Raw genomic sequence first — 41,936 nt, 5'->3', positions numbered from 1 at the left:
TTCCAAGTGGTTGCCACGGTGTCCTCGGTTCTCAGTAGTGGTTTAGCCGTTTACGAACTGATCAGGGCAGGGCGGCCAGCAGCGGCGCTGCCGGTCCTGCCGGGCTGGGCGCCGGCGCGGGTGCCCCGGGCGCGGCAGGAGCCTGACCCGAAGCGAGCGCCGGCAGGTCCTGCGGGAGCGTCACTTTCGGAGGCACACTGACCGGCAGGCCGGCCGGCATCGCCGGCATGTTGACCTGCGCCTGCGGTAGTTGCGGGGCGGGCGGAGTGGCCGGTGCCGCCGGTGACGACAGCCCCGGGATCGCGGGCAGGCCCGGGATCGACGGAGCGGCCGGGGCGGCGGGGCCCGCAGCCGCGGGCTGCGCACCCGTGAGGCCCTGGAGCATCCCCGGAATGCCGCCGGTCGCCGTCGATGGCGCGGCGGGGGCCGCCGACTGCGCCAGTCCCGGAACGAGGGGGCTGGCCGCCGGAGACGACGCCGGGGCGGTGGGGCTCGTCGGCGCGGTCAGTCCGGGAATCGACGGAAGACCCGCCGCCGGAGCCGCCGCGGTTGCCGGCGAGGTGGCTGCCGGAACACCCGGGAAACTGATGCCCGGGGTGGCCGGAGCCGCCGGCGGCGTGGCGCCGAGTGCGGTCGCGAGGTTCTGCAGGATTTGCGGTGCGTTGGCCGCCGAACTGATCAGCTGCTGCGGAATGTTCGGCACGGCCGGGGCGGGCACGGGGTCGGCGTGGGCGATACCGCCCGTCAATAGCGCTGCGGACGAGCCCACCACGACGGCGGCTGCACGCATGTAAGTCCAGATGGTTGGCATGACTCTCCCTGATTGATCGATTACAGGTCCCGTCGCCGAAGTTACTTTGATGCAGATGGGACTCAAGTGACACGTGTGGCATTTATAGACTCGTTACGGATACGAGTGAGATCGGTGACCGAACGCGTCGAATAAGCGCCCAACGGCCCGTTATCGGTGGGCGTGCGACCCGATGGCGCTGCTACGCGTTGCCCGCTCGCTAAAGTCGGGCGGATAGACACCACCTCGGCCGCTCCGGCGGCATGCAAGCCCCAGCGGTTGACGGGCGCCCTTCAGGTGGCCGCGCCGATGCTGCTCATCGCGAGCATCGCCGCGCGGTTGGCCTGGACGTATCTGGCTCCCAACGGCGCGAACTTCGTCGACCTGCACGTCTACCTCGGCGGATCCGCCGCGATCGACCACCCGGGCACCTTATACAGCTACGTCTACGCCGACCAGACGCCGGACTTCCCGCTGCCGTTCACCTACCCGCCGTTCGCGGCGGTCGTGTTCTACCCACTGCACCTGCTGCCGTTCGGCCTCGTTGCCTCCCTGTGGCAGGTCGCGACCATGGCCGCGCTGTACGGGGCGATCCGGCTCAGTCAGCGGTTGATGGGCGTCGCGGCCGGCGCCGCCGGCCGGCGCGTCGCGATGTCGTGGGCGGCGGTCGCCATCTGGATCGAGCCGCTGCGCAGCACATTCGATTACGGCCAGGTGAACGTGTTGCTGATGGCCGCGGTGCTGTGGGCGGTGTGCACCCCGCGATGGTGGCTGTCGGGGCTGCTGGTCGGTGTGGCGGCGGGAATCAAGTTGACCCCCGCGATCACCGGCGTCTATCTGGTCGGCGCCCGCCGGTGGGCAGCCGCGGTGTTCTCGGCGGTCGTTTTCGTTGCCACGATTGGGATTTCGGCTTTGGTCGTCGGTGACCAGGCCCGGTACTACTTCACCGAGCTGCTGGGCGATGCCCACCGGGTGGGACCCATCGCCACCTCGTTCAATCAGTCCTGGCGCGGCGGAATCTCGCGAATCCTGGGCCACGACGTCGGATTCGGTCCACCGCTGCTGGTCGCCGTCGCCGTCACAGCCGTGCTGGCCGTGCTGGCCTGGCGCTACCTGGACCCCTCGGACCGGTTGGGCAGGCTGCTTGCCGTGGAGTTGTTCGGGTTGCTGCTCTCACCGATCTCCTGGACCCATCACTGGGTGTGGCTGGTACCGCTGATGATCTGGGCGATCCACGGCCCGGCGCGCGAGCGAAGGGGAGCGCGCATCGTCGGCTGGGGCTGGCTGGCGCTCACCCTGATCGGTGTGCCGTGGCTGCTGAGCTTCGCCCAGCCGACCATCTGGCAGATAAGCCGGCCGTGGTATCTGGCTTGGGCCGGGCTGGTGTACATCGTGGCGGCGGTGGCGACGTTGATCTGGATCGCGGCAACCGGCAGCCGAGAGGCCGCGAGCGCGCCGAGCGTCACGCCAGCGTGACGACCCGCGCCGAGCGTCAGGCCAGCGTGACGACCCGCGTCGAGCGTCACGCCAGCGTGACGACCCACGCCGAGCGTCACGCCAGCGTGACGACCCACGCCGAGCGTCAGGCTTCGGAGCGCTAGCCGTCGACGATGCCGTTGATGTCGCGAGCCATTTCGATGTCGTTTTTGGTGATGCCGCCCTCGGAGTGCGTGACGAGAACGAAAGTCACTGTCCGCCAACGAATATCGATGTCGGGGTGATGGTCCTTGCTCTCCGCGTGCTCGCCCACCCGGCGCACGGCGTCGATGCCGGCGAGAAAACTCGGAAATTTGATCGAGCGGCGCAGGGCGCCGTCGGCGCGCTCCCATCCGGTGAGATCCGGCAGTGCGGCGTCGACTTGCTCATCCGTTAACACAGCCATGCCTCGACGGTATACCGTCAACCGGCCATGCCGGGGGAGATGATTTCGCTGCCGATCAAGGATTAGGCACAGACCCCCGGATTGCGTCCCGTCGCCCGACCGAGTGGTCGGCTACGAGGCGACAGCGGGACCCGGCGCCTGATTTTTCTGGTCCAGCTGCACCACGACGCTTTCCTCCGGCGGGTTGTTTCGTTCCTGGTACGCCGACTCGAGGATGTCCGGAACCCGCTGAAGGTCGCGGGCGACGCCCATCAACTCTTCCAGGATCATGATCCGTTGCTGATTCGACTCGGCCAGCGCCGCCCTGGCCTGCTCATCGGAATGACGAGCCCGCTGTTTTGCCTCGGCGAGGAGTTGTTCGCGCTCATGCTGGGCTTGCTGCCAAGCCTCATCGATGGCCGATTGGGCGTCAGCCCGCATCCGGGCGAGTTCGGCGTCGAACTCTCTCCTGGTTGCCGCGCACTCCGTCTCGACCGCCTTTCGCTGCGCGGTGATGTCCGCCAGCAACTCCCGGTGCTCTCGCTGGGCGGCCTCGGTCTCGGCCTCCGCCTGGGCGATCAGCGCGTCTACCTCGGCGCGCGACTCGCTCTGCATCTGGGAGATCTCATCGAGCGCACGCCGCAGCAACTTCGCCATCCGATGTTGCATCGCGTAGGGCGACGGCGAGGTGTCTGAGAGCAGGGCGACCTCATCCGTGAGGCAGGCGACTTCAATCCGCAGCGCGGCCGCTTCATCGCTGAATTCGTTCCGCTGGGCCCGACAGTTCTGAAGTCCGTCGACGAGGAACTGCTGCTTGGCGAGCAACACTTGGATGTAGGCATCGACCGCGGCCGGGTCATAGCCCCTGAAGGTGCGGGGGAACGTCGTTGCGGATTCGGTGCTCATTGCCAACCCCCATTCCGGGAAGTGCCCATTAGAGATGGTGAACGACTAGGACCGAGTATCCCACGGTCGCGCTCAAACTGTAAGAGAGCCACTGTGCTGCAAGGGATTTCGATCCACATCACGCCGGTTTGATGGCATTGAGGCTGATGTCGGCCTTCGCGAGGCACGGGCGTCGTGCCCGGCTGAGGGCCCCGACGGTATACCGTCACTGGCCATGCCGACCCAGATCGTCGTCGCCGCCGCCCTGATCTGCGACGCCAAGGTCTTGGTGGCACAACGCGACCGACCGCCGGAGCTGGCCGGTCGCTGGGAACTGCCCGGAGGCAAGGTGGCGCCGGGTGAAACGGAGCGCGACGCGCTGGCCCGCGAGCTGGCCGAAGAGCTGGGCCTGGCGGCCGTCGACGTCGCCGTCGGCGACAGGCTGGGCGACGACATCGCGGTGGACGGCCGGTTCACGCTGCGGGCCTACCGCGTGCGCCTGATCCGGGGCGAACCCGACGCCCGCGACCACCGGGCGTTGCGCTGGATCACGGCGGCTGAGCTGCACGATCTCGACTGGGTGCCGGCCGATCGCCGCTGGTTGGCAGACCTGGCCCGGGCCCTTTGACGGCTACCTCATAACAAGTCCACAGACTTCCGGCAGCTTATGTACAGCCGCGTTGCAGGTCCTCGCGGTGAACTGAATAGAACAATATGACTTGTAATAACGACGCCACACGAAGCTGCCCTGAATGTGCGTGCCGATAGCGAGCCGAATGCTGGTTAAGACCATGCCGACGCGGCCACCGGGCCGGGCCGGTTCGCTCGCCGGTGCGCAAAAACCGATGCTCACGATGCCTTTTTCGTCGCGCGGCGGACCTGATCTCGCCCCCGATCCAGACCTATGCTGGTGCTGTATTGCCCTCCAGCCCGCGGGCCTGCGAAGCCGCGTTGAGGCGATCCGGGCTGGTGCGGGCGCGTGGTTCACAAGGCCGGTTGCCGAGCACAACGCGTACGGAGCCGAACAAACGGCCTGGCGGCGAGGCGCGACACCGACTAGGAGGAGTACTTCTTGACTGTCACACCTCACATCGGCGGAGCGCTCGAGGAGCTCTTGGAGCGCAGTGGGCGCTTTTTCACGCCGGGCGAGATCTCGGCCGACCTGCGCACGGTCACGCGCGAGGGCGGCCGCGAAGCCGACGTGTTCTACCGCGATCGGTGGAGCCATGACAAGGTGGTGCGCTCGACGCACGGGGTGAACTGCACCGGGTCGTGCTCGTGGAAGATCTACGTCAAAGACGGGATCATCACCTGGGAGACCCAGCAGACCGACTACCCATCGGTGGGTCCGGACCGGCCGGAGTACGAGCCCCGCGGCTGTCCGCGAGGTGCGTCGTTCTCGTGGTACAGCTACTCGCCGACCCGCGTGCGCTACCCGTACGCCCGGGGCGTGCTGGTCGAAATGTATCGGGAGGCCAAGGCGCGGCTGGGCGACCCGGTGCTGGCATGGGCCGACATCCAGGCCGATCCGGAACGTCGTCGCCGCTATCAGCAGGCGCGTGGGAAGGGCGGGCTGATTCGGGTCACCTGGGCCGAGGCCACCGAACTGATCGCCGCCGCCCACGTGCACACGATCAAGACGTACGGACCGGATCGCGTCGCCGGATTCTCGCCGATCCCGGCGATGTCGATGGTGTCCTACACCGCCGGCTCGCGGTTCTTCGAGCTGATCGGCGCCCCCATGACGTCGTTCTATGACTGGTATGCCGACCTCCCGGTGGCCTCGCCGCAGGTGTTCGGCGACCAGACCGATGTGCCCGAATCCGGGGATTGGTGGGACGCGGCGTATTTGATGATGTGGGGCTCCAACGTCCCGATCACCCGCACGCCCGACGCGCACTGGATGGCCGAGGCGCGCTACCGCGGCACCAAGGTGGTGACCGTCAGCCCGGATTACGCCGACAACACCAAGTTCGCCGATGAGTGGATGCCCTGTGCGGCCGGGACCGACGGGGCGCTGGCCATGGCGATGGGTCACGTCATTCTCTCGGAATGCTATGTGAGCAAGCAGGTTCCTTTCTTCATCGACTACTCCCGCCGCTACACCGACCTACCGTTTTTGATCAAGTTGGAAGAACGCGGCGACATGCTGGTGCCGGGGAAGAACCTGACGGCAGCGGATTTGGGCGAGGCCTTCAAGAGCTCGGAGAACGCGGCGCTCAAACCCGCGGTGCTGGACGAAACGACCGATTCGGTTGTGGTGCCGCACGGTTCGCTGGGTTTCCGGTACGGCGAATCCGGGGTCGGGAAGTGGAACCTGGATCTCGGCGACCTGGTACCGGCGCTCAGTGTGCGAGACGCACACGGCGCCAACGGGGACCTCAGCACCGCGCTGGTGCACCTGCCCAGCTTCGACACCGTCGACGGCGAGGGCACAACCGTGGCGCGCGGTGTCCCGGTACGCCGTATCGGTAAACACCTGGTGTGCACCGTCTTCGACCTGATGCTCGCCCAATACGGTGTCGCGCGGCCCGGGCTGCCCGGCGAATGGCCCACCGGCTACGACGACGCCACCCAGCAGAACACGCCGGCGTGGCAGGAAGCGATCACCGGCGTGTCGGCCGCCCAGGCCATCCGCGTGGCAAGGGAATTCGCGCACAGCGCCGAGGAATCCGGCGGCCGCTCGATGATCATCATGGGCGGCGGCATCTGCCACTGGTTCCACAGCGACGCGATCTACCGTGCGGTGCTGGCGCTGCTGATGCTGACCGGATCGATGGGCCGCAACGGCGGCGGCTGGGCGCATTACGTAGGCCAGGAAAAGGTCCGGCCGCTCACCGGCTTCCAGACGATGGCAATGGCCACCGACTGGGTGCGCCCGCCGCGACAGGTGCCCGGCGCCTCGTATTGGTACGCACACACCGACCAATGGCGCTACGACGGATACGGGGCGGACAAGCTGGCCAGCCCGGTGGGGCGAGGTAGGTTCGCGGGCAAGCACACCATGGACCTGCTGGCGTCCGCGGTGGCCATGGGATGGAGCCCGTATTACCCCCAGTTCGACCGGTCCAGCCTGGACGTCGCCGACGAGGCGCGCGCCGCCGATCGCGACGTCGCCGACTACGTCGCCGAACAACTGGGCCAGCGCAAGCTGAAGCTTGCCGTGACGGACCCCGACAACCCGGTGAATTGGCCACGGGTGCTTACCGTTTGGCGCGCCAACCTGATCGGCTCGTCGGGCAAAGGCGGCGAATACTTCCTGCGCCACCTGTTAGGCACCGATTCCAACGCTTCGGCGCTGCCGCCGGAGGACGGCGTGCGGCCCACCGGTGTGACGTGTGAGGGCGACATCCCCGAGGGCAAGCTCGACTTGATGATGTCGATCGACTTCCGGATGACCTCGACAACGCTGGTGTCCGACATCGTGCTGCCGGCGGCGACCTGGTACGAGAAGGCCGACATTTCCAGCACCGACATGCACCCCTATGTGCACGCCTTCAGCGCCGCTACCGATCCGCCGTGGGAAACCCGTTCGGACTTCGATGCTTTCGGTGCGATCGCCCGCGCCTTCAGCGCCATGGCCAAGGATCACCTGGGCACCCGCACCGATGTGGTGCTCAGCGCGCTGCAGCACGACACCCCGGATGCGATGGCCTATCCCGATGGCACCGAACAGGATTGGCTGCACTCCGGCGCGACGCCGGTGCCCGGCCGCACCATGGGCAAGCTCACCGTGGTGGAACGCGACTACACCGCCGTCTACGACAAGTGGCGGACCCTGGGCCCGCTCGTCGACAAATTCGGCTTGACCACCAAGGGCGTCACTGTGCACCCCTTCCGGGAGGTCGAGGAGCTCGCCGCCAAGTTCGGGGTGCTGAAATCGGGTGTGGCCGCGGGACGTCCGGCCATCACCAGCGCCTCGCGGATGGCCGACGTGCTGCTGTTGCTGTCCGGAACGACCAACGGCAGGCTGGCGGTCGAGGGTTTCCACGAACTGGAGAAGCGCACCGGTCAACGGCTGGTGCATCTGGCCGAGGGCAGCGAAGACAAGCGCATCAGCTACGCCGATACGCAGGCGCGGCCGGTTCCGGTGGTCACCAGCCCGGAATGGTCGGGCAGCGAGACGGGCGGCCGTCGCTACGCGCCGTTCACCATCAACATCGAGAACCTCAAGCCGTTCCACACCCTCACCGGACGGATGCATTTCTATCTCGCGCACGACTGGGTCGAAGAGCTCGGCGAGCACCTGCCCGTGTTCCGGCCGCCGCTGGACATGGCGCGCCTGTTCGGCCAGCCCACGCTCGGCCCATGCGAGGACGGCATCGGGCTCACCGTGCGTTATCTGACCCCGCACTCGAAGTGGTCGTTCCACTCCACCTACCAGGACAACCTGTACATGCTCTCGTTGTCGCGAGGTGGCCCGACGATGTGGATGAGCCCAGGCGACGCCGCCAAAATTCAAGTGCGCGACAATGATTGGGTCGAGGCGGTGAATGTGAACGGCATCTATGTGTGTCGGGCGATCGTCTCGCACCGGATGCCCGACGGCGTGGTCTTCGTCTACCACGTCCAGGAGCGCACCGTGGACACGCCGCGCTCCGAAACCAACAACAAGCGCGGCGGTAACCACAACGCGCTGACGCGGGTGCGGATCAAGCCCAGCCACTTGGCCGGTGGCTACGGCCAGCACGCGTTCGCGTTCAACTACCTGGGGCCGACCGGTAACCAGCGCGACGAGGTTACCGTCGTGCGCCGTCGCAGCCAGGAGGTGCGGTACTGATGCGCACCGACGCGACGCGGCAGGGGGGAGCGCGATGAAGGTCATGGCGCAGTTGGCGATGGTGATGAACCTCGACAAGTGCATCGGTTGTCACACCTGTTCGGTGACCTGCAAGCAGGCGTGGACCAATCGGCCCGGCACCGAATACGTCTGGTTCAACAACGTCGAAACCCGTCCCGGACAAGGGTATCCGCGCACTTACGAGGACCAGGAGCGATGGGGCGGCGGCTGGATCCGCGACAAGAAGGGCCGGCTGCGGCTGCGCGACGGTGGCCGCCTGCACAAGCTGCTGCGGATCTTCGCCAATCCGAAATTGCCCCTGATCGGCGACTACTACGAGCCCTGGACCTACGACTACGAGAACCTGACCACGGCGCCCGCGGGCGACACCTTTCCCACCGCCGCACCCAAGAGCCTGATAACCGGTGAGCCGACGAAGATTTCGTGGGGACCGAACTGGGACGACAACCTGGCCGGGTCGCCGGAGATCCTGGCCGAAGACCCGATCCTGAAGAAGGTCAGCGAAGAGGTCAAGCTCTCGCTCGAAGAAACCTTCATGTTCTACCTGCCCCGCATCTGTGAGCACTGCCTCAACCCATCCTGCGTGGCGTCGTGCCCGTCGGGTGCGATGTACAAGCGCAGCGAGGACGGCATCGTCCTGGTCGACCAGGACCGCTGCCGCGGCTGGCGGATGTGCGTATCCGGATGTCCTTACAAGAAGGTCTATTTCAACCACAAGACGGGCAAGGCCGAGAAGTGCACGCTGTGCTATCCCCGCATGGAGGTCGGCTTGCCGACCATCTGCTCGGAGACGTGTGTGGGCCGGCTGCGCTACCTGGGCGTGGTGCTCTACGACGTCGACAAGGTGCTGCAAGCCGCCTCGGTGGAAAAGGAGACCGATCTCTACCCGGCGCAGTGCGAAATCCTGCTGGACCCAAACGATCCGGAGGTCATCGCCGGCGCGCGGGCGGAGGGCATTCCGGACGAGTGGATCGAGGCCGCGCAGCGTTCGCCGGTGTACGCGCTGATCCACACCTACCAGGTGGCGCTGCCGCTGCACCCGGAATACCGCACCATGCCGATGGTTTGGTACATCCCGCCGCTCTCGCCGGTGGTCGACGCGGTCAGCCGCGACGGGCACGACGGGGAAGATATCGGCAACCTGTTCGGCGCGCTGGACGCGCTGCGCATCCCGATGCAGTACCTGGCCGAACTGTTCACCGCCGGAGACACCGCTGTGGTCGAGGGCGTGCTGCGGCGGCTGGCGGCAATGCGTTCCTACATGCGCGACATCAACCTCGGCCGCGAGACCCAGCCGCACATCCCCCATTCGGTCGGGCTGACCGAAGAGGAGATCTACGAAATGTACCGGCTGCTCGCCATCGCGAAATACGAAGAGCGCTACGTCATTCCGACCGCGTTTGCGCCGCAGGCGCGCGAGCTCGAGGACATGGGCTGCTCGTTGACGGGTGAGGGTGGCCCCGGCATGTACGAGTCGGATCCGGTGGTGTCGGTGGAGACCTTCCACACCCTCAAGCAGCGCGGCGACGATCCGGCCAACAGCCGGCGATCGACGCGGGTGAACCTGCTCAACTGGGACGGTGGCCAGGTGCCGTCCGGAATGTTTCCCGAAGAGCAGCACCGATGAAATTGCTTTCGGCGCTCCGTGAGCGCTCCAGCAGCCGGGCGATGCAGGATCGTCTGGTGTGGCAGGCGGCGTCGCTGCTGCTGGCCTACCCGGACGACGTATTGAGCGAGCGACTGGACGTCGTCGACGAGTTGCTCAGCCATATCGGGGGTTCCGCGGCGTCGCTGCTCGGGCAGACGGTGGCGTCGCTGCGGACCCGCGAGCCGATGGCCGCCGCGATGGACTACGTCGCCACCTTCGACATGCGCCGGCGCGCCACGATGTACCTGACCTACTGGACCGCGGGGGACACCCGCAACCGGGGACGGGAGATGCTGGCGTTCGCCACCGCCTACCGCGAGGCCGGTGTGGCGCCGCCGGGCGGCGAGGCGCCCGATCATCTGACCGTGGTGCTCGAATTCGCCGCCACCGTGGATCCCGAGGCCGGTCGGCGACTGCTGAACCAGCACCGAGTGCCCATCGAAGTGCTGCGCGGCGCGCTGGCCGACGCCAAGTCGGTCTACGAGCCGACCGTGGCGGCGGTCTGCGAGACCCTGCCCGCCGCAACAGATCAGGAAGCCCGTCGCGCCGATCGGCTGGCGAAAGCCGGACCTCCGGCGGAAGCCGTTGGGCTGCAACCGTTTACCCTGACCGTGCCACCCCGGAAAGGAACGCCGAGTGTTTAGCAACGTCCTGTTCTGGGACATCGCGCCCTACGTCACGCTGTCGGTGCTGATCGTGGGCACCTGGTGGCGCTACCGCTATGACAAGTTCGGCTGGACGTCGCGGTCCTCCCAGATCTATGAGTCGCGACTGCTGAGCATCGCCAGCCCCATCTTCCATTTCGGCATCCTGGCGGTGTTCGCCGGACACGTGATGGGGCTCTTCGTCCCGCCGAAGGTCACCCAGATGATGAAGATGAGCGACCACTTCTACCACCTGCAGGCGGTCATCGCCGGGTCGATCGCCGGCATCGCGACGCTGATCGGCATCGGGTTGCTGATCTACCGCAGGTTCACCCGCCCGGCGGTCACCATGGCCACCAGCCGCAGCGACAAGGTGATGTACGTGGTGCTGCTGCTGGCCATCGTGGTGGGCCTGTACTGCGACCTGATCGGCACCGGCCCGCACGGCGGCGAATTCCACTACCGCTACACCGTCGGTATGTGGTTCCGCCGGATCTGGATATTCCAGCCGCACGGTGAGGTGATGATCAACGCGCCGCTGGACTACCAGCTGCACGCCCTGATCGGCATGGTGCTGTTCACGCTGTGGCCCTTTACCCGGCTGGTGCACGTCTTCAGCGCCCCGGTCGTCTACCTGTTTCGGCCCTACATCGTCTATCGCAGCCGCGAGGCCGCGGCCAAGGGCGAACTCGTCGGTACCGCACCGCGCCGGCGGGGCTGGTAAGCGTTCGGCCTGCGCTTTGGTTGTGCGGCCAGGGCGACGACACGCCGACCCGGCCCGCCGCCACCGCACACTGAACGCCGTAGCCGCCCGCTAAGGGCGCCCGGCAACCAGCCGGTTCGCTATCCCGGGCGCCCGCTGCCACAATCACCGACGTGCTATTTCGCAACGTCGCCATCGTCGCCCACGTCGACCACGGAAAGACCACCCTGGTCGACGCGATGCTGCGGCAGTCGGGCGCGCTGCACCACCGCGGCGACGACGCTGTCGAACGCCTCATGGACTCCGGGGACCTGGAGAAAGAAAAGGGCATCACGATCCTGGCCAAGAACACGGCCGTGCATCGCAAGCATGAGGACGGAACGACGACCGTCATCAACGTCATCGACACCCCGGGCCACGCCGACTTCGGCGGCGAGGTGGAGCGCGGACTCTCCATGGTCGACGGGGTGCTGCTGCTGGTCGACGCCTCCGAGGGCCCGCTGCCGCAGACCCGTTTCGTGCTGCGCAAGGCCCTGTCCGCCCACCTCCCGGTGATCCTGGTGGTCAACAAGACGGACCGGCCGGACGCCCGGATTTCCGAGGTCGTCTCGGAGAGCCACGACCTGCTGCTCGACGTCGCATCGGACCTCGACGAGGACGCCCAGAAGGCCGCCGAGGCCGCCCTCGACCTGCCGACGCTGTACGCGTCGGGACGGGCGGGCATCGCCAGCACGACGGAACCGGCCAACGGTGAGAACCCCGAGGGCGACAACCTCGATCCGCTGTTCGACGTGCTGCTCGAGCACATCCCGCCGCCGCAGGGCGATCCCGAGGCGCCGTTGCAGGCGCTGGTCACCAACCTCGACGCCTCGGCCTTCCTCGGCCGGCTCGCGCTGATCCGCATCTACAAGGGCCGGATCCGCAAGGGCCAGCAGGTGGCCTGGATGCGCGAGGTGGACGGGCATCCCGTCATCACGAACGCGAAGATCACCGAACTGCTGGTGACCGAGGGCGTGGAACGTACCCCCACCGACGAAGCGATCGCCGGCGACATCGTCGCGGTCGCGGGCATTCCGGAGATCATGATCGGCGACACGCTGGCCGACCCGGACCACGCGCACGCGCTGCCGCGCATCACCGTCGACGAGCCCGCCATCTCCGTGACCATCGGCACCAACACCTCGCCGCTGGCGGGCAAGGTGAAGGGCCACAAGTTGACCGCTCGCATGGTGAAGTCGCGGCTCGACGCCGAACTCGTCGGCAATGTCTCCATCAAGGTCGTTGATATCGACCGGCCCGACGCCTGGGAGGTACAGGGCCGCGGCGAGCTCGCGCTGGCGGTGCTCGTCGAGCAGATGCGTCGCGAGGGTTTCGAGCTCACGGTCGGCAAGCCGCAGGTCGTCACCCAGACGATCGACGGCAAGCTGCACGAGCCCTTCGAGGCGATGACCATCGACTGCCCCGAGGAGTTCGTCGGCGCCATCACCCAGCTGATGGCCGCCCGCAAGGGCCGCATGGAAGAGATGACCAACCACGCGGCGGGCTGGGTCCGGATGGACTTCGTCGTGCCCAGCCGCGGCCTGATCGGTTTCCGCACCGACTTCCTCACCCTGACCCGCGGCACCGGCATCGCCAACGCCGTGTTCGACGGCTACCGGCCGTGGGCGGGAGAGATCCGGGCCCGCCACACCGGGTCGCTGGTGTCCGACCGCGCGGGCACCATCACACCGTTCGCCATGATCCAGCTCGCCGACCGCGGCCAGTTCTTCGTCGAACCCGGCCAGGACACCTACGAGGGGATGGTCGTCGGGATCAACCCGCGCGCAGAGGATCTCGACATCAACGTCACCCGCGAAAAGAAGCTGACGAACATGCGGTCGTCGACCGCCGATGTCATCGAAACGTTGGCCAGGCCGCTCGAGCTCGATCTCGAGCAGGCCATGGAGTTCTGCGCGCAAGACGAATGCGTCGAGGTGACCCCGGAGATCGTGCGGGTGCGCAAGGTCGAGCTGGACGCCACGGCGCGGGCTCGCACCCGGTCGCGCGCCAAGGCACGGGGTTAACACCGCGTGGCCGGACGGCCCGCTGCGCGGCTGCTCGATACCCTGAGCAGCGTGCCGAGACGAGTCCGCCGTTGGTTGATGGTGCTCGCCGGCCTGATCTTGCTGGTCGGACTCGTCCTCTCGGCCTGCACCGTCAACCCGCCGCCGGCGCCGCAGAGCACCGATACGCCGCACAACTCGGTGCCGCCGCCGCCCCGGGTCAGCGAGATCATCATGGGCATCGACTCGATCGGGGCGGGCTTCAATCCGCATCTGCTGTCCGACCTGTCCCCGGTGAACGCGGCGATCAGCGCGCTGGTGCTGCCGAGCGCGTTTCGGCCGGTCCCCGACACCAACATGCCGACCGGCTCGCGCTGGGAGATGGACCCGACCCTACTGGTGTCCGCCGACGTGACCAGCCAGAACCCGTTCACGGTCACCTACAAGATCCGGCCCGAGGCGCAGTGGACCGACAACGCGCCGATCGCCGCCGACGACTTCTGGTACCTGTGGCACCAGATGGTCAGCCAGCCCGGCGTCGTCGACCCGGCGGGCTATGACCTCATCACCGGCGTGCAGTCCCTCGAGGGCGGCAAGCAGGCGGTGGTCACCTTCGCCGAACCATATCCGGCGTGGAAGGAGTTGTTCAGCAACATCCTTCCGGCGCACATCGTCAAGGACGTGCCAGGGGGTTTCGCGGCCGGGCTGGCCCGGGCGCTTCCGGTCACCGGCGGGCAGTTCCGCGTGGAGAGCATCGACCCGCAGCGCGACGAGATCCTGGTGGCGCGCAACGACCGCTATTGGGGGCCACCGGCCAAACCCGCGCTCATCCTGTTCCGGCGCGCCGGAGCGCCGGCCGCGCTGGCCGATTCCGTGCGCAACGGCGACACCCAGGTGGCGCAGGTGCACGGCGGGTCAGCGGCCTTCGCGCAGCTGTCCGCCATTCCCGATGTCCGGACCGCCCGCATCGTGACGCCGCGCGTCATGCAGCTCACGCTGCGGGCCAACGAGCCCAAATTGGCTGACACGCAAGTCCGTAAGGCGGTCTTGGGGCTGCTGGACGTGGACCTGCTCGCCGCGGTCGGCGCGGGCAGCGACAACACCGTCACCCTGGACCAGGCCCAGATCCGTGCGCCGAGCGACCCGGGATATGAGCCCACCGCCCCACCGGCGATGTCGACGCCGGCTGCGTTGGCGCTGCTCGAGGGGGCCGGCTACAAGGTGGAACCCAACTCCTCGGCGTCACCCGCGCCCGCCCCGCCCAACACCGGGCCGCCCGAGGTCATCCGCGGCCGGATCAGCAAGGACGGCCAAGAGCTCTCACTGGTCATCGGGGTCGCGGCGAATGACCCGACCTCGGTCGCGGTGGCCAACACCGCCGCCGACCGGTTGCGCAACGTCGGCATCGCCGCGACCGTGCTGGCCCTGGACCCGGTCACCCTGTATCACGACGCGCTGAACGACAACCGCGTGGACGCGATCGTCGGCTGGCATCAGGCCGGCGGAAACCTGGCGACCCGGCTCGCGTCCCGGTACGGCTGTCGCGCACTGGAATCGACCCAGGTGCCCGTTTCCAACGGGCCGGCGCCCTCGCCGTCGCTTACCGCCGGTCCCACGCCATCCACCGGGCCGACCGCCACGTCGACCACGCCGACGACGACGCCGCCCCCCAGCCGTCCGGCCGATCCCGGCGCCCTGGTGCAGGCGCCGTCGAACCTGACCGGGATCTGCGATCGCAGCATCCAGTCCAACATCGACGCCGCCCTCAACGGCACCAAGAACATCAACGACGTGATCACCGCGGTCGAGCCGCGCTTGTGGAACATGTCGACCGTGCTGCCGATCCTGCAGGACACCACGATCGTCGGGGCCGGTCCCAGCGTGCAGAACGTCAGCTTGTCCGGTGCGGTTCCGGTCGGCATCGTCGGCGATGCCGGCCAATGGGTCAAGACCGGGCCGTAACTCGCGGGTCAGCCTGCGGGGCCCGCGGCCCGCGGCGGGATCACGGTGTCGACGATCAGCGCCAGCTCACGCCGGTTCGGTGGTGCTCCATTCAGCAGGAAGTGCTGGTTGATCAGGGCCGACCCGATGCGTGCGGTGAGTGGAGTGACGACCTTCGGATCGAGGTCGCCGTCTTCGATGGCGGCCTGCAGGATCGATTCCACGATTTTCATCCGCGGCCGCACCACCGCATCGGCGAAGATGGCCCGCATCTCGGGTTCATGCAACAGCTGATGGATGACGTCCAGCCCCGGGAAGCCGGTCTTCCCGGCCAGTAGGTCACGCTGGGCGGAAAACATCGCCAGCAGGTTCTCCCTGGCCGACCGGCCGGAACGCAGTTCGGGCAGCGGCGGCAGCGCGAAAACCAAAGCGGCATGCACCAGCTCGCATTTTGTGTCCCAGCGCCGGTAGAGCGCGGCCTTGCCGGTGTGGGCGCGCGCCGCGATTCCCTCCATGGTCAGGCCCCCGTAACCGACTTCGGTCAGCTCGGCGAGGGTGGCCTCGTACAGGGCGCGTTCCAGGACCTCACCTCGCCGGCGGCTTCGGTTGGTGGTCTGGTCTTCGTCCGTGAGCTGGGGCACGCCTTGATAGTAGCCGTGCGCGTTCCTATCCGCCGCTTACCGACGGGTAGCCGCCGGGCCGCCGCGATCGTGGCCGCTGACGGTAGGGTGCCGACCATGCCTGAGACGCCGCGGCTGCTGTTCGTCCACGCGCATCCCGACGACGAAAGCCTCGGCACCGGCGCCACCATCGCCCACTACGCCGCCCGCGGGGCCGACGTCCGCGTCGTCACCTGCACGCTGGGCGAGGAGGGCGAGGTGATCGGTGACCGTTGGGCCGGACTCGCCGTCGATCGCGCGGACCAGCTCGGCGGCTACCGGATCGGCGAATTGACCGCCGCGCTGCGGGCGCTGGGCATCGACGAACCCCGCTATCTCGGCGGCGCCGGCCGATGGCGCGATTCGGGCATGCGGGGCACGCCGGCGCGGCACCGGCAACGGTTCATCGATGCCGACGAGCGCGAGGCCGTCGGCGCGCTGGTGGCCGTCATTCGCGAGCAGCGCCCGCACGTCGTCGTGACGTACGACCGTGGCGGCGGCTACGGCCATCCCGATCACGTGCACGCGCACCGCATCACGGTGGCCGCCGTGGCGGCGGCCGGCCCGGGACCCGGCGCCGCCGACTTCCCCGGCGAGGCCTGGGCCGCACCGAAGTTGTACTGGTCGGTCTTCGCGAGCCGCGCATTCGAGGCGGCCATGTCGGCGCTGACGCCCGCGGATCTGCGGCCGGAGTGGTCGATCCCGCCCAAAGAGGAGTTCACCTTCGGCTACGCCGACGACGACATCGACGCCGTCGTCGAGACCGGACCGGAGGCGCTGGCGGCCAAGCGGGCGGCGCTGGCCGCGCACGCCACCCAGGTGGTGGTCGGGCCGACCGGTCGGGCCTGCGCGCTATCGAACAACGTGGCGATACCGATATCGGGGGACGAGCATTACGTGCTCGCCGCCGGTGCCGCGGGAGAGCGCGACGAGCGCGGTTGGGAAACGGACCTGCTCGCGGGGCTTGGTCTCCCGGAGGCCTCGACGCGGTAAGCTGCCAAACAGGCAGCCACGGAAGGAATTCGCATGGACCCCGACCTGGACCCTAACCAGCAGCACTGGCAGGACCGGCTGGACAACTTTCAGTGGGTTATCGGCTCCATCTTGTCCAACATCGACAGCGTCCCGACCTGACCGAAACCAAGCCACGCGTCGCCTCCGTCGACGACAGCGGTGCCACCGACCCCGCGATCCGTTTCGTCGTGTTGGCCCTCTTGGCGGTCGACGGGGTGCTCTCCGCACTCGCCGGAGCTCTGCTGCTGCCGCTCTACCTCGGTACGGTTCCCTTCCCCGTCAGCGGACTGGTCTCCGGACTGGTCAACGCGGCGCTGGTGTGGGCCGCCGGTCGCTGGACCGGCTCACCCCGCGCGGCGGCCCTGCCGTTGTGGACGTGGCTGCTGACGGTGGCGGTGATCAGCATGGGCGGCCCGGCCGATGACGTCATCCTGGGCGGTCGCGGCTTGATGGCATACGGGGCCTTATTGCTGCTGGTCCTGGGCGTCGTACCACCCGTATGGGTGCTATGGCGGCGCGGCCAGGGCGCCTGACGCTCGGCCGGGATGTCGCCCGCGTGCTAACCCGGGTGTGCCGCTACTGTTGACTGTTGCCCAGACGGGACCCGCCAGCGGGTGCCACGATTTATGTTGGGACGCACGGATGAAATTCGATCGTGGGGAAGTTACACGAAGGTGCTGTTGACTCCGGGCGAGGAGCCTATTGCTCTGCCCAACCCGGTGGTTCCGGGTAAGGCCTCCGCTGAGGTCAGCGCCTCGGCGCTGCGACGGGTATTGCGACGGGCTCGGGATGGCGTTGCGCTGAACATCGACGAGGCGGCGGTCGCGATGACCGCGCGCGGGGCGGATCTCGCGGATCTGTGTGCCAGCGCGGCCCGCGTGCGCGACGCGGGCCTGGAGTCGGCCGGCCGGCGCGGGCCGGGCGGCGGCCTGCCGATCACCTACTCGCGCAAGGTTTTTATCCCGGTCACCCACCTCTGCCGGGACAGCTGTCATTACTGCACCTTCGTCACCGTCCCGGGCAAGCTGCGCGCCCAAGGGGCCGGCATGTATCTCGAGCCCGACGAAATCCTCGACATCGCCAAGCGCGGCGGCGAACTCGGTTGCAAGGAAGCGTTATTCACCCTCGGCGATCGGCCCGAGGATCGCTGGCCGGAAGCGCGCGAGTGGCTCGAGGAGCGTGGCTACGACTCCACGCTGTCCTACGTGCGGGCCATGGCGATCCGGGTGCTCGAAGAGACCGGGCTGTTGCCGCACCTGAATCCGGGCGTGATGAGCTGGTCGGAGATGGCGCGGCTCAAGCCGGTGGCGCCGTCGATGGGCATGATGCTCGAGACGACATCGCGCCGGCTGTTCGAGACGAAAGGGCTTGCGCACTACGGCAGCCCGGACAAGGACCCGGCCGTGCGCCTGCGCGCGCTGACCGACGCGGGCCGGTTGTCGATTCCGTTCACCACCGGCCTGCTGGTCGGCATCGGCGAGACCCTCGCCGAGCGGGCCGACACCTTGCATGCGATCCGCAAGTCGCACAAGGAGTTCGGCCACGTGCAGGAAGTGATCGTGCAGAACTTCCGGGCCAAGGAACACACCGCGATGGCCGCCGTCCCCGACCTCGGCATCGAGGATTACCTGGCGACGGTGGCGGTCGCGCGGTTGGTGCTCGGGCCTGCGATGCGCATCCAGGCCCCGCCGAACCTGGTGTCGCGCGATGAGTGCCTGGCGCTGATCGGCGCCGGAGTCGATGACTGGGGCGGGGTTTCACCTCTGACACCCGACCACGTCAACCCGGAGCGGCCGTGGCCTGCCCTGGACGACCTGGCCGCCGTCACCGCCGCGGCCGGCTACGAGCTGGTGCAGCGGCTGACCGCGCAGCCCCGATACGTGCAGGCGGGCTCGGCCTGGATCGACCCGCGCGTGCAGGGACACGTGAGCGCGCTGGCCGATCCGGCGACCGGACTGGCCCGCGACGTCAACCCGGTAGGCATGCCCTGGCAGGAGCCCGACGACGTCGGCTCCTCGGGCCGGGTCGACCTCAACGCGGCGATCGACAGCGAGGGCCGCAACACCGAAACCCGCAGCGACATCGACAGCGCCTTCGGCGACTGGGAATCGATCCGTGCCCACGTTCACGAACTGGCCGCCCAAGGCGCGAAAGCGCCCGAACGCCTGGACACCGACGTGCTCGCGGCGCTGCGCTCGGCCGAGCGCGACCCGGCCGGCTGCTCCGACGCCGAATACCTGTCGCTGGCGACCGCCGACGGTCCGGCCCTGGAAGCGGTTGCCGCCCTTGCCGATACGCTGCGCCGCGAGACCGTCGGCGATGACGTGACCTTCGTGGTGAACCGCAACATCAACTTCACCAACATCTGCTACACCGGGTGCCGGTTCTGCGCGTTCGCCCAGCGCAAGGGCGACGCCGACGCCTACTCGCTGTCCACCGACGAGGTCGCCGATCGCGCGTGGGAGGCCCACGTCCAAGGCGCCACCGAGGTGTGCATGCAGGGCGGCATCGACCCCGAGCTCCCGGTGACGGGCTACGCCGACCTGGTCCGCGCCGTCAAAGCGCGGGTTCCCTCGATGCACGTGCACGCGTTCTCCCCGATGGAGATCGCCAACGGTGTCACCAAGAGCGGGATGAGCATTCGTGAGTGGCTGATCAGCCTGCGCGAAGCGGGCTTGGACACCATCCCCGGCACCGCCGCCGAGATCTTGGACGACGAAGTGCGCTGGGTGCTCACCAAGGGCAAGTTGCCGACGTCGCTGTGGATCGAAATCGTCAGCACCGCACACGAAGTCGGGCTGCGGTCGTCGTCGACCATGATGTACGGCCACGTCGACAGCCCGCGGCACTGGGTGGGCCACCTCAACGTGTTGCGCGACATCCAGGACCGCACCGGCGGTTTCACCGAGTTCGTGCCGCTGCCGTTCGTGCATCAGAGCTCACCGCTGTATCTGGCCGGCGCGTCGCGCCCCGGGCCCACCCATCGTGACAACCGGGCGGTGCATGCGCTGGCGCGAATCATGTTGCACGGCCGCATTTCTCAAATCCAGACCAGCTGGGTCAAGCTCGGCGTCGAGCGCACGCAGGTGATGCTCAACGGCGGTGCCAACGACCTGGGCGGCACGTTGATGGAGGAGACCATCTCGCGGATGGCCGGTTCCGAACACGGCTCGTCCAAGACGGTGGCGGAGCTGACCGCGATCGCCGCGGGCATCGGCCGCCCGGCGCGGCAGCGCACCACGGACTACACGCCCATGGCCGCGTAGTTCGCTTTCTTGTCACAGGCGGCGGGTATACCCGAGGCCGTGAAGCGACGAATCGACGACGACCGATTTCCCGAGTGGGCACCGTTCGTGGATGCGGTACGCGGGCGCGGGCCCGACGCCGGCACGTGGTGCGAGGCCTGGACCGTGCGCGACATCGTGGTACATCAGGCCGGAAACGCCGAAGAACTCGCGCGGGTGCTCGGCGCGCACCTGGACGGTCAGCCCGTGGCCACCCGCAGCTTCGAGGAGCGCGAGGGCCCGTTGCGCGCCTTGAACGACGCGGATCTGTGGGACGCGCTGACCGACAGGATGGCCACGCTCAACGAGGTCGCGGTGGCGGCCGAAGGCGTGCCCGCCGACACCGACGTCGCCTGGACGGGGCGCACCATGAAAGTGCCCTGGTTCGCCGAGCACATGCGCGAAGAACTCGTCCTGCACAGCTGGGATATCACCGGCGACGAGCCGGCCGCCCAGGCCCGGCTGGCCGAGCCGTGGATGACCACCCACAGCGTCGTGGCCGTCGGCAGGCCATTGTTGGTGAAAGGGGCCAAGCTGCTGGGTCCGGGTGAGCGCATCGAGGCTCGCCTGCGAGCCGACGGCACCGACGATGTGGTCCTGGCCGCCGAGCCGGATCAGGTCAGCATCGGCCTTGCCGAGCCGGAAGGCCCGGCCACCCTGGAAACCGACGCCGCCGCGCGCGTGCTGCTGCTGTGGGGCCGCAGGCCGGCCGATCCGTCACGCATCCGCAGCCGCGCCGGCGCCGAAGAACTAGGACGGGTGCGCGGACTGCTCAGCGGTTACTGAGCAGTCCGCGCCCGGTCGGCCTAGTAGTTGTTACAGACGGTGGCGACTTGCTGGATCGTGCCCATGAACGCCGCGGCCTGCGGCATTGCCTGGATCTCCTGCTCCATCTGCACGCGCTTCGCCGGCGGCGCGGCGAGGAACTTGCGCAGGTAGCTCTGGGCGACCGGCGATTGGTTGAACTGCTGGGCGGTGGCCGGGTCCGTCGCGTTCAGCGCGGCCATGACCTGCCCGTAGTTGCAGGTGGTATCGGTGACCGGGTCGGCCGATGCGACCCCGGCCGCGGCGGTCAACGCCACCGCTGCGCTGCCAACCGCAACGCCTAATTTGCTCAACGACAGCCTCATGTGTGGAACCCTTCCCCAATTAATGCACCGCGCTACGGCGGTGACATCTGCCAAGCGGTTGCCGGCTCTCGCCCGAGATTACCAGGCCCCGCGAGGGTGCTTGTGACGCAACGGATATCGCAGGCCGCCGCTGGGCCGTTACTCTGTGCAGCTCAGCGCTTGTTCACGGCGTTCGCGCTCAGCGAAACGGGGCCGCCTCGCAGCGTCCGAGACTGACGGTCTTAAATCGGTGAACCGACAGGCGCGCCGAATGGTTGACCTGTATCTGCAACGTCTAGTATCAGTAACCGAAAGCTTCACCGGAGGCGGTCGTACACGCCGGTGCGAGCTGAACAGCAGCCCACATTTCAGCCGGAGTACCTGGAGGAGACGTCTGTGACCTACACGATCGCCGAACCCTGTGTCGACATCAAGGACAAAGCCTGTATCGAGGAGTGCCCGGTCGACTGCATCTATGAAGGCGCTCGGATGCTCTACATCCACCCCGACGAGTGCGTCGACTGCGGGGCGTGCGAGCCGGTCTGCCCCGTCGAAGCGATCTACTACGAAGACGATGTGCCGGACCAGTGGAGCCAGTACACGCAGATCAACGCCGACTTCTTCGCCGAGCTGGGGTCGCCCGGCGGCGCGGCCAAGGTGGGCATGACCGAGAACGACCCGCAAGTGGTCAAGGATCTGCCACCCCAGGGAGAAGGCGACTGAGCGGCCCGGTGCCCCACCAGCTCAAAAAGGGCCGGCCGGCGGTGTCGGCGTCTCTGCCCGAGTTCCCCTGGGACACCCTGGCCGATGCGAAAGCGCAGGCCAGTGCGCATCCGGATGGGATCGTCGACCTTTCCGTCGGCACCCCGGTCGACCCCGTTGCCCCCGTGATCCAGGAGGCGCTGACCACCGCCGCATCGGCGTCGGGGTATCCCGCCACCGCAGGCACCGCCCGGCTGCGCGAATCGGCGGTCGCCGCGCTGGACCGCCGGTTTGGCATCACCGGGCTGACCGAGGAGGCCGTGCTTCCGGTGGTGGGCAGCAAGGAGCTGATCGCGTGGCTGCCCACGCTGCTGGGCCTGGGGCCCGTGGACGTGATCGTGGTGCCCGAGCTGGCATATCCCACGTACGACGTCGGGGCCCGCCTGGCCGGGGCGCGGGTGCTGCGCGCGGATTCCCTGACCCAGCTGGGCCCGCAATCGCCGTCGCTGTACTACCTGAACTCGCCGAGCAATCCGACCGGACGCGTCCTGGGCGTCGATCACTTGCGCAAAGTGGTCGGATGGGCCCGCGACAGGGGCTGCCTGGTGGCCTCCGACGAGTGCTATCTGGGGTTGGGCTGGGACGACCAGCCGCTGTCGATCCTGCACCCCTCGGTGTGCGAAGGCGACCACACGGGCCTGATCGCGATCCACTCTTTGTCGAAGAGCTCGTCGCTGGCCGGGTACCGGGCCGGCTTCGTCGCCGGAGACCCCGAGGTGATCGCCGAACTGCTGGCCGTGCGCAAGCACGCCGGGATGATGGTGCCGACGCCGGTGCAGGCGGCCATGGTTGCCGCACTGGACGACGACGCTCACGAACTGGCGCAGCGGGAGCGCTACGAACGGCGCCGCGCGGCCCTGCTGCCCGCGCTGCGTTCGGCCGGCTTCGCCATCGACCATTCTGAAGCCGGCCTCTACCTGTGGGCCACGCGCGGCGAGCCATGCCATGCCAGCGTTGCCTGGCTGGCGCAGCGCGGCATCTTGGCGGCGCCGGGTGATTTCTACGGGCCGCGCGGTGCGCAACACGTGCGGGTTGCGCTGACGGCCACGGATGAGCGGATCGCCGCCGCCGTGCAGCGGCTCTCCTAGCCGACTCCACCACCTGGGCATCTAGAGCCCGCCCTTGCGTGCACAATGCATCGGAGGCATTTCACGTTCTCGGGGTAAGGACGGTGGTCGTGACCAGTTCGACCGGCAAGCTGCGCATCCCGCTCTCGGTAGGGGACATCGCGAAACGGGTGTTCCTTGGGAAGCCGCTGATCACCGAAGACTTGGCATCGGAAAAGCTTTCGAATCCGGTGGCGCTGGGGGCCCTGTCGCCGGACGCGATCTCGTCGACGGCCTATGGCCCCGAACAGGTCTTGATCGAATTGCTGCCGCATGCAGGTCTTGCGGCATTCGTGTTGTTGCTTCCCATCACCGGCGTCATCTTGCTGATTTTGGTCTTGGTCGCCGCGTCTTATCGTCAGGTCGTGATGGCCTACACCCGAGCGGGTGGGTCGTACATCGTCGCACGGGAGAATTTCGGGCCCCGGGTCGCGCAGGTCGCGGCCGCGGCACTGTTGATCGATTATGTCGTCACCGTCGCTGTGCAGTCGGCGGCCGGGACGGTTGCGGTGGTGTCCGCCATCCCTGCGCTTGGCCCGCATAGTCTGCAAATTACCGTCGGGGTGGTGGTGATGATCTGCTACTTGAACCTGCGCGGGCTCAAGGAAGCGGGATGGCAGTTCGCGTTCGCGACCTACTTTTTCGCCGCCATGGTCGGCTTGACGATCATCGTTGGGGTGGTGCGAGCGCTATTCGGCGATCTGCCGGTATACGACCCGGCACACCTGGCCGGGACGGTGCCGGTCCATCAGGGCGGTGGCCTGGTGATGGGCGCCACGGTGTTGACGCTGTTGCGCTCGTTCGCCAATGGGGGTTCGTCGTTGACGGGGGTCGAGGCGATCTCGAATACCGTCGACGTGTTCCGAAAGCCTCAGGGGCGCAACGCACGTCGGGTGCTTACCGCGATGGCAGCCATTCTGGGTTTCTTACTCGGTGGTGTCGCCTTCCTCGCGTACGTCACCCATGCCACCCCATATCTGGAAGAATATCCGTCGGTCTTGTCGCAGATCGGGCGAGCGGTGTTCGGGCACGGCGTGCTCGGCGACGTCTTCTTCACGCTGGTTCAGGCGTCTACCGCCGCCATCTTGTTCACCGGGGCGAATACCAGTTTCAACGGATTTCCGGCTCTGGCCAGTTTCGTTGCGGAAGATCGGTTCCTGCCACGCCAGCTGATGAAACGTGGGCACCGACTCGTGTTCTCCAACGGGATCATCGCGCTGACCGGCCTGTCGGTGCTTCTGTTGCTGGTGACGGGCGGTTCGGTGAACGCGCTGGTGCCTTTTTATGCGATCGGCGTGTTCACCGGCTTTTCGATGGCCGGCTACGGCATGACCAAACACCATCTCACGCACCGGGAGCGGGGTTGGCGGCGCCGGCTGGCGATCAACCTGTCCGCGGCGATTCTGTCGACGATCGTGGTGGGCATCTTCGCGGTCGCGAAATTCACCGAGGGTGCGTGGCTGGTGGTCGTCGTGTTCCCCTTGCTGGTGTTCGTGCTGATGCGACTCAATCGCGAATACCGTGCCGAGGCAGCGATTCTCGAGATGTTCCGCACCGACCGTCCGGAATTGGTGAAATACGCGCGGCACAAGGTCTTCGTGTTTGTGAACTCCGTTGACCTGGCGGTGATCGAGGCGCTGCGCTACGGCAGGGGACTGCGGGCCGACGAGTTGATCGCGGTGCATTTCATGGTCGACCCGGCCCACGCGGCGCAGCTGCGAAAGCGCTGGGACCACTTCGAACTCGACACCCCGTTGCGAGTGGTGGACTGCCCAGACCGGCGGATCACCCGGGCGGCGCAGGTGTTGGTCGCCAAAGCTCGCGATGAGCATCGGAACACCAACGTCACGGTGTTACTACCGCGCCGCACGTACGCACCATTGCTGGGTCGCCTTCTGCACGACCGCACCGCGGACAAAGTCTCCCGCGCGGTCAGCCTGATTCCGGACGCTGCGGCGACGATCGTGCCTTACGACGTGCAAACGCGGATCCAGCAGGCGTACCCGCACAACTTCGAGCAACGGGTCGCACGCGAGCTCGACAAGATGGAAGCCTGGATCAGCCAGGACGAAGACCAGGTTGTGGAAGCGTATGAACACCCCGACCGCGGGCCCGCGCTGATCACCGTATCGGGTCTGATACCCGGGCAGCGCGCCACGTTTGAAGGACGGGTGAATCAAATCGAAGACATCAACGAAGGCAGGCGGACTCGCCGCCACGTCGTCGTAGGCGACAACAGCGGCGAAATCGGCGTCACGTTCCGCTCCGGGCACGGTGGGGCCGACATCGCGCCCGGTCAGGTTCTGCGGATCACGGGCAAGCCCAAGCAATCCGGCAACCGGCCCATGTCGTTGATCGATCCGACTTATCACGTCATCGAGGATCCGGCGAAGGACACCGAGTCCGAGGATTCCGGACAAACCAGCGAGACGTAGCTCCGCGGCCCCTAGGCGGTTTCCCGCAGGATGGTCGTCAGGAAAAACCGGCTTAATTTGGCCATCTTTACTTGTGGACTGGTTCTGATCCGGATTGATTGATAAACAATATGGGTAAGTGGGTGGCCAGGATCGATGCGATGCGAAGGATGGTAAGTGGCCGTAAGGGTTTCGTCATCGTCTGTCGAGACGGTCGGTTCCCGCTCGTGCGCACGCGTCTACGCGGCCGAAACGTCGTGAACAGGAGCTGGAGATGGCCAACAACATCACCTGGCACGAACATCAGATAAGCCGCGCCGAGCGCGAGGGCCTCAATGGGCACAAGGGCTGCGTCATCTGGTTCACCGGCTTGAGCGGCAGCGGCAAGAGCACGGTGGCCAACGTCGTCGAGCAGAAGCTCTACGAGCGCGGCATACGCAGCTTCTTGCTGGACGGAGACAACGTCCGCTATGGGCTCAATGCCGGCCCGGAACTGCTCGAAGAGCGCCATGGGCCCGAGTTCGCGAAGCGGTTCGGTCTGGGATTCTCCGCCCAGGATCGCGAGGAGAACATTCGCCGGATCGGCGCCGTCGCGAAGCTGTTCTGCGAATCGGGCGTCATCGCTTTGACGGCCTTCATCAGCCCTTACGTTCGCGATCGTGACGCCATTCGGGCCACCTTGCACGACGGTGATTTTCAGGAGATCTTCATCGACACCCCGATCGAGATCTGCGAGCAGCGTGATCCGAAAGGGCTCTACAAGAAAGCCCGGGCCGGCGAGATCAAGGGATTCACCGGAATCGACGACCCCTATGAGGCACCGGCGCGACCGGAACTGAGGCTCGAAGGCGGCAGCAAGGACGCGGACACGCTGGCCGAGGAGGTCATCGCCCACCTCGAGCGGGTCGGTGTCATCTCGGGCCCGGTCCGCCGAGACGCGTAGCGGACAGTCCGGCAGTGACGGCGTCGTCCGGTCGCTGATTACCGAAACGAGGTCATGTTCATGAGCTATCAGGGTCATAACGGGAAGCCGATCGTGGAACGGGTGTCCACGCAGAATGCGGCGAGTCAGATCGATGGGCTGGCGCGCATCCCGATCTCCAAAGCCACCGCGCACGAAGTGATCAGCCTGTCGTACGGGTTCTTCACCCCGCTGTCGGGGTTCATGGGCCGGCGCGAAGTGGATGGCACGCTGGACGACTTTCAACTGCCCGACGGCACGCTGTGGAGCATCCCGATCGTCTTCGATTTGTCCGCGCAAGACGTCGAAAAGTTCGGGGTGAAAGAGGGCGAACGCGTCGTGCTCGAATATCTCGATGCCCCGATGGCGATCTTCGAGGTCTCCGAGATCTACGAGTACGACTTGGAGCGGATGGCCGAAAAGACCTACGGGACCACCGATCCGCGGCACCCGGGAGTCAAGAAGACCCTGGCTTACGCGAATCGCTTCATCGGCGGTGATATCACGCTCATCAATGAGCCGGTGTTCAACGAGCCGTTCAAGAGCTTCTGGTTGACTCCGCGGCAGCACAAGGATGCGCTGGCGAAAAAGGATTGGAAGCGTGCGGTCGCCCATCAGACCCGAAACGTTCCGCACACCGGCCACGAGGCCTTGATGAAGCAGGCGTGGCTGGCGGCCAACGAGGACCAGCCCGTCGACAACCTGAACACCGGTGTGCTGGTCAATGCCATCATCGGCCAGAAACGTGTAGGAGACTACATCGACGAGGCAATCCTGTTGGCGCAGAACGCATTGCGGACCAGCGGGTATTTCCGCGAGGACGTCCACCTGGTGTCGTTCACGCTGTGGGACATGCGCTATGCGGGGCCCCGGGAGGCCATCTTCCATGCGATCTTGCGGACGAACCTCGGCTGCACACATCACATGTTCGGCCGCGACCACGCCGGCGTCGGGGATTTCTACCACCCGTACGATTCCCAGAACATCCTCAAGCAGCACCGCGGCGAGCTGGGGATCAAACCGGTGTTCTTGCGGGAGAACTGGTACTGCCCGGTGTGCCAGGAGGTCACCAACTCGGCGCTGTGCGGCCACGACGAAAAGTCACAAAGCTTCAGCGGCAGCCTGATTCGCAGCATCCTGACCGACGAGGTCAAGCCGACCCAAAAGGTGATGCGGCACGAGGTGTTCGAAGTGGTGATGGACAGCGCCGCCAAGTACGGCCAGGGTTCGCCGTTCGTCACCGAGGAGTATCTGAAAGACAGACTGCCGGTCTTTACGCTGAACCAATTGGAGAACTCATGAGCGCGGGTGGCAAGAGGATCAAGGTCAACGTCTGGATCAACGAGGAACGCCTGGAGGCGCTGGCCAATGCGGGAATGGCGGACCGGGCGATCGAGGCGTTCGCCGGCATGAAGCTGCTCGAGATCTACGCCACCGAGGAGCAGAAAGACGTTCTGCTGCAGCGCTTTCCCGGGGCGAAGTACGACTCGGCGACCACCCGCTCGATCGAACTGCTCCCGAAGCAGGCCAAGGACAGGCTGCTGGAGCTTTCCATCAAGATGCACTCCACCGGCCCGGATGTGGTGGGTCACTTTCTCGAGGAATCCGAGACGGCGAACAGCCAATAGGGGCCGTCGCCGAGCGCGTTAGTCGCTCTCCAGCACCCGCAAACTCAGCGAAAAGAGCAGCCGCACCTCGGGATCGGCCAGCGACGCCGACAACAACTTCTCGATCCGGCGCACCCGGTAGCGAACCGTGTTCGGGTGCACTCGCAACGATTGCGCGGCCGCGGTGATGTCGCCGAAGGCATCCAGATAGATCCGCAGCGTCTCGGCCAGCACCGGATCGTCAGCGCGCAACGCCGCGATCCGAGGATCGATCAACCGCTCGTCGCTACCGACCAGGGTCACGATTTCGTCGAGCAGCACGGCGGTACGCGCTTCGGCCAACGACGTGACTTGTCCGAACGAAATCGGATGCCGCTCTGCGCTGTCCAACACGCGGTCGACTTCGATGCGCGCGGCGGCGGCCCGCGCAAGGCCGGCGATCGGTGCGGCGATCGCCGCCCTCAGCTGCACCCCGAGTTCGGCGCGCATGGCGCCGATGGTGCCGCGCACCCATGAGGTGACGGCCCGGTTGTGCGTCTGCGGGAGGAGCACATACGTTCGCGCACCGTGCGAGGCGACCTGGGCGTCGTGACGAAAAGCGCTGGCGCTCAGCGCAATGACGTCAGCGAGCCGAGCGTGACGCGGCGAGCCGTCCGCCACGTCCCATCCGATCACGGCCGCATCGCCGCCGGCGGCAAGACCGAGTTCACGGCCGATGGCGGCCGCGTCGACATGCGCATCCGCATCCGCATCGGCGAGGCCGAGAAGTTGCTGCACCCGGCGGGCGTGCGTCGATGGTCGGGCCGCCAACCGCGACATGATGCGGGCCGCCAGCACGGCGGCACCGCGCACCATTTCCTCGGCGTCGTCGGCGAGCGGTTGCGAGCCCTGCTGTACCCAGATGGTGCCGGCGAACACCGGGGATCGCCGCGCGTCGGGCGGGGGCTGAAAGACCCCTACGGCCAGTCGCGGTCGCAGTCCCAGCTCGGGCCGCTCGGCGACGCGGACCACGTCACCTCCCGACCGCAGCGCATCGAAAATGCCCCACTGGGCGATCCACTCGAGGTGCTCGGGCGGACCCGCCCGGCCCAGGATGGAGAGGCGGCGCAATTCGTCGGCTTCGTCGTTGGAGGCCGAATAGGCCAGGACGTGCGATTGGGCGTTTTCGATGCTGACCATGCCGTGGATGCGGTCGGCGAGCGACTGCGCCAACCCGAACAGGTCGGTGCCCGAGTCGTCCGTCGCGTCCGCGCGGTCACCGTGATGCTCCAGGACGTGGTTGACCAGCTGATAGAGCCGCTCCCAGCGGGCCTGCGGGTCGGCGGCCACCACAGCCGAGCCGGCCGCAACCGCCTTGGCCACCAAGGCATTCGAGGGTTCCTTGACGAAGATGGCCACCGGCACGTGTTCGCGCGTCTGCCTGTCCATCCACCGCAGGGCCTCGTCGCCGACGACACCCAACAGGAAAAAGACGTCGGCGGAACCCGCCGCGGCCGCCAGCCCGAGCCGCACGTCGTCGGAGTCGATCAGCGCCACCGACGCCACCGGCAGGTCCAGGCCCCGGGGCGCGTCAACCAGGCTCACCAGGGTCGCGTCCAACGCAAGTAGCAGCTGTCCCAGCCCCACGCCGGACATGTTGTCCGATCTTACTACCGCTAGCGGCTCATCTTGTCCGATCGGCTAATTCACTGCGCGCCCGCCGCGGGGATCCTTGCGGCATGGACGCGATAACCCAGGTCCCGATGCCGGCCAACGAGCCGGTCCACGAATACGCACCGCACTCCCCGGAGCGCACCCGCCTCAACGCCGAACTGGCCGCTCTGGCCGACCACCCGATCGACCTCCCGCATGTCATCGGCGGCAAACACCGCATGGGCGACGGCGAGCGCATCGACGTCGTCCAGCCCCACCGGCACGCCGCGACGCTGGGCACCCTCACCAACGCCGGGCACGCGGATGCGACCGCCGCCATCGAAGCCGCAACCGCTGCGAAATCCGATTGGGCGGCAATGCCGTTCGACGAGCGTGCCGCGATATTCCTGCGCGCCGCCGACCTGCTGGCCGGGCCGTGGCGGGAGAAGATCGCCGCCGCGACCATGCTCGGCCAATCCAAGTCGGTCTACCAGGCCGAGATCGACGCGCCCTGCGAGCAGATCGACTTCTGGCGATTCAACGTGGCGTTCGCGCGGCAGATCCTGGCGCAGCAGCCGATCAGCGGGCCGGGGGAATGGAATCGCAGCGAATACCGGCCGCTGGACGGCTTCGTGTACGCGATCACGCCGTTCAACTTCACCTCGATCGCGGGCAATCTGCCGACCGCTCCGGCGCTGATGGGCAACACCGTGGTGTGGAAGCCGTCGATCACCCAGACGTTGTCGGCCTACCTGACCATGCGATTGCTCGAGGCGGCCGGATTGCCGCCCGGGGTGATCGACCTGGTGACCGGCGACGGCTTCGCCGTGTCCGATGTGGCGCTGGACGACTCGCGGCTGGCGGGAATCCACTTCACCGGGTCGACGGCGACGTTTCAGCAGCTATGGCAGCGGGTGGGCGCCAATATCGGCCGCTATCACAGCTATCCGCGGCTGGTCGGCGAGACCGGCGGCAAAGACTTCGTCGTCGCACACGCCTCTGCGCGCTCGGACGTGTTGTGCACGGCGCTGATCCGCGGTGCTTTCGACTACCAGGGCCAGAAGTGCTCGGCGGCGTCGCGGGCCTTCATACCGCAGTCGGTGTGGCGCCGCATGGGTGACGACTTTTTGGGCAAGACCGCGGCGTTGCGCTACGGCGACGTCACCGATCTGACCAACTTCGGGGGGGCGCTGATCGACCGGCGCGCCTTCATCAAGAACGTCGACGCCATCGAACGGGCCAAGGGCGCGCCGCACGTCACCATCGCCGTCGGTGGCGAATACGACGACGGCGAAGGCTATTTCGTCCGGCCCACGGTATTACTGTCCGACGATCCGGGCGACGAGTCGTTCGCGACGGAATACTTCGGCCCGCTGCTGTCGGTGCACGTGTACCCCGACGACGATTACGAGCGGATCCTCGGCGTCGTCGACACCGGGTCTCGCTACGCGTTGACCGGCGCGGTCATCGCCGAGGACCGCGACGCCGTGCTCACCGCCCAGCATCGGCTGCGGTTCGCGGCCGGCAACTTCTACATCAACGACAAGCCATCCGGTGCGGTCGTCGGGCGTCAGCCGTTCGGGGGGTCGCGCGGCTCGGGCACCAATGACAAAGCCGGATCGATGCTGAACATGTTGCGCTGGACGTCGGCTCGCACCATCAAGGAGACCTTCATCCCCGCAACCGACCACACCTATCCGCATATGGGCGCCGACTGATGGCCGGGCTGTTCGCCGCCACGCTGCGCCCGGCGATCAGGGCCGCGAGCCGCCGCGATGGCTTGCGCCGCACCGCCGAACGGCTGGCGGTCACCCGGAAAGTGGTGCACCGGTTCGTCCCCGGGGAGACGATTGACTCGGCCCTGAATTGCACAGCGGCCCTGCGTGATTCGGGCCGCTTCGTCAGCGTCGACTATCTGGGCGAGGACGTCGCCGACCCCGACGGCGCCGACGCGGCGGTGCGGGTCTACCTGGACCTGATCGAGGCGCTGGATGGGCTCGGTCCCACGAGCGGCGTAGTCCGGCCTTTGGAAGTCTCGGTCAAGCTGTCGGCGCTGGGGCAGTCGCTGGGACGCGACGGGCACAAGATCGCGCGGGAGAACGCCTGGTCGATCTGCGCGGCCGCCCAGCGCGCGGCTGTGTGGGTCACCGTCGATGCCGAGAACCACGCCACCACCGATTCGACGCTGCGCATCGTGCGCGACCTGCGCACCGAATTTCCTTGGCTGGGCGTGGTTCTGCAGGCCTACCTGCGGCGCACCCTGGACGACTGCGAAGAATTCGCCGACTCCGGCGCCCGGGTCAGGCTGTGCAAGGGCGCCTACGACGAACCCGCCTCGCTGGCTCGCCGCGCGCCCGCCGAGGTCAACGACTCCTACCTGGCCTGCCTGCGAGTGCTGATGACCGGGTCCGGCTACCCGATGGTGGCCTCCCACGATCCGGAGATCATCAGCGCGGTGCCGGAGATGGCGCGCGAATCAGGCCGCCGCAGCGGCGAATTCGAATATCAAATGCTCTATGGCATCCGCGACGACGAGCAGCGGAGTCTCGTCGCGGCCGGTAACCAGCTGCGGGTGTACGTCCCCTTCGGCACCCAGTGGTACGGCTACTTCATGCGACGGCTGTCCGAGCGGCCGGCCAATCTCGCGTTCTTCCTGCGGGCGCTGGCGCAGCGGCGTTGAGCGTGCATCCTTGGCGTTGAGCGTGCACACCGGTAGGCGACACGCCGATGAAGCCCGCCGAGGCTGCACGCTCGACGCTCGCTCTCAAGCTCAACGCCGTCGCGGGCGGTCAGGAGCGCCAGCCACGGCATCAACTCTCCTTCAGCCGGCCGGTGTGAGAATCAGACCGCTGGTCGGCACGCCGGTTCCGGAGGTGACCAGCACGTGTTCGACGTTGCCGACCTGGTTGTGCGAGGTGCCGCGCACCTGGCGCACCCCCTCGGTGATGCCGTTCATGCCGTGGATGTAGGCCTCGCCGAGCAGGCCGCCGTTGGTGTTGATGGGGAACTCTCCGCCCAGCGACAGCCGCTCGATGGTGGCGAAGTCGTTGGCCTCGCCGCGCCCGCAGAATCCGAGTTCCTCGAGTTGGACGAACACGAACGGCGTGAAATGGTCGTAGATGAAGGCGGTTTGGATGTCTTGCGGCTTGCACCCCGAGTCGCGCCACAGCTGACGGGCCACCACACCCATCTCGGGCAGCCCGGTGATGTCATCGCGGTAGTAGCTCGTCATCATCTCGCCGTTATGGGCCGCGCCCTGGGCGGCGGCGGCGATGATGGCCGGCGGCTGCCGCAGGTCGCGGGCGCGCTCGGCGCTGGTGATGACCAGCGCGACGCCGCCGTCGCTCTCCTGGCAGCAATCCAGCAGGCGGAGCACAGGTTCGACGATCCAGCGCGAATTCTGGTGGTCTTCCAGGGTGATCGGGCGCTGGTAGAACCACGCGTCGGGGTTGGTCGCCGCGTGCTTGCGGTCGACGACAGCGATCCTGCCGAAGTCTTCGTTGGTGACGCCGTACGTAGACATGTAGCGCTGTGCGTGCACGGCGACCCAGGCCGCGGGGGTGAGCAGCCCGAACGGCGCGTAATGCGCCATGAACAAGGGTGTTTCGGCCATGCTGCGACCGCTGCCACCGAACCGGAAGCCCGACCGCTCGTTGAACGCGCGCCAGCAGACCACGACGTCGGCGACGCCGGTGGCGACGGCCATCGCCGCGTGTACGACGGTGCCCGCGGCCGCACCGCCGCCGTGGTGCACGCGGGAGAAGAAGCTGAGGTCGCCGATGCCCACGTTGCGGGCGATGTCGATCTCGTCGCTGGCATCCATGGTGAACGTGACCATGCCGTCGACGTCGCCGGGGGCCAGGCCGGCATCGTCGAGTGCGGAGCTGACTGCCTCGCATGCCAATTGCAGCTCGCTACGCCCCGATTCCTTCGAGAACTCCGTCTGGCCGATCCCGACGATGGCGCAACTTCCGGGAAGGCTGCCCGGACGCGTCCGGCTCATGCGCCCGACCCGTCGAGCAGGCTGAGCACCGCGGTGCCGGACACGTGGTCGCCCAGGCTGTTGGCGCCGGCGAATGACACCTCCACGAAGTTTTCGCCGTCCGACCCTTCGGTCTTGCCGGTGACGCCGCCCGTGAACTTGAGCGGGTCGTCGGGGAAGCACGGCACCCCAAGGCGAATCGACAGGTTCTTCACCATCGCCTCGGGGCCGGCCCAGTCGGTGAGGAAGCGGACGCAGTAGCCGTTGGTGGTCAGGATGTTCATGAACAGGTTGGGCGAGCCCTGCTGCTTGGCGTAGTCGCGGTCGTGGTGCACCGGCATGAAGTCGCGGGTGGCGATCGCGCCGGCGACAATCATCGTTGTGGTGATCGGGATTTCGAGCGGCGTGACCTCGTCACCGACCGAAATGTCCTGCCATTGCAAAGTGCGGCCGGCGGTTGGCGTCATGCGGGTCCTTCCGAGTAGGTTGCGCCGGGGTGGGCCGGCTGGGCCGAAGCCGGACCGAGGGTGAAGCCGAAATTCATGGCGACGCTTGGCCGCCGCGCCGAAATTGGTGCAGGACGAGGCCGTCGTCGAACGCCTGGTAGTAGACCTCGACCGGCAACCCTGGCGTCACATCGGAAGGATCGACCCCGGTCAGGTTGGACACCAGACGGACGCCCTCTTCGAGCTCCACCAGCACGACGACGTAGGGGTACTCGAAGAACGGAAACTTGGGCTCGTGCGGCATCACGTAGCTGTAGACCGTTCCGCGGCCGGAGGATTCGATCGTCGTCCACTCCAGCGAACGGCAGTGCGGGCACATCGGGCGCGGCGGATGCCGCAGCTTCCCACAGCCACCGCAGCGCTGGATCAGAAGTTTATTCTCCCGCAACCCATTCCAGAAGAATTCGGTGTCCGGGGTGATCGCCGGCGCGAGACGAGCCGCCATCAGTTCGCCGGCCTGAATCGCAGCACCCGAAACCGCTGCCGCCCCAACACTTCACCGTTCTGGTCGGTGTAGGTGGTCAGCCAGGTGAGGAAGAAGCCGGTGCCCAGCGCCGTCTTCTTCTCGTCGGAGACCGACTCGTAGACCGTCGTCGCACTGATCACGTCGCCCAGCCGGGGGTACCGCTCGATCTCGAACTCCGAATTGGTCGCGACGGTGCTGGTGTAGCCGGCCTCATCGAGGAACGCCGTTGGATTGCTGTGGATTTCAACTGGAGCCCCACCCCGTTCGCCGATTCCCTCCAGCTTGGGCGACGGCATCGTCCACGTCTGCAGCATCACCGGCGGCGACACGATGCCGCCGAACCGTGACGACGCCGCGAACTCCGGGTCGAGGTATACCGGGTTCATGTCGGCCATCGCGTACGCCCAGTGCCGGATCATCGGCTGGTTCACCGGGTCCGGTGCCAGCGAGGGCTTTTCGGTACCGCCGGTCGGCTGCCCGACGAGGGCCCGCACCTTGGCGCTGACGGTTTCTGAGTCGGCCACTTGGCAAAGCCCCTCTCGCAGGACAGGTGATCCGACAGATTGATGCGATCTGTCTCGACGAAATGTGTGTACTCTGCGCCGTCGCGCGCTGTCAATACGACAGCAAAGCACGGCGACAGCGGTGAATTCGCGCGAATGATGATTGACGGCGGCTGCCGGGGCGAGTACACCAAGTGATCAGATGACCGGAGGAAGCACATGGCCGATTCGCCCGCTCTTGTCCAGACCTACCAGCTCTACATCGACGGCAATTGGGTGGAGCCGCAGGACGGCCGCTACGACGACGTGTCCCCGTCCACCGAGGCCGTCATCGCCACCGCACCAAACGCGAGCGTCGCGCAGGTTGGCGACGCGATAGCGGCCGCGCGGCGCGCCTTCGACAGCGGACCGTGGGGCACCACGTCCGCCGAGCAGCGCGCCGCGTGCCTGAACCAGCTGGGCGAGGCGCTGACCAAGCACGCCGACGACTTCTTCGCGCTGGCGCAGGCGGAGTGGGGCTGCGTTTCGAACGAGCGCATGATGCAGATCGACGGTGCCGGGTTCATGTCCATGCATGCCGCCCAGCTCGCCACCCAGCTGGTCGACCAAGAGGTCAGCGGCAGCAGCGCCGGGACCACGTTGCTCCGGCATGCGCCGCTGGGTGTCGTTTCGGTGCTGACGCCGTGGAACTTTCCGCACTGCCTGAACGTGATGAAGCTGAATCACGCTCTGGCCGCGGGCAATACGGTCGTGCTCAAGCCCTCTCCGCTGACACCGCTGGCGGGGCTGGCGCTGGCACGGCTCATCGACGAGCACACCGACATCCCGCCCGGGGTGGTCAACGTGGTCACGCCCTCGGGTGTCGAGGCGGCCAAGCTGCTGACCACCGATCCGCGCATCGACATGGTGAGCTTCACCGGCAGCTCGGTCGTCGGACGCCAGGTCATGTCCGCCGCCGGGGACACCATGAAGCGAATCCTGTTGGAACTGGGCGGCAAATCGGCCAGCATCGTCCTCGACGACGCGCACATCAGCGACGAGATGCTGCAGCAGATGCTGTTCGAATCCTGTTCGCTGCACGCCGGACAGGCCTGCATTCTGCACAGCCGGCTGCTGTTGCCTGATTCGCTGCACGACGACATCGTCGATCGCCTTGCGGCGTTGGCCCGTGAGGTCAAGGTGGGCGACCCCACCGATCCCGACGTGCAGATGGGTCCGCTGATCAGCGCCGCGCAACGCGACCGGGTCGAGGCGCACGTCGCCGGAGCGCGCAGCGACGGCGCGAAGCTGGTGACCGGCGGCGGCCGGCCCGCCGGCTTGGACGTCGGCTATTACGTCGAACCGACGATCCTGTCCGATGTGGAGCCGAATTCGACTATCGCGCAAGAGGAAGTGTTCGGGCCGGTGTTGACCGTCCTGCGCTACCGCGACGATGACGACGCCGTCGCCATCGCCAACAACTCGCAGTACGGCCTCTCCGGTGCGGTGTGGGGCGAAGACGTGGACCGCGCCGTCGGCGTGGCCCGCCGCATCCGTACCGGCCAGATCGCCGTCAACGGCGTCAGTCCCGGTGGGGCGCCGTTCGGTGGCTTCAAGCTCAGCGGGCTGGGCCGCGAGGGCGGCGGCATCGGCGGGTTGCATCAGTACATGGAACCGATGGCCATCGGGGTTCCCGCGTAAGGTGACCCGCGCGCCAGCGATTGGGCCCGCTTGGGTGAACCACACCTGACATGTCAAGCTGCTCGACATGATCGAGATCGCCCGCCCCAAGCTCGAAGGAAACGTCGCCGTAGGTGAGGACCGCCAGATCGGCTTCGCGGAGTTCGGTGACCCGCAGGGCCGCGCGTTCTTCTGGCTGCACGGCACCCCCGGCGCCCGTCGGCAGATCCCTGTCGAGGCCCGCCTGTACGCCGAACAGCACAAGATCCGGCTGATCGGCCTGGACCGGCCCGGGATCGGCTCGTCGACGCCGCACCGATACGAGAACATCCGCGCGTTCGGCGACGACCTGCGCACCATCGCGGACATCCTCGGCATCGACAAGATGGCGGTCATCGGCCTGTCCGGCGGCGGCCCGTACGCGCTCGCGTCCGCCGCGGTGCTGCCGGACCGGGTGGTAGCCCTCGGCGTGCTCGGTGGCGTCGCGCCTTTCCTGGGCGACGAGGGGATCACCAGCGGCCTGATGAACCTGGGCAAGCGGGTGGCCCCGCTGCTGCGGCTGGGCGGTGACCCGCTGCGCATCGGCGCGAGCCTGGTGATCCGGTCCATCCGTCCGGTCGCCAACCCCGCGCTCTATCTCTATGCCGCGATATCGCCCGAGGGCGACCGGCGCCTGCTGACCCGGCCCGAGTTCGCGGCCATGTTCCTCGACGACCTGCTCAACGGCAGCCGCAAGCAGCTGGCGGCCCCGTTCAACGACATCATCCTGTTCACCCAGGACTGGGGATTCCGGCTCGAGGAGGTCAAGGTCCCGGTGCGGTGGTGGCACGGCGACAGCGACCACATCGTGCCGTTCGCGCACGGCGAGCACGTCGTGCACCGGCTGCCCGACTGCGAGCTCATCGTGCTCCCCGGCGAAAGCCACCTCGGCGGCCTGGGCCGCGGCGAGGAGATCCTGTCCACCCTGACGAAGATCTGGGACGAGCGAGGCTGACCTTCTCGGCAGCGGGGTAGCCTGCTCACGTGCTGCTGGCGTCCCTGAATCCCGCGGCGCTCACCGCCACCGATATCGCCGACGCGGTGCGCATCGACGGAACCGTGTTCAGCCGTAGCGACCTCGTCGGCGCCGCCACCTCGGTGGCCGAGCGGGCGGGCGGTGCGGGCAGGGTTGCCATCCTCGCCGCCCCGAGCGCCGCGACCGTGCTGGCCGTCACCGGGTGCCTGATCGCCGGGGTGCCGTTCGTCCCGGTGCCCGCCGACGTCGGCGCCGCCGAACGCCGGCACATGCTCACCGACTCCGGGGTGCGGGCGTGGCTGGGCCCGGTGCCGGACGAGCCGGAAGGTCTGCCGCACATCCCGGTCCGGCTGCACGCCCGCTCCTGGCACCGCTATGCCGAGCCGTCGCCGGACGCCACCGCGATGATCATCTACACCTCGGGCACCACCGGGCTACCCAAAGGCGTGGTGCTGAGCCGACGGGCGATCGCGGCCGACCTCGATGCCCTGGCGGAAGCCTGGCAATGGACGGCCGACGACGTCTTGGTGCACGGCCTGCCGCTGTTCCACGTGCACGGCCTGGTGCTTGGCCTGCTCGGCTCGCTGCGGATCGGCAATCGCTTCATCCACACCGGCAAGCCGACGCCGGCGGGCTACGCGCAGGCGGCGACCGAGCACCGGGGCACGCTGTTTTTCGGGGTGCCCACGGTGTGGTCGCGGGTGGGGGCCGACGAGCCCGCCGCCCGGGCGTTGCGCCCCGCGCGGCTACTGGTCTCCGGCAGCGCGCCGCTGCCGGTGCCGGTGTTCGACCGGCTGGCCGGGCTCACCGGGCATCAACCCATCGAACGCTACGGCGCGTCGGAATCGCTGATCACGGTGTCCACGCGCGCCGACGGCGAGCGACGCCCGGGGTGGGTGGGCCTGCCGCTGTCCGGTGTGCAGACCCGGGTGGTGGACGACGACGGCGGCCCGGTGTCGCACGACGGCGAGACCGTCGGGAAGCTGCACGTGCGCGGGCCGATGATGTTCGACGGCTACCTGAACCGGCCGGAAGCCACCGCCGAGGCGTTCGACACCGACGGCTGGTACCGCACCGGCGACGTCGCGGTGATCGACGCCGGCGGGATGCACCGCATCGTCGGACGCGAGTCGGTCGACCTGATCAAGTCCGGCGGTTACCGCATCGGTGCGGGCGAGATCGAAACGGCGCTGCTCGGCCACCCCGGCGTGCAGGAGGCCGCCGTCATCGGAATGCCCGACGCGGACCTGGGCCAGCGCATCGTCGCCTACGTCGTCGGGTCGGCCGACGGCGACGAGCTGATCGACTATGTCGCCCAAGAGCTTTCGGTGCACAAGCGGCCGCGCGAGGTGCGCATCGTCGACGCGCTGCCGCGCAACGCCATGGGCAAGGTCCTCAAGAAGCAGCTGCTGACCGACGGCTGACCGACCGCTCACCCGGGCAGCGCCCGGTCAGCCTGACGCCGAGACACGCAGCAACTTGCCAGCTTCAGGGCCGAGCGTGCCCGCGCTGCTTCACCTACCGTCGTATCCGTGTATCGACGCAACCGGACGGCGAGCCGCCACCATGGGTGAGCCGGCGCGGTCCGCGGCCGCCGCCGGGCGGACCCCTATGCGGCGGATCGCGGCGGCCTGCCTGGTGGGCTCGGCCATCGAGTTCTACGACTTCCTGATCTACGGAACCGCGGCCGCACTGGTGTTTCCCGCGGTCTTCTTCCCGCACCTCGGGCCGACGGTGGCCACCATCGCCTCGATGGCGACGTTCGCGACGGCGTTTCTGTCCCGCCCATTGGGAGCGGCCGTCTTCGGATACTTCGGCGACCGGCTGGGCCGCAAGAAGACGCTGGTCGCCACCCTGCTCATCATGGGCGCGTCGACCGTCAGCGTGGGCCTGGTCCCCACCACGGCGTCAATCGGGGTCGCGGCGCCCTTGATCCTTGTCGTGCTGCGGTTGCTGCAGGGCTTCGCCGTCGGCGGCGAATGGGCCGGGTCGGTGCTGCTGAGCGCCGAATACGCGCCCCCCGGAAAACGCGGCTGGTGGGGCATGTTCACCTCGCTGGGCGGCGGCACGGCCGGCGTGCTGGCCAGCGTGACGTTCCTCGCCGTCAGCCTCACCATGGGGGAGAGCAGCCCCGCGTTCCTGGAATGGGGCTGGCGGGTGCCCTTCCTGATCAGCAGCGGACTGATCGGCATCGCCCTCTATGTGCGGCTCAACATCGAGGAGACCCCGCTGTTCGTCGAGGAGAAGGCCCGCAACCTGGTGCCCAAAGCGCCACTGGCCGAGCTGGTGCGGCTGCAGCGCCGCGAGATCGTGCTGGTCGCGGGCTGCTTCCTGGGCGGCATGGGCTTCGTCTATTTGGGCAACACCTTCCTCGTCATGTACGCCCACTCCCACTTGGGCTATTCGCGCAGCTTCATCTGGGGTGTGGGCGCGCTGGCCGGGCTGACCAGCATCGTGTTCGTCTCGTTCGGGGCCTGGCTGTCCGACCGCGTCGGGCGTCGCCGGGTGATGCTGTGTGGGCTGGCGGCGTGTCTGCCGTGGTCCTTCGTGGTCATCCCGCTGATGGATACCGGCAGCCCCGCCACGTACGCGGTGGCCGTCCTCGGCATGTTCGCCTGCGCGGCGATGGCCAACGGTCCCACGGGGGCCTTCGTCCCCGAGCTGTTCGCCACGCGCTACCGCTACAGCGGCGTGGCGGTGGCGATGAACCTGGCCGGCATCCTCGGCGCCGCGGTGCCGCCGCTGTTGGCGGGCACCTTGTTGGCGACCTACGGCGGCTGGGCGATCGGGCTCATGATGGCGACCCTGGTAACGACCAGCCTCGTGTGCGTCGCTCTGCTGCCCGAGACCAAAGGAACCGCGCTCGGCGCCGCCCCGGCCGCGGAGCGGGTGCCCGCCGACCTATAGGTGCACCCTCAGTTGGTGTGCAGGTCCTCGTTGAGGGCGATGCCCTGACCGCCGCGGGCCACGACTTCCACCGCCCCGCTCACCGAATTGCGGCGGAACAACAGGTTGTTGCCGCCGGACAGCTCGAGCGCCTTCATCGTTTTGCCTTCGGGCGTAAGGACTTTGGTGCCCGCGGTGACGTACAGGCCGGCCTCGACGACGCAGTCGTCGCCCAGCGAGATGCCCAGGCCCGCGTTGGCGCCGAGCAGGCAGCGCTTGCCGATCGAAATCACCTCGGTCCCACCGCCGGACAGCGTCCCCATGATCGAGGCGCCGCCACCGATGTCGGAGCCGTCGCCCACCACCACGCCGGCGGAGATCCGTCCCTCCACCATGGAGGCCCCCAGGGTGCCGGCGTTGTAGTTGACGAAGCCCTCGTGCATCACCGTCGTGCCCGGCGCCAGATGCGCGCCCAGGCGCACCCGGTCGGCGTCGGCGATGCGCACACCGGTCGGCAGGACGTAATCGACCATGCGCGGGAACTTGTCGACGCCGTAGACCGTCACCGGCCCGTGGCGCCGCAGCCGGGCCCGGACCGCCTCGAAACCCTCGACGGCGCACGGTCCGCGATTAGTCCAGACCACATTCGTCAATACCCCGAACAAGCCGCCGGCGTTCAGCCCGTGCGGCGCCACCAATCGGTGCGAGAGCAGATGCAATCGCAGGTAGGCGTCGTAGGCGTCGGCGGCCACGTCATCCAGCGAGCCGATGAGCGTGCGCACGGCGATGGTCTCGGTGCCGCGGTCGTCGTCACGGCCGATCAGCGCGGTCAGCTCCGGGGGAACATCGGAGAGCGCCAGCCGCGACGTCGCGCTGGTACCCGTGGTGGTCAGTTCCGGTGCGGGAAACCACGTGTCGAGGATCGATCCGTCGGCGGCCAGCGTCGCCAGGCCTATTCCTTCGGCGCCTGCTGCTCTTGTCACGGCGGACAGGTTACTTCGTGGGCCGGCATCGGGCCCCGCCCGCCCTGCGCGAGGGCGAAGCCGGGGGCCGCGC

At 67.6% G+C, this 41,936-nt stretch carries 35 protein-coding genes; 24 read left to right on the top strand and 11 right to left on the bottom strand.

What is annotated here, in order from left to right:
• Positions 1–61 precede the first annotated feature (61 nt).
• Positions 62–811 (bottom strand): hypothetical protein, encoded by a 750-nt coding sequence (locus AC5Y30_RS24045; RefSeq protein WP_499921587.1) that lies wholly within the window; start codon positions 809–811, stop codon positions 62–64.
• A 156-nt stretch (positions 812–967) separates the two neighbouring features.
• On the opposite strand from AC5Y30_RS24045, the gene AC5Y30_RS24040 reads away from it, so the two are divergent.
• On the top strand, positions 968–2,266 hold the full coding sequence (locus AC5Y30_RS24040; RefSeq protein WP_499921585.1) for a mannosyltransferase: 1,299 nt from the start codon (positions 968–970) through the stop codon (positions 2,264–2,266).
• Positions 2,267–2,387: 121 nt separating this feature from the next.
• Here the strand turns inward: AC5Y30_RS24040 and AC5Y30_RS24035 are convergent, their stop codons facing one another.
• The gene (locus AC5Y30_RS24035) at positions 2,388–2,672 is read right to left on the bottom strand and encodes a 4a-hydroxytetrahydrobiopterin dehydratase (protein ID WP_499921583.1); all 285 of its coding nucleotides are present in this window, start codon (positions 2,670–2,672) and stop codon (positions 2,388–2,390) included.
• Between the two features lie 111 nt (positions 2,673–2,783).
• Positions 2,784–3,557 carry a DivIVA domain-containing protein gene (locus AC5Y30_RS24030; RefSeq protein ID WP_499921582.1) on the bottom strand — a complete coding sequence of 258 codons (774 nt, stop codon included), beginning with the start codon at positions 3,555–3,557 and terminating at the stop codon, positions 2,784–2,786.
• A 214-nt stretch (positions 3,558–3,771) separates the two neighbouring features.
• Between AC5Y30_RS24030 and AC5Y30_RS24025 the strand changes: the two genes are divergently transcribed.
• The 7 genes from AC5Y30_RS24025 to AC5Y30_RS23995 all read left to right on the top strand — a co-directional run bounded on the left by AC5Y30_RS24025 (position 3,772) and on the right by AC5Y30_RS23995 (position 15,336).
• On the top strand, positions 3,772–4,164 hold the full coding sequence (locus AC5Y30_RS24025) for a (deoxy)nucleoside triphosphate pyrophosphohydrolase (protein ID WP_499921580.1): 393 nt from the start codon (positions 3,772–3,774) through the stop codon (positions 4,162–4,164).
• A gap of 444 nt (positions 4,165–4,608) precedes the next feature.
• Complete coding sequence (locus AC5Y30_RS24020; protein ID WP_499921579.1) at positions 4,609–8,316, top strand: nitrate reductase subunit alpha; 3,708 nt, start codon at positions 4,609–4,611, stop codon at positions 8,314–8,316.
• 34 nt (positions 8,317–8,350) lie between these two features.
• Positions 8,351–9,964 carry a nitrate reductase subunit beta gene (gene narH / locus AC5Y30_RS24015; protein ID WP_499921578.1) on the top strand — a complete coding sequence of 538 codons (1,614 nt, stop codon included), beginning with the start codon at positions 8,351–8,353 and terminating at the stop codon, positions 9,962–9,964.
• On the top strand, positions 9,961–10,629 hold the full coding sequence (gene narJ, locus AC5Y30_RS24010; RefSeq protein ID WP_499921576.1) for a nitrate reductase molybdenum cofactor assembly chaperone: 669 nt from the start codon (positions 9,961–9,963) through the stop codon (positions 10,627–10,629). The genes narH and narJ overlap by 4 nt, the downstream gene beginning before the upstream one ends.
• Positions 10,622–11,353 (top strand): respiratory nitrate reductase subunit gamma, encoded by a 732-nt coding sequence (gene narI, locus AC5Y30_RS24005; protein WP_499921575.1) that lies wholly within the window; start codon positions 10,622–10,624, stop codon positions 11,351–11,353. The genes narJ and narI overlap by 8 nt, the downstream gene beginning before the upstream one ends.
• A gap of 152 nt (positions 11,354–11,505) precedes the next feature.
• The gene (gene typA, locus AC5Y30_RS24000) at positions 11,506–13,395 is read left to right on the top strand and encodes a translational GTPase TypA (RefSeq protein WP_499921574.1); all 1,890 of its coding nucleotides are present in this window, start codon (positions 11,506–11,508) and stop codon (positions 13,393–13,395) included.
• A 78-nt stretch (positions 13,396–13,473) separates the two neighbouring features.
• Entirely contained in the window at positions 13,474–15,336 is a 1,863-nt protein-coding gene (locus tag AC5Y30_RS23995) for an ABC transporter family substrate-binding protein (RefSeq protein WP_499921596.1), read from the top strand.
• 8 nt (positions 15,337–15,344) lie between these two features.
• Here AC5Y30_RS23995 and AC5Y30_RS23990 read toward each other — a convergent pair whose 3' ends face one another.
• The gene (locus AC5Y30_RS23990) at positions 15,345–15,956 is read right to left on the bottom strand and encodes a TetR/AcrR family transcriptional regulator (protein WP_499921572.1); all 612 of its coding nucleotides are present in this window, start codon (positions 15,954–15,956) and stop codon (positions 15,345–15,347) included.
• 96 nt (positions 15,957–16,052) lie between these two features.
• On the opposite strand from AC5Y30_RS23990, the gene mshB reads away from it, so the two are divergent.
• From mshB to AC5Y30_RS23970, 4 genes are all read left to right on the top strand, one after another.
• Complete coding sequence (mshB, locus tag AC5Y30_RS23985) at positions 16,053–16,967, top strand: N-acetyl-1-D-myo-inositol-2-amino-2-deoxy-alpha-D-glucopyranoside deacetylase (RefSeq protein WP_499921571.1); 915 nt, start codon at positions 16,053–16,055, stop codon at positions 16,965–16,967.
• Positions 16,968–17,059: 92 nt separating this feature from the next.
• Positions 17,060–17,521 carry a hypothetical protein gene (locus tag AC5Y30_RS23980; protein ID WP_499921570.1) on the top strand — a complete coding sequence of 154 codons (462 nt, stop codon included), beginning with the start codon at positions 17,060–17,062 and terminating at the stop codon, positions 17,519–17,521.
• Between the two features lie 93 nt (positions 17,522–17,614).
• On the top strand, positions 17,615–20,254 hold the full coding sequence (locus AC5Y30_RS23975; RefSeq protein WP_499921568.1) for a bifunctional FO biosynthesis protein CofGH: 2,640 nt from the start codon (positions 17,615–17,617) through the stop codon (positions 20,252–20,254).
• 39 nt (positions 20,255–20,293) lie between these two features.
• Entirely contained in the window at positions 20,294–21,058 is a 765-nt protein-coding gene (locus AC5Y30_RS23970; RefSeq protein WP_499921567.1) for a maleylpyruvate isomerase N-terminal domain-containing protein, read from the top strand.
• A gap of 20 nt (positions 21,059–21,078) precedes the next feature.
• Here the strand turns inward: AC5Y30_RS23970 and AC5Y30_RS23965 are convergent, their stop codons facing one another.
• Positions 21,079–21,402, bottom strand: coding sequence for a hemophore-related protein (locus AC5Y30_RS23965; RefSeq protein ID WP_499921566.1), 324 nt, complete (start codon positions 21,400–21,402; stop codon positions 21,079–21,081).
• Between the two features lie 375 nt (positions 21,403–21,777).
• Between AC5Y30_RS23965 and fdxA the strand changes: the two genes are divergently transcribed.
• The 6 genes from fdxA to AC5Y30_RS23935 all read left to right on the top strand — a co-directional run bounded on the left by fdxA (position 21,778) and on the right by AC5Y30_RS23935 (position 28,252).
• On the top strand, positions 21,778–22,104 hold the full coding sequence (gene fdxA, locus AC5Y30_RS23960; protein WP_007773662.1) for a ferredoxin: 327 nt from the start codon (positions 21,778–21,780) through the stop codon (positions 22,102–22,104).
• Positions 22,105–22,145: 41 nt separating this feature from the next.
• A complete protein-coding gene (dapC, locus tag AC5Y30_RS23955) occupies positions 22,146–23,231 on the top strand; it encodes a succinyldiaminopimelate transaminase (RefSeq protein WP_499921595.1) in 1,086 nt (361 codons plus the stop codon).
• An 89-nt stretch (positions 23,232–23,320) separates the two neighbouring features.
• The gene (locus AC5Y30_RS23950) at positions 23,321–25,684 is read left to right on the top strand and encodes an amino acid permease (RefSeq protein ID WP_499921564.1); all 2,364 of its coding nucleotides are present in this window, start codon (positions 23,321–23,323) and stop codon (positions 25,682–25,684) included.
• Positions 25,685–25,937: 253 nt separating this feature from the next.
• On the top strand, positions 25,938–26,606 hold the full coding sequence (cysC, locus tag AC5Y30_RS23945) for an adenylyl-sulfate kinase (RefSeq protein WP_499921563.1): 669 nt from the start codon (positions 25,938–25,940) through the stop codon (positions 26,604–26,606).
• Positions 26,607–26,666: 60 nt separating this feature from the next.
• The gene (gene sat, locus AC5Y30_RS23940; RefSeq protein ID WP_499921562.1) at positions 26,667–27,926 is read left to right on the top strand and encodes a sulfate adenylyltransferase; all 1,260 of its coding nucleotides are present in this window, start codon (positions 26,667–26,669) and stop codon (positions 27,924–27,926) included.
• The gene (locus AC5Y30_RS23935) at positions 27,923–28,252 is read left to right on the top strand and encodes a DUF6955 family protein (RefSeq protein WP_499921561.1); all 330 of its coding nucleotides are present in this window, start codon (positions 27,923–27,925) and stop codon (positions 28,250–28,252) included. Before sat ends, AC5Y30_RS23935 begins: the two co-directional genes overlap by 4 nt.
• An 18-nt stretch (positions 28,253–28,270) precedes the next feature.
• Here the strand turns inward: AC5Y30_RS23935 and AC5Y30_RS23930 are convergent, their stop codons facing one another.
• Positions 28,271–29,866: a PucR family transcriptional regulator gene (locus AC5Y30_RS23930; protein WP_499921559.1), complete on the bottom strand. Its 1,596-nt coding sequence runs from the start codon at positions 29,864–29,866 to the stop codon at positions 28,271–28,273.
• 83 nt (positions 29,867–29,949) lie between these two features.
• Here AC5Y30_RS23930 and pruA point away from each other — a divergent pair, with 83 nt between their 5' ends.
• Positions 29,950–31,581 carry an L-glutamate gamma-semialdehyde dehydrogenase gene (gene pruA, locus AC5Y30_RS23925; protein WP_499921558.1) on the top strand — a complete coding sequence of 544 codons (1,632 nt, stop codon included), beginning with the start codon at positions 29,950–29,952 and terminating at the stop codon, positions 31,579–31,581.
• Positions 31,581–32,543: a proline dehydrogenase family protein gene (locus AC5Y30_RS23920; protein ID WP_499921556.1), complete on the top strand. Its 963-nt coding sequence runs from the start codon at positions 31,581–31,583 to the stop codon at positions 32,541–32,543. Before pruA ends, AC5Y30_RS23920 begins: the two co-directional genes overlap by 1 nt.
• 141 nt (positions 32,544–32,684) lie before the next feature.
• Here the strand turns inward: AC5Y30_RS23920 and AC5Y30_RS23915 are convergent, their stop codons facing one another.
• The 4 genes from AC5Y30_RS23915 to AC5Y30_RS23900 form a co-directional block, all read right to left on the bottom strand.
• Positions 32,685–33,866 carry a lipid-transfer protein gene (locus tag AC5Y30_RS23915; protein ID WP_499921554.1) on the bottom strand — a complete coding sequence of 394 codons (1,182 nt, stop codon included), beginning with the start codon at positions 33,864–33,866 and terminating at the stop codon, positions 32,685–32,687.
• Positions 33,863–34,312 carry a MaoC family dehydratase gene (locus AC5Y30_RS23910; protein WP_499921552.1) on the bottom strand — a complete coding sequence of 150 codons (450 nt, stop codon included), beginning with the start codon at positions 34,310–34,312 and terminating at the stop codon, positions 33,863–33,865. Before AC5Y30_RS23910 ends, AC5Y30_RS23915 begins: the two co-directional genes overlap by 4 nt.
• 73 nt (positions 34,313–34,385) lie before the next feature.
• Positions 34,386–34,796 (bottom strand): Zn-ribbon domain-containing OB-fold protein, encoded by a 411-nt coding sequence (locus tag AC5Y30_RS23905; protein WP_499921551.1) that lies wholly within the window; start codon positions 34,794–34,796, stop codon positions 34,386–34,388.
• Positions 34,796–35,341, bottom strand: a complete 546-nt coding sequence (locus AC5Y30_RS23900; protein WP_499921549.1) for an FAS1-like dehydratase domain-containing protein — start codon at positions 35,339–35,341, stop codon at positions 34,796–34,798. Before AC5Y30_RS23900 ends, AC5Y30_RS23905 begins: the two co-directional genes overlap by 1 nt.
• A 198-nt stretch (positions 35,342–35,539) precedes the next feature.
• Here AC5Y30_RS23900 and AC5Y30_RS23895 point away from each other — a divergent pair, with 198 nt between their 5' ends.
• The 4 genes from AC5Y30_RS23895 to AC5Y30_RS23880 all read left to right on the top strand — a co-directional run bounded on the left by AC5Y30_RS23895 (position 35,540) and on the right by AC5Y30_RS23880 (position 40,901).
• Positions 35,540–37,000: an aldehyde dehydrogenase family protein gene (locus tag AC5Y30_RS23895; RefSeq protein WP_499921548.1), complete on the top strand. Its 1,461-nt coding sequence runs from the start codon at positions 35,540–35,542 to the stop codon at positions 36,998–37,000.
• Positions 37,001–37,067: 67 nt separating this feature from the next.
• Positions 37,068–37,973, top strand: a complete 906-nt coding sequence (locus AC5Y30_RS23890) for an alpha/beta fold hydrolase (RefSeq protein WP_499921547.1) — start codon at positions 37,068–37,070, stop codon at positions 37,971–37,973.
• Between the two features lie 29 nt (positions 37,974–38,002).
• A complete protein-coding gene (locus AC5Y30_RS23885) occupies positions 38,003–39,418 on the top strand; it encodes an acyl-CoA synthetase (RefSeq protein WP_499921545.1) in 1,416 nt (471 codons plus the stop codon).
• A 142-nt stretch (positions 39,419–39,560) separates the two neighbouring features.
• The gene (locus tag AC5Y30_RS23880; protein WP_499921544.1) at positions 39,561–40,901 is read left to right on the top strand and encodes an MFS transporter; all 1,341 of its coding nucleotides are present in this window, start codon (positions 39,561–39,563) and stop codon (positions 40,899–40,901) included.
• A gap of 8 nt (positions 40,902–40,909) precedes the next feature.
• Here AC5Y30_RS23880 and dapD read toward each other — a convergent pair whose 3' ends face one another.
• The gene (dapD, locus tag AC5Y30_RS23875) at positions 40,910–41,863 is read right to left on the bottom strand and encodes a 2,3,4,5-tetrahydropyridine-2,6-dicarboxylate N-succinyltransferase (RefSeq protein ID WP_499921543.1); all 954 of its coding nucleotides are present in this window, start codon (positions 41,861–41,863) and stop codon (positions 40,910–40,912) included.
• Positions 41,864–41,936: the final 73 nt, after the last annotated feature.

The organism is Mycobacterium sp. NGS27 (assembly GCF_059813005.1).
This window is presented reverse-complemented; position numbering and strand designations above follow the sequence as displayed.

Excerpts from the sequence above, each read along its gene's own strand:
- AC5Y30_RS23930 (WP_499921559.1), bottom strand. The coding sequence starts at position 29,866 with ATGTCCGGCGTGGGGCTGGGACAGCTGCTACTTGCGTTGGACGCGACC.
- AC5Y30_RS24045 (WP_499921587.1), bottom strand. The coding sequence starts at position 811 with ATGCCAACCATCTGGACTTACATGCGTGCAGCCGCCGTCGTGGTGGGC.
- AC5Y30_RS23915 (WP_499921554.1), bottom strand. The coding sequence starts at position 33,866 with ATGAGCCGGACGCGTCCGGGCAGCCTTCCCGGAAGTTGCGCCATCGTC.
- AC5Y30_RS24035 (WP_499921583.1), bottom strand. The coding sequence starts at position 2,672 with ATGGCTGTGTTAACGGATGAGCAAGTCGACGCCGCACTGCCGGATCTC.
- AC5Y30_RS23880 (WP_499921544.1), top strand. The coding sequence starts at position 39,561 with ATGGGTGAGCCGGCGCGGTCCGCGGCCGCCGCCGGGCGGACCCCTATG.
- AC5Y30_RS23995 (WP_499921596.1), top strand. The coding sequence starts at position 13,474 with ATGGTGCTCGCCGGCCTGATCTTGCTGGTCGGACTCGTCCTCTCGGCC.
- narH (WP_499921578.1), top strand. The coding sequence starts at position 8,351 with ATGAAGGTCATGGCGCAGTTGGCGATGGTGATGAACCTCGACAAGTGC.
- cysC (WP_499921563.1), top strand. The coding sequence starts at position 25,938 with ATGGCCAACAACATCACCTGGCACGAACATCAGATAAGCCGCGCCGAG.
- AC5Y30_RS23965 (WP_499921566.1), bottom strand. The coding sequence starts at position 21,402 with ATGAGGCTGTCGTTGAGCAAATTAGGCGTTGCGGTTGGCAGCGCAGCG.
- AC5Y30_RS23895 (WP_499921548.1), top strand. The coding sequence starts at position 35,540 with ATGGCCGATTCGCCCGCTCTTGTCCAGACCTACCAGCTCTACATCGAC.
- AC5Y30_RS24025 (WP_499921580.1), top strand. The coding sequence starts at position 3,772 with ATGCCGACCCAGATCGTCGTCGCCGCCGCCCTGATCTGCGACGCCAAG.
- AC5Y30_RS23975 (WP_499921568.1), top strand. The coding sequence starts at position 17,615 with ATGTTGGGACGCACGGATGAAATTCGATCGTGGGGAAGTTACACGAAG.
- mshB (WP_499921571.1), top strand. The coding sequence starts at position 16,053 with ATGCCTGAGACGCCGCGGCTGCTGTTCGTCCACGCGCATCCCGACGAC.
- AC5Y30_RS23905 (WP_499921551.1), bottom strand. The coding sequence starts at position 34,796 with ATGGCGGCTCGTCTCGCGCCGGCGATCACCCCGGACACCGAATTCTTC.
- AC5Y30_RS23910 (WP_499921552.1), bottom strand. The coding sequence starts at position 34,312 with ATGACGCCAACCGCCGGCCGCACTTTGCAATGGCAGGACATTTCGGTC.
- pruA (WP_499921558.1), top strand. The coding sequence starts at position 29,950 with ATGGACGCGATAACCCAGGTCCCGATGCCGGCCAACGAGCCGGTCCAC.
- AC5Y30_RS23920 (WP_499921556.1), top strand. The coding sequence starts at position 31,581 with ATGGCCGGGCTGTTCGCCGCCACGCTGCGCCCGGCGATCAGGGCCGCG.
- sat (WP_499921562.1), top strand. The coding sequence starts at position 26,667 with ATGAGCTATCAGGGTCATAACGGGAAGCCGATCGTGGAACGGGTGTCC.
- AC5Y30_RS23935 (WP_499921561.1), top strand. The coding sequence starts at position 27,923 with ATGAGCGCGGGTGGCAAGAGGATCAAGGTCAACGTCTGGATCAACGAG.
- narJ (WP_499921576.1), top strand. The coding sequence starts at position 9,961 with ATGAAATTGCTTTCGGCGCTCCGTGAGCGCTCCAGCAGCCGGGCGATG.
- AC5Y30_RS23890 (WP_499921547.1), top strand. The coding sequence starts at position 37,068 with ATGATCGAGATCGCCCGCCCCAAGCTCGAAGGAAACGTCGCCGTAGGT.
- AC5Y30_RS24030 (WP_499921582.1), bottom strand. The coding sequence starts at position 3,557 with ATGAGCACCGAATCCGCAACGACGTTCCCCCGCACCTTCAGGGGCTAT.